Consider the following 57,289-nt stretch of genomic DNA (forward strand, 5'->3'; position numbering starts at 1 on the left):
CGCGGCCGCACACCTTGGGCGAACTGGTGGACCTGCCGGACCTGCGGGGGCAGGCGGGCAGTCCTTCCCTGGTGGAACTGGCGGGAATCCTCATCGGCACGGCGCAGGCGCTGCCGGTGCCGTTCGGCCTTTCGGCAGGCGCCCGAGCCGCGAGCCTGGAATTGAATCGCGCGGCGGTGCGCGAGGTCGCCGAGAAGCGGGCCAAAACGGCGGTGGTGGCGGCTCCGCTCACGGGTTCCGGCCTCACCCTCACCACCATGGAGGCCTTGGTCTATGACGGCCTGGCGCGTGGCGTGCCGGCGGACCTGCCGGCGGTGCTGGCCCATGTGGAAGCCTGCATGGCGGCGGACGCGGTGCCGCTGATGCGTGACGGCAAGCGCATCGAAAACCCCGACGAGGCCCGGGCCGTCGTCGCCGAAAGCGTGCAATGGTGCTTCGAGAATCGCCTGCCCATGTGGCGCCAGATGGGGGCGATCTGAGGGCAAAACGAAAAAAGCCGCCCGGATGGGCGGCTTTTTTCGTTTCAATGCGCTGCGGTGGCGTCTCCTGGGCGAGAGCCTTCGCTGCGTCGCGCGGTGCACGGCGCAGCCGGGGGCACCCGCGTCACTGCGCGGGCTTCGTCTCCGCAGGGGCGGGTGCGGAAGGAGCGGCCTCGGCAGGAGCAGGCGCGGAGGGAGCAGGCGCGGCGGGGGCGGGCTTGGCAGCATCCGCAGGAGCAGGCGCCGCCTCGGCCGGCTTCGCGTCCGCCGGCTTGGCATCTGCAGGGGCGGCGGCGGCCGTGGGCAGGGGCTTGGGCGAATGGGAGAGCGAGTTCAGATAGGCGATCAGGTCCGCGCGCTCGGTTTCCTTCGGAATACCGGCGAAGGCCATGGCCGTTCCGGGCACGTAGGCCTTGGGGTTGGTCAGGAACTCGTTCAGGTCCTGTGGGGTCCACTCGCCACCCTTGGCCTGCATGGCCGCCGAATAGGCGAAGCCGGGGACGCTCGCCTTCTTGCGATCCACCACGCCGTAGAGATCCGGACCCACCTTGGCGCCGGCGCCTTCCGCGAAATTATGGCAAGAGGCGCAGCGCTTGGCGACGTTGGCGCCCTTCTCGATCGAGGCGGTGGCGAACAGCTGCTCGATCGGGATCACGGGCGCCTTGGCTTCCGTCACATTGCCGCCGGCCGGGCCTTCCGGCACGGCGATTTCATAACCCGGCTTGGCGGGCGCTTCTGGCGCGAAGAGAATTTCCGAAACGATGCCGAGGCCGATCGTCAGCGTGAGGGTGCCCAGCAGCGCCCCCGCGATTTTGTTCAATTCGAAACTATCCATCGGCGCTTCGCTCCTCGGAGCCCCTAAATTCGCGGTCGACCGGCAAAAACTTGGGCCGTCGCCTCAATTAAGGCGTAGCCGGTCGGACACTAATCACTTTGATTGGCGCCGTGCAACCCGTATAAGGCGCGCCCCAATGCCACGTTTCGCGCTGGTGCCGGCGCATTCTCGCCTCAAGGTGGCCACGATCATGAACCCAAGGGAAGTTCTGGTATTGATCCCTGCCCGGATGGCCGCCACCCGCCTTCCGGGCAAGCCGCTGGCCGATGTGGGCGGCCGCCCCATGATCGTGGAAGTGGCGCGGCGAGCAGTCGCAGCCAATATCGGCCGCGTCGCGGTCGCAACCGACGCCCCGGAGATCGCCGGCGTGGTGCGCGACGCCGGACTCGAAGCAGTGATGACCCGCGCCGACCATCCCTCGGGCTCCGATCGCATCCACGAGGCGCTCCTGCAGATCGACCCGCAGGGCGAGGTCCAGTTCGTGGTCAATGTTCAGGGCGACCTGCCCACCATCGCCCCCGCCACCATCGCCCGCGCCCTCGCGCCGCTGTCCGATCCCGCCGTGGATATCGCGACCCTGGCCGCGCAGATCCTGGAGGAGGAGGAGCGCACCGATCCGAACGTGGTGAAGGTGGTCGGCTCGCCGATCGCCCCCGGCCTGTTGCGGGCGCTCTATTTCACCCGCGCCACCGCGCCTTTTGGCGAAGGGCCGCTCTATCATCACATTGGCCTCTATGCCTATCGCCGCGCGGCGCTGGCGCGGTTCGTGGCGCTGGCGCCCTCGCCGCTGGAGCAGCGCGAGAAGCTGGAGCAATTGCGCGCCATCGAGGCCGGCATGCGCATCGACGTCGCGGTGGTGGACGCGGTGCCGCTGGGCGTGGATACACCTGCGCACCTGGAGCGGGCGCGGGCGCTGCTCGCCGCCGAGCGTGCATCGGGAGATCAGGCGTGAGGATATTGGCATGAGGACCCTGGCATGAGAGTTCGGGCATGAGCCGTCGCATCGTTTTCCAGGGGGAGCCGGGCGCCAATTCCCACATCGCCTGCCGCGAGACCTATCCCGAATACGAGGTGGTGCCCTGCCACACCTTCGAGGATGCGTTCGCGGCGGTGGAAGGCGGCACGGCCGATCTCGCCATGATCCCGATCGAGAATACGGTCGCCGGCCGGGTGGCCGACATCCACCACCTGCTGCCGCGCGCCAGCCTGAAGATCATCGGCGAATTCTTCCTGCCGCTCTCCCATCAATTGATGGCCGTGAAGGGCGCGAGCCTCGCCACGCTGAAGACCGCGCAGAGCCATGTGATGGCACTCGGCCAATGCCGCAAGGCCTTGCGCACGCTGGGCCTGACGGCGGTGATCGGTGCCGATACCGCCGGCTCCGCGCGCGAGATCGCTGAGGCGGGAGACGTCACCCGCGCCGCCATCGCCTCGCGTCTCGCGGCGGACCTCTATGGGCTGGAAATCCTGGCCGAGAACATCGAGGACGAGAGCCACAACACCACGCGTTTCGTCATTCTGGCGCGCGAGGGCGAATGGGCGGGGGCGGACAATGGCCCGGTCATGACCTCGTTCGTGTTCCGGGTGCGCAATGTGCCGGCGGCGCTTTACAAGGCCATGGGCGGGTTTGCGACCAATGGGGTCAATATGACCAAGCTCGAATCCTACCAGATGAACGGGGAGTTCACCGCCACCCAGTTCTATGCCGAGGTGGAAGGCCATCCGGACGATCTGGCGGTGAAGCGGGCGCTGGAGGAATTGGCTTTCTTTTCCAGGGAGTTGCGCATCCTCGGCGTCTATCCCGCGCATCCTTTCCGCCGCACCATCGTGCGCGGCGACTAGGGCCCGGCCGCGCAAGATGTTTCACGTGAAACATCGGCGCGGGGAAGACGAAGCGCGCGGAGAAGCGCTGTTCCGCGCTCTTTTGGGCGAAGAAACCGCGCGTTCCGCGCAAGCTCCGCGAATCTTCTCGGAACGCCGTCCGCGCTCCTAATGATCGAAGCGCAGGGTGATGCGCGCGCGTCCGGCGGCGCGTCCGAAAGTGACGTGGTCGCCCAGCTTCACCAGCAGATAGGCGGCGAAGCCGGCGACTTCCTTGGCATCGCCCAAGAGCGCCTCGGGGGAGGGGCGTTCCTTGGGCACCTCTAGCACCTCGCCGTCATAGAGCACGAACACGTCGAGATGGGTCTCGTCGAAGCGGGCGCGCAATTCCACCGGCCCCTCGGCGATGCCCGTGTCCACCAGCACCTCCAGCGCCTGCGCGGCGACCGGGATGGCGGCGGCGATCACGTCGCGCCGGGCGCCCCACAGATCGCCCTGACGCTCCAGGAAGTCCCGGGCGGTGAGGAAGGCGTTGGCGCCCTCCGGCACGAGGAATGAGCTTTCCTTGGAGATGCCGATCCGGAACAGCAGGTTCAGCGCGATGGCGCTGCACGCCGCCACGGTGAGCGGGGTGGAGAACAAAGGCTGGATCCAGAACGGCAATTGTCCCTTCAGCGGCAGCAGCGCCACCGAGAGCCCCGCCAGCACCGAGAGCCCCACCAGGAACACCCGCCGCTCACTGAGCCGGCGGGAGAGGATGAGATCCATGCCCGCCACCAGCAGATAGGCCGAGGTGTAGAGCAGGATGCCGCCGATCACCGGCGAGGGAATGAGCGTTAGCGCCATGATCGCCTTGGGGAAGAAGGCGGTGGCGAAGATCACGCCGCCGGCGAGGATGCCGATGCTGCGCGCGGTCGCCCCGGTGGCGAAGGCGAGGCCCACGGCCGAGGACGACAGGCCGGACTGGAAGCCCGAGGTCATGCCGTTGAGGATATTGCCGATGCCGCAGGCGGTCACCGCGCGCCCCGCCGCCTGCATGTCGGCGCGGCGCCATTCGGCATCGTTCATCTTTTCCAGCGAGACGGTGACGCCGAGCACATCCACCAGCCCCATCATCACCAGCAGCGCCACCAGGGGGAACAGGCGCGGCTCCAGCGCCAGGGAGGGCAATTGGAGGTGGGGCAGAGCGACGAAGTCCGCCTTCGCGAGGGCCGCGCCCATGTCGGTGGGATCGACGCCGCTGAAGGCGGCCAGCGCCCAGCCGCTGGAGGCGCCCACCAGCACCGCGAACAATTTGAAGCGGCGCGGCGCGAACACCGTGACGCTCACGATCAGCGCCAGCGTCACCATGGAGACGGCGAGCGGCCCGAGGTGCACATCCGTGCCGCCGCTGTCGAGCCCGAGCCCGCGCCGCAGGGCGGGGCTGGCGAGCGAGACGCCGAGCATGGTCACGGCGACGCCGCACACCTCGGGCGGCAGCAGCACGCGCAGCGGGCGAACCAGCCGCGCCATGAAGAGCTGGCAGACCCCCACCAGGATCGTGGTGGCCGCCATCAACCCCAGCCCGCCGATGGTGAGCGCCTGCACCGCCAGCGGAATGGCGCCGGCGGCGGGAATATGGATGCCCAGATAGCCGCTGCCGAAGCGCGTGCGCGCGCATTGGATGATGGTGGTGAGCCCGATGCACATGGCGCAGGCGCTCAGCATGGCCTCGACCTGGGCCTCCGGCAGCCGCGCCTCGGTGGCGGCGACGATGGGATAGATCAGGAAGGTCAGCGCCAGCATGGCGTGCTGGGTGGACAGGGGAATGAGGGCGGAGAGCGGAACCTTGTCCTCCAGCCCATAGACCAGGGTGGAGGGCCGGCGCACCGGGCGCGGTGCGGTGCCGCGCTCCGGGGCGATCAGCTTGCGCACCGGCCGCAGCGCCGCGCGCAGGGTGGCGCGCCAGTGCGTGCGGGCGGAACGGTGGTGCGCGGGCTTCGCGGTATCGCCCTGCGGCCGTGCCTGGGTCTCGGGTCCGGAGCGGGGCTGTTGATCCGGCACGGGCGCTCTTTCAGACGGTGGCGCCCTCGACGAAGGCGCGGATCAGATGATGGGCGATGGCGTTCGCCGGCGGAACGAACAGCCCTTCGGGGTGCGCGCGGACCAGCATTTTCGCGGTTTCGGCGCGGGAAAACCAGCGGGCTCCCGCCAGCTCGTTCGGGTCCATCGTGATGGTTTCAGAGGTCGCCTCGGCCATGCAGCCGAACATCAGCGACATGGGATAGGGCCAGGGCTGGGACCAGCGATAGCGCACCGCGCCGGTGGTGATGCCGGTTTCCTCCAGCGTCTCGCGCCGCACCGCTTCCTCGATGGTCTCGCCGGGCTCCACGAAGCCGGCGAGGCAGGACCACATTTCCGGCGCGAAATGCGGCGCGCGGCCCATCAGGCACTGATCGCCGCGATAGGTCAGCATGATGACCACGGGATCGGTGCGGGGAAAATGCTGGGCGCCGCAGCTCGGGCAATCGCGCCGCCAGCCGCCTTCGATGGCACGGGTGCGGGTGCCGCAATTGGCGCAGAAGCGATGCCGGCCGTGCCAGGCGAGCATGGCCTTGCCGCAGGCGAGCGCCGCCAGATGATCGGTGGAGACCAGCCCCTGCACGGCGGTTGAGCGCAGATCCGGCACCAGCAGGCCGCGCGCTTCCAGGCGCTCCTTCTCCGCCGGGTCGAACCGGGTGGCGAAGCGCGGGGCGCCGTCGGCGAGGCCGAGGAAGATGGTCTTGCCGTTGCCGAGGGCGGCGGCCTCTTCAGCGCCGAACAGCGGGTCGCGCTGCGGTTCGCCGGGATGGAGCACCACCCATTCGCCGCCGAGGAGATAGAAGCGGGCATCCTCCCGCCTGGCGAGGTCTTCGACCGAACCGCGCAGATGGGCGGCGCGGTCGAGCGGGCTGCCCTGATAGCCGAGCGCCGGCCAGGGTCCAAGTTCGGGCGGGTCGAGATCCGTAAGGGAAAGCAGTGGCATGGCCCCTGAGGGAAAGCAGTGCGAGAGGGTGCCGACCGTGGCATGGGTGGCACAGCGAGGCAAGGCCGGTGCGCGCGGGCCGGCACAGGCGGGGGCGGGAAATGGTGGGTGGAATACGGCCGCGAAGGGCCGCTCTGCGTGCGAAGCGCTTGCCTGCGGGCGCGGCCTGCGGCACATCTCGCGCGCCATTCACCAAAGGCCATGCCGATGTCCGCTCCCCTGTCCCCGCTCGCCCCCCGGCTGATTCCCTATGTTCCGCCGGTCGGGGGCGTCCGGTTCGCGACCGCTTCCGCCGGCGTCAAATACCAGGGCCGCACCGACGTGCTGCTGATGGCGTTCGCGCCGGGCACCACGGTCGCCGGCGTCACCACGCGCTCGCTGTGCCCCTCCGCGCCCGTGGAATGGTGCCGCGCGGCGCTGCGCGGCGGCCGGGCACGCGCCCTGGTGGTGAATTCCGGCAATGCCAATGCCTTTACCGGCGAAGCCGGGCGCGACACCACCGCCGCCACGGCCGAATATGCCGCCGCGGCGCTGGGCTGCAAGCCCTCGGAAGTGTTCCTGGCCTCCACCGGCGTGATCGGCGAGCCGATGGACGCCGACAAGTTCGAGGCGCCGCTGGCGGACGCCGCGACCCGCCTCGCCAGCGAGAACTGGACCGAGGCGGCGCGTGCCATCATGACCACGGACACCTTCCCCAAGCTCTCCACCACCACGGTGAAGCTCGGCGAACTGGACGTGACCATCGCCGGCATCGCCAAGGGCGCCGGCATGATCGCCCCCGACATGGCGACCATGCTCTCCTTCATCGTTACCGATGCGCCGATCGCCGCCGACGTGCTCCAGAAGATGCTGTCGAAGGCCGTGGGCACCACCTTCAATGCGGTGACGGTGGACGGCGACACCTCCACCTCCGACACGCTGCTCCTGTTCGCCACCGGCGCCTCCAAGGCGCTCGGCGTCGGCACCATCAAGCGCTGGGATGATTCGCGCGTCGCAGGCTTCCGCGCCGCGCTGAAGGGCGTGATGGCCGATCTCGCGGAGCAGGTCGCCCGCGACGGCGAGGGCGCCCGCAAGCTGGTGCGCGTGCATGTGAGCGGCGCGGTATCCAAGAAGTCGGCTCGGCGCATCGCCATGTCGATCGCCAATTCGCCGCTGGTGAAGACCGCGGTTGCCGGCGAGGACGCCAATTGGGGCCGCGTGGTCATGGCGGTGGGCAAGGCCGGCGAGCCTGCCGACCGCGACCTGCTCGCCATCTCCTTCGGCGATATCCAGGTGGCCGCCCACGGCGCCCGCGACCCGGATTATGACGAGGGCGTGGTCTCCCAATATATGAGGGGCGATGTGATCGACATCCGGGTGGACCTCGGGCTGGGCGAGGGGAAGTTCCGTGCGCTCACCTGCGATCTCACCAAGGAATACATCGCCATCAACGGCGATTATCGCTCGTGAAGATCGTCCTCGTCGCCGCCTGCGCGCTGGTGGACGCGGACGGCCGGGTGCTGGTGGCCCAGCGCCCGGAAGGCAAGCAGCTCGCCGGCCTCTGGGAGTTTCCCGGGGGCAAGGTGGAGGCGGGCGAGCGGCCGGAGGAAACCCTCATCCGCGAACTGGACGAGGAACTCGGCATCAGTGTGAAGGAGGCGTGCCTCGCCCCCCTCACCTTCGCCAGCTATGGCTATGAGACCTTCCATCTGCTGATGCCGCTGTGGATCTGTCGCCGCTGGGAGGGCCAGATCGTGGCGCGCGAGCATTCCGGGCTGAAATGGCTACGCCCGGCGAAGCTGCGCGACCTGCCCATGCCCCCCGCCGACGCGCCGCTGATCCCGGCGCTGATCGACCTGCTGGGGCCGTAGGGAGAGCTTTGCGGGCCCCGCCTCTCAGCTTCCCGCAGCCCAGCCCCCTCGCGGCTTTCCCAAGCTCCGCCCCCTCCCCAACCCTCCCCCGCATGCGGGAGAGGGGGCGATTGAGGATTGCGGGGAGGAGGATTGCGAGTCGGAGCGATAGAAACTCCCTCTCCCGCGTGCGGGGGAGGGTTGGGGAGGGGGAAGGGCGGGGGAGGGGGCAGAAGCTTGGAGAGGCGCGCGTCGCCGACCACGAACGGTCATCCCCCTTGCGTTTCTCAGGCGAGCGGCAGCAGGGCCGCCTTCAGCGCCTCCGGCAAAGGCACCGGCCGGCGGGTGACGCGGTCCACATAGACGTGCACGAAATGCCCCTGCGCCGCCGCCTGGTCGCTGCCCTGGAACAGGCCGATCTCATAGCGCACCGAGCTGGTGCCGAGCCTCGCCACGCGCAGGCCCGCCTGCACCACAGCGGGATACGACAGGCTGGCGAAATAGGCGCAGCGGGTTTCCACCACCAGGCCGATCACCGGGCTCTTCTCGAAATCCAGCGCGCCCTTGGCGATCAGATACTCGTTCACCAGCGTGTCGAAATAGGAATAGAAAACCACGTTGTTCACGTGGCCATAGACGTCCATGTCCGCCCAGCGGGTGGTGATGGTGAGGAGGTGGGGGAAAGCGGAGATCAGCGCTGGCTGCTCGCGCCCCGCATTCTTGGTCTCTTGGGTCGACGCACTCATGCCCAGGCCGCCTGATAGATGGCCAGCGCATCCGCCTCGTGCACGGGGCGGGGATTGTTCACCAGGAGGCGGCTCTGCTTCATGGCGTCGGCGGCGAGCATGGGCAAATGGTGTTCCGGCACGTTCACTTCCCTCAGGCAACGGGGCAGGCCGAGATCCAGGGAGAGCGCGGCCAGCCGCTCGACGAAACGTTCCGCCACCTGCGCGTCCGTGCCCGCACCGATGTCGGGAAAGGCGATGGGCGCGATCTGCGCATAGGCGCTGGCGGCGGCCGGCAGGTTGAAGCGCAGCACGTGCGGCAGCACAAGGGCATTGGTGAGCCCGTGCGGCAGATGGTAATGCCCGCCGAGCGGATAGGCGAGCGCATGCACCGCCGCCACCGGCGAATTGGCGAATGCCTGCCCCGCCAGCAGCGAGCCGAGCAGCATGGCTTCGCGCGCCGGCCGGTCGGTGCCCTGGTGCACGGCGGTGCGGATGTTCGCCCCCAGCAGTCGCAGCGCCTCCTTGGCGAGGCCGCGCGAGATGGGATTGTTGTTGGGGCTCGCCGAGGCATAGGCCTCGATGGCATGGACCATGGCATCCACCCCGGTCGCCGCCGTCACATGGGCCGGCAGGCCGAGGGTGAGGTCGGCGTCCAGCAAGGCGATATCGGGAATGAGGCAAGGCGAGACCACGCCCTTCTTCACCGTCTCCCCCGTGGTGACGATGGAGATGGGCGTGACTTCCGAGCCGGTGCCGGCGGTGGTGGGCACCAGGATCAGCGGCAGGCGCGGCCCCTTGGCGATGCCGATGCCGTAGATTTCCGTCAGCGCCTCCTGGCCCAGCGCCAGCAGCGCCACCAGCTTGGCGACATCCAGCGAGGAGCCGCCGCCGAGCCCGAGCACGCCCTGCGCGCCCATGGCGACGGCTTCGGAGGTGGCGGCGAACACCACGTCCTCCGGCGGATCGGCCACCACCTGGTCGAAGATGCGGTGGGCGATTTCCGCCGTGCGCAGGGCTTCCAGCGTCGGCGCCAGAAGGCCCGCCTTGACGATGCCGGGATCGGTGACGATCAGGATGCGGGACACGCCCCGCGCCGCGAACAGATCGCCCACCCGCAGTGCCGCGCCGCTGGCGCAAACGATGCTCGGCGTGGTGTTGAACACGAACCCGGACATGGCTCCCCCCTTTGATCGTCGCGCACGGCGCTCGTTGTGGCGGTCAGGTTTTTGGCGGGATATCCCCCGCCGTCTTCATTTCCTGCGTGCCGAGCGCATCGGCGAGGCGCATGCGCGCGGAACCGGGGCGCAGCGGCTTCTGCTGGCTCTCGTGTGGCGCCCAGCCCGACAGCCAGACGATCTCGAAGGTGGCGCGCACCTTGCCGTCCGCATCGGCGAACCGTTCCGCATAAACCTCCGCGGCCCTCAGCAAAGTGGCGCGGCGCAGCGGCACGCGCCGCCGCTCGGCGAGCGCATTGCTCGCCCCCATGCGGCGCAGATCCGCGAACAAGGTGAAGGGCGAGCTATAGCGCACGCTCACGCGGTCCACATCGGTCACCGGCAGGGCAAAGCCCGCCCTTTGCAGCAGCGCGCCCATGTCGCGCACATCGGCGAACGGCGCGACGCGGGGCGAGAGCCCGCCCGTGGTCTCGCTCTCGGCGATGGCGAAGACTTCGCGCAGTTCGGCGAGGCTCGCTCCGCCGATGAGGGCGCCGATGAACAGCCCGTCCGGCTTCAACGCGCGGCGGATCTGGGTGAGCGCGCCGGGCAAATCATTCACATATTGGAGCGAGAGGCCGGACACGATGAGGTCGAGCGCGCCTTGCGCGAACGGCAATGCCTCCTCGTCCGCCACCACGGCCGGAAACGCGGGATGCGCCGGTGCCGCGAGCGGGGCGGCGCGGAACACGGTGTCGATGCCGGGATGGCGCGCCAGGATTTCGGCGACGGCAGGGGTCGCGCTGCCAAGGTCGAGGGCGCGGGGAAAATCGCGCTTCACCGCCAGCAGGCGGTCGCCGACATCCTCGGCCACGCGGTCCAGCAGGAAATCGGCCGGGCCGAGGGCGGCGGCACGGGCGAGGCGGCGGCGCAGCAAGGGCCGGTCGAACACGAGAGGGCTGCTCATGGCCGCCATATAAGCCTGCGCCCCCGGCCTTGCACAGGCCCGCTCATTCGCAGGTCGAGAGCGTCACCGGGTCCGCGCCCTCGGGCACCAGCGCGCCCATGGGCCGGCAGGCACCGTCGATGCACACGCGGTAATCCGCCGTGGCGCCGGAACGGCGCATCACGATCTGCTTCTGCGGCGCCAGCACCGGATGGGCGACATAGCGCCCGTCCTTCAGCACCGACCCTTCGGGCGGATCCATGCCCGCGCCGGAGCCCTCGAGGCGCATTTCGGTCAGCACCAGGCCGGCGGGGGTTGCCCGCCAGTCCTCTTCCCATACGGTTTTCTGCACCGAATGGGTCCAGGCGAGGGTGATCATCGTGGCAAGGCGGAGCGTCACGCCGCCGCCGGCGAGGCAGATCAGGCTCACGCCGCCCGGGCCGCTGCGTTTCGCACCTGGATCAGGTGCCAGGTGAGGAAAGCGGCGAACAGGGCGAACGCGCCCACGTCCGACAGGGGCAGCGAGGCCACGAACAGCAGCGCGGCGATCCCCGCCACCACCCGCTCGAGCACCGACAGCGGCCCAAACAGCCAGCCGATGGCCACCGCGCCCAGCAGGCCGATGACGATGCAGGCCTTGAAGAACACATAGGCCACCTCGACCCAATAGCCGTATTGGGCCGCGATATGTCCGCCGTCCTGGAGCATCAGCGCCGGCTCATAGACCGCCATGACCGGGATCAGGAAGCCGGCGAGCGCGATGCGGCACGCCTGCCAGCCGATGGCGTCGGGCGAGGCTTTCGCAATGGGTGCGGCGGCCAGGGCGGCGAGCGCCACCGGCGGGGTCAGGTCGGCGATGATGCCGTAATAGAACACGAACATATGGCTGACGATCAGCGGCACGCCGAGCGTGAGCAGGGCGGGCGCCGCCAGCGAGGCGGTGATGATGTAGGTGGGAATCGTGGGAATGCCCGTGCCCAGCACGATGCTGGTGACGATGGTCAGCAGCAACGAGAGCCACAGCGTTTCCTTGCCGATGGACACCACCCATCCGCCGAAGATGGTGGCCGAGCCGGTGAGGGTGAGCACGCCGATCACGGTGCCGACGATGGCGCAGGCCATGCCGACGGGCAGCGCCTGGCGCGCGCCTTCCGCCAGTCCGTCGCGGCACAGCACGAGCGTTGCCCGCCCGCCCCGGGTGATCAGGTTGCCCAGCACCAGGACCAGCACCAGGCCGACGATGACCATCACGCCGAATTCGAAGAAGGCCGCGCACACGAGCCCGAGCGCGATCCAGAAGGCGAGCCGGATCAGCGGCTGCGAGGTTTCGCTGGCAAGGCTCTGGCCGAGGATCAGCACCACGGTCAGCGCGAGGCCAACCGCCCCCGCGAACAGCGGCGTGTATCCGGCGAACAGCAGATAGACCAGCACGATGAGCGGCAGCAGCAGGTACCAGCCCTTGCGCAGGGCCGGCAGCATCAGGGGCACCTTGTCCTTGGGAATGCCCATCAGGCCGCGCTTGCCGGCCTCCAGATGCACCATCCAGAAGGCGGAGCCGAAATAGAGGATGGCCGGGATGATGGCGGCCTTGACGATGGTGGCGTAGGGCACGCCGATGGTCTCGGCCATGATGAAGGCGACGGCCCCCATGACCGGCGGCATGATCTGCCCGCCCATGGAGGCGGTGGCCTCCACCCCGCCGGCGAAGGACGCGCTGTAGCCGAAGCGCTTCATCAGCGGGATGGTGAACTGGCCCACGGTGACCACATTGGCGACGCCGGAGCCGGAGATGGTGCCCATCAAGGCCGAGGAGAACACCGACACCTTGGCCGGGCCGCCGCGCGCGCGGCCGAACAGGCCGAGGGCCACGTCGTTGAACAATTGGATCATCCCGGCCCGTTCCAGGAACGTGCCGAACAGGACGAACAGGAAGATGTAGGTGGCCGAGACGGCGATCGGCACGCCATAGATGCCCTCGGTGCCGAACGACATCTGCTCGACGATCTGGTCCAGCGAATAGCCGCGATGATCGAACGGGGCGGGCAGGTACTGGCCGAACAGGCCATAGGCGAGGAAGGCGCCGCAGATCAGCGGCAGCGCGGGACCCATCATCTGCCAGGAAATGGCGAACACCACCACGATCAGCGCGATGCCCACCACGAAGTCCGTGGTGGAGATTTCGCCGGCCCGCAGGATCAAATCGTTATAGAAAATCCATTGATAGAGCCCGGTCGCGAAGCCGACGAGGCCGACGCCCCATCCCAGCGCCAGGGTCAGCCGGGAGGTGCTGCGATGATTGGCGATCAGCGCCCCGGCGATCAGGCACAGGAAGCCCACATGCAGGCTGCGGATCACCTGGCTCGGCAGGATGGCATAGGTGGAGACGAACAATTGATAAGCCGAGAAGGCGATGGCGATCCAGAACAGGATCTTCCCCTTCAGGCCTTCGCCGAAACCCGGCGGCAAGCCGTGCTCCATGTCGTCGATGGGCGCGAAAGTCTCCGGTGGCGTGATATCGGCATCGGCGGAAAGGCGCGGCGCGCTCATCTTCACTCGCTCCAGAAAGCTGGCTCCGGATCGTCCGGGCCGGACCACGCGGCGGGTTTTGCCCGGTGCGGCAGGCGTGCCCGTTGGGCAGGTCGCGGGAATGGGAAACGGGCGCGCCGCCAGGCGCGCCCGCTCATGTCATCTTCCCGAAGGTCAGGGCGAGACGCCCTTTTCCTTGAAATATTTCTCCGCGCCCGGATGGAACGGCACCGGCGAACCCTTCACGGCGCCCTGCAGCGTGATCGCCTTGGCGGCGGCATGGGCGGCCTGGAGGTCCGGCAGGTTCTCGAAGATCGCCTTGGTGATGGCGTAGACCTCGGCGTCCTTCATGTCCTCGCGCACGACGAGGAAGTTCGGCACCGCGGCGGTGGCGACGTCCTTGTCCTGGCCGGTATAGGTGCCGGCGGGGATCACGGTCTTCAGATAGGGCGTGCCGACCTTGTCCACGACAGCGTTGGGAATCTCCACCACATTGATCTCGACGGCGGTGGCGAGGTCCTTGATGGAGGAGACGCCGAGGCCGGCCGACTGCAAGGTGGCGTCGAGCTGGCGGTTCTTCATCAGCTCCACCGATTCCGCGAACGGGAGATATTCCACCTTGCCGAGGTCTTCATATTTGATGCCGGCGGCGTTGAGGATGGCGCGGGCGTTCAGCTCCGTGCCCGATTTCGGCGCGCCGACCGACAGGCGCTTGCCCTTCAGGTCCGCCAGGGTCTTGATGCCGCTGTCCTTGGACGCGACGATCTGGATGTAGTTGGGATAGATGGCGGCGAGCGCGCGCACCTTCTTGAGCGGCGCCTTGAAGCCGGCCTCTTCCTTGCCGGCCCAGCCGTCGGCGAGGCTGTCGGCGAGGGTGAAGGCGATCTCGCCCTTGCCCTGCTGGATCAGGATGAGATTTTCCACCGACGCCTTCGTGGCCTGCACCGAGGGGCGCACGTCCGGCACCTTGCTGGACAGGATGTTCGAAATGGCGACGCCCATGGGATAATAGACGCCCGAGGTCCCGCCGGTGAGGATGTTGACGAATTCCGCCGCCTGCGAGGCCACCGGCGCGCAGGCCAGCGCGACCGACAGGGCAACCATCTTCAGCCTTTTCATGAACGCTCCTCCGATTTGGCTAGGTATTTTTCCGGAAGGCTAGCGCCTTCGGCGGCAAAGGCCACCTGCTTTCTTGCGGCTGAGACGAAAGTCTAAACGGCCAAGGCCGGCCCCGACCCGCCCGACAGACCGCGATTTCACGGGTTCAAGCCATTGATCCCGACCTTTCGGGGCGCTAGTGACGGGATGAAAATAATGAATCCCACAAGCCCTAAGGGCGCGGGATGTCGCCTCCCGCGCGGGGGCCAAGGGAGCCGCCATGCCGTCCGAGCCCATGCCGTCCGACAAGGAAATTCTCCGCGCTCTGTTCGAGACCGCGCTCGCGGCCGCCCTGCCCGAGGGCAAGTTCGACGGGCGCCTGCCGGAGCCGCCGAAGGGGCGCACCATCGTCATCGGCGCCGGCAAGGCCTCCGCCCGCATGGCGCGCGCCTTCGAGGACGCCTGGCAGAAGCCCTGCGAGGGGCTGATCGTGACGCGCTACGGCCATGGCTGCGAAACCCGCCAGATCGAGATCGTGGAAGCCTCCCACCCGGTGCCCGACGCGGCCGGACTGAAGGCGGCCCAGCGCATCCTGGAACTCGCCCGCTCGGCGGGGCCGGACGATCTGGTCATCTGCCTGATGTCGGGCGGCGCCTCCTCGCTGCTCACCCTCCCGGCGGAGGGCATGACGCTGGAAGACAAGCAGGCGCTCAACAAGGCGCTGCTGAAGTCCGGCGCGCCCATCGGCATCATGAACCAGGTGCGCAAGTCCATGTCGGCGATCAAGGGCGGGCGCCTCGCGGCGGCGATCGCGCCGGCGCGCTGCGTGACCTATCTCATCTCCGACGTGCCGGGCGACGACCCGCGCGCCATCGGCTCGGGTCCCACCATTCCGGAGAAATCGGACCCCGAGGCCGTGCTCGGCCTCATGCGCGCCTATGACGTGCCGGTGAGCCCGCAGATGGAAAAGGTGATCCGCGCCAACACCGTGTCCGGCGAGGCCTTGCCCGGGCAGGAAGTTCATATGATCGCCACCCCCATGATGGCGCTGCATGCGGCGCGGGAGAAGGCGAAGGAATTCGGCCTTTCGACCGTCATCCTCGGTGATGCCATCGAGGGCGAGGCGCGCGAGGCGGCGACCGTGTTCGCCGGCATCTCCTTCAGCGCGGCGACCCATGGCGAGCCGGCGAAGGCGCCCTGCGTGCTGCTCTCCGGCGGCGAGACCACGGTGACGGTGCGCGGCACCGGGCGCGGCGGGCGCAATGTGGAATTCCTCCTCGCCCTGGCCATCGCCCTGAAGGAGGCCAAGGGCATCTCCGCCATCGCTTGCGATACCGACGGGGTGGACGGCACCGAGGACAATGCCGGGGCCTGGTTCGACGACCAGATCCTCGCGCAGGCCCGCGCGGCCGGTGTTTCGGCGGCCGATCACCTCGCCGACAACGACGGCTACAGCTTCTTCCAGAAGCTGGACCGGCTGGTCATGACCGGGCCAACCCTGACCAATGTGAATGATTTCCGCGCCATATTGATCCGCTAGGGCCAATCGACATCCATGGCTTGACGCCGTTGCGGGAGAAGCCGTCATGCACGGGCTCGTCCCGTGCATTCACGCGGCCCCGCTGGAGCGGGCTCTTCAAGGCCTGCACGTTCGGCCCGGCCATGACCGCCGGTGAAAGAAAGACAATCGCGCGCACCTGCCGTCAGGCGCCTCGATCCATCACGCCGCTGAATGTCGATTGGCCCTAGGATTATGCAACGACGCGTGAAATGCTGCGTCGCAGCAGCATTGCGCGCGCCGCATGCCGCGCCAAAATTGAGCTATATCAAATCATTGACGGCGCTTCCCAGCGCCCAAGCGGGGGCTTGACGTGGGCTAGAAGGGTCAATGTCCTTGACCTTTGCTGCGTTGCACATAGATTGCGAGCAGAGGAACCGGGGGGTCCGGACCATAGGTCAGGAGACCACCATGAACGATCAGGCTGCGCCTGGTATCATTCGCAAGCTCTGGGCTGGCGAAGCCCAGCTGTTTCACGAACATCTGCTGCGGCTCGACAAGGAGAGCCGTCGCAATCGTTTCGGCTCCGCCGTGTCGGAATCCTTCATCGCGCATTATGCCGAGCGCGTGTTCCGCTCCGGCGCGGTGATCCATGGCTGTTTCGTGGACGGCGTGCTGCGCGCGGCGGCGGAGCTTTATCCCTTCTCCGGGGTGCTCCCGCGGGAGGCGGAGGCGGCGTTCAGCGTGGAAAGCGCGTTCCAGAACGGCGGCTTCGGCACCCAATTGATGGAGCGCACCATCCTCACCGCGCGCAATCGCGGCATCCGCACGCTCTATATGAACTGCCTCGCCCATAACCGCCGCATGCAGCAGATCGCGCGCAAGTTCGACGCCGACCTGAAGTTCGAATCCGACGAAGTGATCGCGCAATTGACGGCGCCTTATCCCACCGCCCTGTCGCTGGCGCGTGAGGCGGCGGCGGATGCGCAAGGGGTCTCCCGCACGCTCTTCCAGGCGCAGGTGCGCGCGACGGGGCGGGTGATCGGCCTGCTGCTGCCGGGTTCGCGCGCGGCCTGAGGCCCGATGGGGATGGCCGGGACGCGCCCGGCCATGACGACCGCTAAGGACGGGCAAAAGCGGGCACCCGTTGTCAGGTCCCGAACGATATGTAAGCCGCTGACTGTGGATGGGTCCTAATGGGGCACGCTTTTCGACAGCAGGTTCACCACCAGCACCCCGGCGATGATGAGGCCGAGGCCGATGACGGCGGGCAGATCCAGCTTCTGCCCGTAGACCACCAGCCCGATCGCCGCCACCAGCACGATGCCGACGCCCGACCAGATGGCATAGGCGATGCCCACCGGCAGCACCTTCAAGGTGAGCGAGAGGCAATAGAAGGCCACCGCATAGCCGATCACCACGATGACCGAGGGCAGCGGCTTGCTGAATCCCTCCGCCGCCTTGAGGGCGGAGGTGGCGATGACTTCCGCCGTGATGGCGACGAGGAGCAGCACATAGGTCATGGGCCGAGGTGAGCCCAGGGGTGTTTCCGCGTCAATTGGGTTTTGCCTTTTGCGGCCGCGCGATACCGTCACAGCCGATGCGGGATCGACTGCGCGATCGGTGGCCTCAATGGAAATTCCGTCCTTTCGGCAAGGCGGGGGCATTGGCGGGCACCAGGGGGGCGGGGTGCCGGCGGTGCGGCGCCTCTTTGGGGTCGCGCGGATCGCGCCCGGGGCCGCGTTTGGCCTCGTCGGGCGGCATGGCGGGATTTATGGGCGAGCCGTCCCGGTCCAGCTCGTCGATGAGATGGCTCCAATCCTCGATCTTTTCCGCCACCAGGTGGATGACGCTGCTCTCGTTCTGCAGCCGGCCGGTGACGCCCACCAGGCGCGCGCCCATCACCTGCGGGCGGAAGGTCTCGAACACGCGGGGCCAGACGATGACATTGGCGAAGGCCTGCTCGTCCTCGATGGTCATGAAAATGACGCCGCTCGCGGTGCCCGGCCGCTGGCGCACCAGCACCAGCCCGGCGAGCGTGAGGCGCCGCCCGCTCGCCAGCCCCGGCAGACGGCCGTTGGGCGTCACGCCGCGTTGGGTGAGTCGGGGGCGCAGGAAGGCCAGCGGATGGGATTTCAGCGACAGTTTCAGATGCCGGTAGTCGGCAATCACCTGCGCGCCCGGCGGCAGGACCGGAAGCGCCACCTCCGCCTCGCGCACGCTCTCTTCGCGGGCCGCCGAGGCGGCGCGGAACAAAGGCAGATCGTCCTTGTCGCCGGCCCGGCGCAGGCCGCGCACCGCCCAGAGCGCGGCGCGCCGGTCGAGCCCCAGGGAACGGAAGGCGTCGGCATCGGCGAGGCGCTCCAGCACGGCGGGTGACAGGCCCGTGCGCAGCCACAGGTCGCGCACGCAATCATAGCCCGGCCCGCGCAAGGCGGCGATGCGCCGGCCGGCCTCCTCGTGCAGGCCCTCGATCTGCCGCAGGCCGAGCCGCAGGGCATGGGTGGTTGCAACATCGCCGGCCATGTCGCCATGGCGCGGGTGGAGGCGCCCGGCGGCGGGTGTGCGGCGGCCTTGTTCCTGCGCGAGCTGGCTTGCTCCCTCTCCCGCTTGCGGGGGAAGGTCGGGGAGGGGGCACGCCGCCTCGGGGCACGGGCGTGCGGCGGGACGGGAATGGGGGCTTTGCGGGCGGGACACCGGTGCGCCTTCTCTTCCTCCGGGCAGTTCCGACTCTGCACGTCCTCCCTCTTCCCCCTCCCCAGCCCTCCCCCGCAAACGGGAGAGAGGGGGCATAGCCTTGAGGAGGGAGAGCTCGTGATCGACCGCCTCTGCGGGAGGGGCCGAAAGGGCAGCGGCGCCGTCCTCCGCTTCCAGCGTATGATCCCAGTGCGATGAATTGATATCGACGGGACGGATCTCGACCCCGTGCTCGGCGGCGTCGCGCACCAATTGGGCGGGGGCATAGAAGCCCATGGGCCAGGCGTTCAGCAGGCCGGCGGCGAACACATCGGGATAATGGCACTTGATCCAGGCCGAGACATAGACCAGCAGCGCGAAGCTCTCGGCATGGGAACGGGGAAAGCCGTAGGAGCCGAAGCCCTGGATTTGCTGCCACAGGCTTTCCGCGAAGGCGCGTTCATAGCCCTTGGCCAGCATGCCGCGGATCAGCTTGCCCTTGAACGTGTCGATGGTGCCCACATGCTTGAAGGTGGCCATGGCGCGCCGCAGCTTGTCGGCCTCCTCCGCCGTGAAGCCGGCGCCGACGATGGCGATCTGCATGGCCTGTTCCTGGAACAGCGGCACGCCGAGCGTGCCTTCCAGCACCTCCTTCAGCTCGGGCGAGGGATAGACCACCTTGTCCAGCCCCTGCTTGCGGCGCAGATAGGGATGGACCATGCCGCCCTGGATCGGGCCCGGGCGCACGATCGCCACCTCCACCACCAGATCCTCGAATTTCGTCGGCTTGAGGCGCGGCAGCATGGTCTGCTGGGCGCGGCTCTCCACTTGGAACACGCCGATGGAATCGGCGCGCTGGAGCATGGCGTAGACGCGCTTATCGTCCGGCGGGATGTCGCAGATGCGCTTGAAATCCTGCCCGTACCGGGTGTTGAGCAAAGCGAAGCACTTCTGGATCGCGGTGAGCATGCCGAGCGCCAGCACATCCACCTTCAGCAGGCCGACGGCTTCCAGATCGTCCTTGTTCCATTCGATGATGGGGCGCTCGTCCATGGCCGAGCGGGTGAGCGGCACGGTCTCGTCCAGCCGGTCGTGGGTCACCACCATGCCGCCCACATGCTGGGAGAGGTGGCGCGGAAAGCCGATCAGCGCGCGGGAGAGTTCCAGCGTCAGGCCGAGCCGTCGGTCGGTGGGATCGAGGCCGAGGCGCACCGCCTCTTCCGCCTTCACCCCGCCGGAGGACCAGCCCCAGATGGAGCCGGCGAGCGCCCCCACCGTATCCTCCGAGAGGCCGAGCACCTTGCCCACCTCGCGCACCGCCGAGCGGGTGCGATAGGTGATGGTGGTGGCGGCAAGCCCCGCATGGGCCGCGCCATAGCGCTGGTAGACGAATTGCAGCACCTCGCCGCGCCGCTCGTGCTCGAAATCAATGTCGATGTCGGGCGGTTCGTTTCGGTTGCGGGAGATGAAGCGCTCGAACAGCAGGGCGGATTTCATCGGGTCCACCTCGGTGAGGCCGAGGCAGAAGCACACCGCGGAATTGGCCGCCGAGCCGCGGCCCTGGCACAGGATGCCGGCGCCACGGGCAAAGCGGACGATCTCGTCCACCGTGAGGAAATAGGGCGCATAGCCGAGCTCGGCGATGAGGCCGAGTTCGTGCGCCAAGGTGGTGCGCACCTTGTCCGGTATGCCTTCGGGATAGCGCGTGCGCGCCCCTGTCCAGGCCAGCGCTTCCAGCGCCGCCTGCGGCGAGGCGAAGCCGTCGCGCGCCTCGCGCGGATAGGTGGGCTTCAACTGGTCCAGGGAGAAATCCAGCCGCGAGAAAAAGGCCAGGCTCTCCGCCACCGCTTCCGGCAAGGCGCGGAACAGGCGCGCCATTTCGGCGGGCGGCTTGAGGTGCCGCTCGGCATTGGGGGCAAGGCGCGTGCCGGCGGCATCCAGCGTCACATGGGTGCGGATGCAGGTGAGGATATCGTGCAGCGGGCGCTGCTCCGGCGCATGATAGAGCGCATCCCCCACCGCCAGCACCGGCAGGCGCGCGCGCCGCGCGAGGTCTGCGAGGCGGGCGAGGCGGCGCGCGTCGTCCCCGCCATGGGCGAGGGCCGCGGCGAGCCAGAGCCGATCGGGCGCGGCTTCTTTAAGCTGGCTAAGGAATGTCGTGAAGGTGTCGGGCGGCCGGCGCGGCGGCAGCACGGCGAGGCACAGGCCCTCCTGGAAATCCAGCAAATCGGCGCGGGTGAGGCGGCAATCGCCCTTCTCCGCCCGCATGTTGCCGGTGGTGAGCAGGCGGCAGAGCCGGCCATAGGCGGGCCGGTCGATGGGATAGGCGAGGATGTCCGGCGTGCCGTCGCAGAACACCAGCCGGGCGCCGATGGCGAGGGGAAAATCCAGCGTTTTCGCCATGGAATGGGCCCGCACCACGCCGGCCAATGTGTTGCGGTCGGCGATGCCGATGCCGCGATGGCCGAGCGCGTGCGCCTGCCGCACCTGATCTTCCGGATGCGAGGCGCCGTGGAGGAAGGAGAAATTGCTGGTGGCGGCCAATTCCACATAAGGCGGGACGGGCGGGGCGGGGCGCGGGCCGGAGCGGCCGGGGAAGGTGGGGGTGAGGAGAGCGCCGCTCATGCGAACAGCCCATGCACATACCAGGCGGGTCGGCTGGTTTCCGCCCCATAGAGCCCGGCGCGGAACAGCCAGAGGCGCAGGCCGTCTTTCGTTTCCACGCGAAAATAATCTCGCGTCGGGTTGTGGAGCGCGCCGGAGAGCGCGTCGGGGAACGGCCCTTGGAGCCCGGCGTCCGGATGCGCGGGGGGCAGCCACGCGAGGCGCAGGGCGGGTTCGCGCCACCAGGGTGCAGCGATGCGCTCGGGCCCTTCCACGCGCGCCACATGATGAATGCGGCGGCGCCAGCGGAAGCGCACGGGGGCGCCGTCCGGCACCTCGGCCACGGCTTCCACCGCCTCGGGCGCGGCGAACAGGCGCTGCGGCCGCACGGCGCCACCGGCGTCTGGGCGCGCGGCTGGCCTATGGGGAACGGCGGCGCGGCGCACCGCCGGGCGGTCAGGAAGGGGCGGGCCGATAACCGCACGCGGGTGAGAAACCGATGTCTGCGGCGGCGGGGCCGATATCGCGGCCTCCGGCGCGCGCGGCAAAGGGATCGAAACCGCGATCAGGACGGAGGAAGGCCGCGTCGGATCGACGGTGGGCAAAGCGGGACGCAGGTCGGGGCGGGGACGCGCGGGGAAGGGGATGGCTTGCCCCTCCTCTCCTTTCTGCCGGTCTTCTCCGCTTTGGGGTTCAGGGGGCGCAAAAGCTTGGTCCGGCCCGGCTGGAAGGGCATCGTTGCCGGCCATGGCGTGCGCCGGGTCGGCGAGCGCGCCGGCATCGAACGGCAGGCGCTTGCGCGCCAGGGCGGTGGCCTGTCCTGCCTCCTCGGGAAGATGCGCGTCCCGAACCTCGAGGTGCTGCACCCGCGCGGCGCCGAAGCGGGCAGCGAGCCGGTCCACGAGGCCGTCCAGGGCGGCCTCCTCCGCCTGCCGGGCCTCGAAGCCATGCTGGTGGGGCGCCATGTCCTCGGCCAAGGTGACGCCGAGGCGCAGCAGGTCGAAGCCGAAGCCGGCATCCAGGCTCGCCACCTGTGCCACCTTCTCCGCGAACAGGCGGCGGATGGCGAGGGGATCGCGCAGCGGCCGGCTCGCGCCCACCTTCAGCCGCGTCACCTGCCCATCCACGCGGAACAGGGTCAGTTCCAGATGCCGCGCGCCCTGGCCCGCGCGCGCGAGGGCGGGGTCCAGCTTGGTGGCGAGATGATGGGCAAGGCCGAGCACGTCCTCGGTGCGCTCGATGGGGTCGGACAGGCTGCGCTCGGCGCAGAAGCGCGGCGGGGGAAAGCGATGGTCCACGGGCTCCCGCGCAAGGCCGGTCGCCTGGTCGAGCCGCCGCAGCAGGTCGGCGCCGAAGCGCGCGGTGAGCGGCGCGCGCGGCTTGCCGGCGAGATCGCCGATCCGCGTGAAGCCGAGCCGGGAAAGAGCGGCAAGACCCCCCGCGTCCAGCCGCAAAGCGGCGAGCGGCAAGGGGGCGAGCAAGGCGGCAAGGTCGGCGCCCTCTTCCGCCACCAGGGCGGGGCGGGCGCCGAAATGCGCGAGCGCCCAGGCGGCGCCGATGGTGGCGGCGATCGCGGCGCGGTTGGAATAACCCCGCGCCATGACGCGGGCGCGCAGGTCGCCCACCAGGGCGCGCTCGCCGCCGAACAGATGGGCGCAGCCGGAAATGTCCAGGATCAGGGTATCCGGCGCATCGAGGGCGAGCAGCGGCGTATAGCGCTCGCAGGCGTCGGCCACATGGCCGAGCAGGCGCGCGTCCGCCTCGGCCGCATGGTCCGCCACCTGAAGCTCGGGATGGCGCGCTCGGGCATCCGCCAAAGAGAGGCCCGGCACGAGGCCGAGGCCGCGCGCGGCGGTGTTGAGCGCGGCGAGCCGCAGCGCGCTCTTTTCCATGAGGAGGGTGGCGCGCGGGGCCGCGCGCATCTCGGGCGGCAAGCTGCGCTCGATGCGGTCGGTGGAAAGGCGGTTCAGCCACAGGCACAGATAGCGCCGGCCGGCGGCGGGGGGCGAGACGGGAGCTAAGGTCATGATCCGGCCTCGCGCGCATGGCTGGGATGGTGGGGAACGGCGCGGGCGGGCGCGGCCGAAAGGAAGGCCGGGCCGGCCAGGGACAGGGTCCAGCGTCCCAGCGGGCCGAGGCGGTTGCGCATCAAGGCGGCCTCCAGGGTCGGCAGGCCGAGCCCGCCATAAGAATCGTGCGGCGTGCTCATGGTGGGCGCGATCGCCCAGCGGGTGAGGGCGGCGCAGGCGGCGGGGTCCGGCCGCTGGCGCAGCAGCAGGCCGAGCACCGGATGCGCGCGCGCCGCGAGCGACAGCCGCCGGGTGGCCGTGAGGGCCTCGGGAAAGGCCGTGCCCACTTCGCCGAGCACGGCGGACAGGCCGCCGCATTTGAGGCCCTCCTCCATCGCGAACAGCACGTCCTGCGGCTTGCGCACCCGCACCAGAACCAGCGCCCCGCCGCACAGGCCGAGTTCGGCAAGGCCGGGCGCATAGAGGCTGCCGCCCTCCAGCTCCGCCAGCTCGTGCTGCACCATCAGCACCGGGCGCTTGAGCTGGAACGCGGCGCGGGCCGCGAGCGCGAGGGCGAAGGCGGTGAGGGCGGCTTCCGCGCCGGGGCCGCGGGCCGCCGCCTCGTGCAGCGCGCCGAGGGCAAGCCCGCCGCCCAGCGCCGCGTCCAGAGGCGGGAGGCCGAGGGGCAGGAGCGGGTGGGGTGGGGACAGGGAGGCGCTGGGATCGTTGAGCGGGGCGTGTTCTTGCGCGGGCTCCCGCTCACGTGCCTGGTCTTGTTCGTGTGTCTGGTTTTGCGCGCGTGCGCCGGTGGAGTGCCCGCCGTGCGCCGAGCCGTCGCCGGAAATCCGCGTCTGGGATGCGGCAGAGGACGCGGGCGCCGGGCGGGAAGACCCATTCAGGATCGACGCTGCGGGGATGCGGGCTCCAGGCGCGCAAGCCGGCACGGCTTCCCGGTCCGCCCCGCGCCAGGGTCCACCATTCCGGCCGTCATCGCCGTCGCCATGGCTGCGGCCGCCATCGGCGCCGGTCCCATTCTCCCAATTCCAGCCTTCCCGGTTCTCATTCTCCCGGTTCCCATTCTCCTGGTTCCAGTCATGCGCGCTCCAGTCTTCCTCCTCGCCTGCGGACCAGGGCATGGGGGGGCGGGCAGGCGGGGTGTCCGCGCGCCGCTCGATGGCGGAAATGCAGCGCCGCAGGCGCGCAAGCTCGCCCGCAGCGCGAGTCGCGCTCGGATTGGACATGGGCGGTCCGTTTCGCTGGCAGCATCCCCGCGAGCGGCGCAAGCGCGGCCGCCCGTGCGAAATGCCGGGGGTTCGCGGGAGCGTGTGTGCCGGCCCTTCGGGTTTCGCCTTCCGGGCCGCTCACATGTTCCCTATTTGTTCTTTATAGATTCCGGAACGGCGCGGGAGAGTCAAGCGCGCCGTTCGGGAGTGATCAGCGCTCGGTCAGCTTCAGCTCGATGCGCCGGTTGCGGGCCTGGGCCTCGTCCGTGGTGCCGGGGTCGATGGGCTGGTATTCGCCGAAGCCGGCGGCGATGAGATGGGTCGGCTGCACGCCCTTGGCGATCAGATATTGCACCACCGCGATCGCGCGGGCCGCCGACAATTCCCAGTTGGAGGGAAATTGCGGGGTCGAGATGGGGCGAGTGTCGGTGTGCCCGTCCACCCGCAGCGCCCAGGAAATATCCGGTGGAATCTGCTTTTCCAGATCGAGGATGGCGCCGGCGAGCTGGTCGAGCGCGGGCAGGGCCTCGGCGCGCGGGGTGGCGGAGCCGCGGTCGAAGAACACCTCGGACTGGAACACGAAGCGATCGCCGACGATGCGGATGTCCGGCCGGTTGCCGAGAATCTCGCGCAGGCGGCCGAAGAATTCGGAGCGGAATCGGCTCAGTTCCTGCACCCTCTGGGCCAGCGCCACGTTCAGCCGCTGGCCGAGGTCGGCGATGCGGGTTTGGCTTTCCTTGTCGCGCTGCTCGGAGGCGTTGAGCGCCTCTTCCAGCGCCGCCATCTGGCGCCGCAAAGCAGAGATCTGCTGGTTCAGCAATTCGATCTGGGCGAGCGCGCGGGAGGCGGCGTCCTTCTGGATGTCCACTTCACGCGAAAGAGCCTGTTCGCGCGAGGCATCGGGCGCGGCGGGTGCCGCGCTCAGCTGCCCCTTGAGGCGGTCGCGCTCGGCAGTGGTGGCGTCGAGACTGGCACGCAGGGCGCTCAATTCGCCTTCCGCCGTCAGCCCGGTCGCCCGCTCCAGGGACAGAAGCTCGGTGAGCTGGCGGATCTGCGCCTGCAATTTCTGCATGGCGTCGTCCTTGCCCGAGATGTCCTGGGTCAGGAAGAACTGGGTGATCATGAACACGGAGAGCAGGAAGATGAACACCAGCAGCAAGGTGGACAAGGCGTCCACGAAGCCGGGCCAGTAATCAATGGTGCGCTCGCGGCTGCGCCGGCCGAGGGCCATGCTCAGGCCCCCCGGCCGCCACGGCTGGGCTCCGGCTCGTCCCCGGCATAGGTGTCGAGGGTCTGGTCCAGCCGGTCGACGATGCGCCGCAATTCCTCCTGCTGGCCGGTCTGCACCTCGATCATCTGCTTCATCAGCGCCTGTTCGGAGCGCATGTGGGTGACGAGGCCCTGGAGGCTCTCGGCCAATTGGGCGACCGCCGAGGTCACGCGCTGGGAGCCGGCCTCGTTCAATGTGCGCTCCAGCTTCGCCATGGCCTCCACCAGCGGCGCCACATCCAGCTGCGGCGGGGGCGGCAGGGCGAGGGGAAGGGCGGCCGGAACACCCGAGGCCCCGCTCCCGGGGGGCAAGGCGGAGAGCGCGGGCATGCGCTCGCGCGGCATCGGCCCCACAGGATCGTGCAAATCGTCCACCGTGGTGGAGAGCCAGTCCTCAAGGTCGGTATAGAAGCGGTTCTGCGCCTGGCCAGCCTGGAGATCGAGGAAGCCGAGGATCAGCGAGCCCGCGAGGCCGAACAAGGAGGACGAGAAAGAAATGCCCATGCCGGCGAGCGGCGCGGCGAGTCCGCGCTTGATCTCGTCGAACATGGAGCCGCTGTCGGGCCGCACCTCCAGCGAGGAGATCACCCCGCCGATGGAGGAGACCGTCTCCAGCAGGCCCCAGAAGGTGCCGAGCAGGCCGAGGAACACCAGCAGGCCGGTGAGATAGCGCGCCGTGTCGCGCGCCTCGTCGAGCCGCGTGCCGATGGAATCCAGGATCGAGCGCATGGTCGCCTGGGAAATCGCCATGCGTCCCATGCGGTCGCCCAGCAGCGCGGCCATGGGCGCGAGCAGGGTGGGCGCGCGGGCAACGGCAAGGCCCGGATCGGCGAGGCGGAAGGAATTCACCCATTCCACTTCCGCGAACAGCCGCGACACCTGCCGGATGGCGAGGATGATGCCCACCGCCAGAACGCCGAAGATCACGGCGTTGAGGCCGGGATTGTTCAGGAACGCGGCCTGGATCTGCTGGTAGAGCACCGCGGCGAGGGCGGCGCAGAGCAGGAGGAAGATAATCATCCGCACCAGGAAGATGCGGGGCGAGGACACCTTCACGTACGGATCAACGACACGCGCCATTTTCGCTCCCGCAGGCCGTTCCCCTGAAGGGGGACTATGGCACAGATGGCCGCAAATGGAACCGCGCCCGGCACGCGCCGGGCAAATTGGAGCGGTGTGAAGGTAGGGCGTGGCCGTGGCGGATCGGCACGGCGCCGCGCGCGACCGGCCTCAGGCCGCCTTGAGAAGCGCCAGCAGGTCGCGCCGCATGTCCTCGTTGCCGGCGATCACGTCGCCTTTTTCCAGGATCTGGTCGCCGCCGTCGAGATCGGACACATAGCCGCCCGCCTCGCGCACCATGAGGATGCCGGCCGCCATGTCCCATGCGGAGAGATTGCGCTCCCAGAACGCGTCGAACCGCCCCGCCGCCACCCAGGCGAGGTCCAGCGCGGCGGCGCCGGTGCGGCGCAGGCCGGCGACCTGGGTCTGCACCTTGGCGAGTTCGCGGTTGAAGCGGGTGTGATCGCCCCGGCCCATGTGGGGCAGGCCGCAGCACACCACCGATTCGGCGAGCTTGCGCCGGCCCGCGACGCGCAGGCGGCGATCGTTGAGATAGGCGCCCTGTCCCTTTTCGGTGACGAACAATTCGTCGGTGACGGGATTGAAGATCACGCCGGCGAACGGCGCGCCGTTGCGCACCAGCGCCACCGAGATGGCGAACAGGGGAATGCCGTGCAGGAAGTTGGTGGTGCCGTCGAGCGGGTCGATCACCCATTCATTGGTCGGGTCGGTCCCTTCCACGCGGCCGCGCTCCTCCATCAGGAAGCTGAAGCCGGGGCGGGAGCGGGAAAGTTCCGTGAACAGGATCTCCTCGGCCTTGCGGTCCGCCGCCGAGACGAAATCCGCCGGGCCCTTCACCGATACCTGGAGATTCTCGACCTCGCCGAAATCGCGGGTGAGCCCGCGCGCGGCCTTGCGGACGGCCTGGACCATGACGGTGATGAGCGGGGAGCGGATCATTGTGCGAAAAACCATTCCTGCCATGCGGCACCGGCGCCGTCCGCCAGGGCGGATGCGCCGGCCGTGCCGCTGTGAGGGCGCAGACCCGGCGGCGCGAAGGCACTCCGCTCCTGGCCGGTTCTGCAAAAGGAGGCCGCGCGTGCGGCCGTCAATTGAATTGAGCGCGATCCTCTGCCCGTCCCGCACGGCTGCGTCAAGGCTCGACCGCGTTGGGCGTCAGGGCGATCCACTTGCGGGCGACGTCTTCCGCCTTCTTGCGATCCTCGGGCGAGAGGCTGTCCACCACCCCGTCCAGATAGGGGTCGCCGAGCCCCTGCGCCTTGGCCAGCATGTGCCAGGCGGCGGAGGCCACCTTGTTCTGCGGCGCGCCACGGCCCACCGAGAGCACGCGGGCATAGCGGTTCTGGGCGATCGCATTGCCGGCGAGCGCGGCCTTGCGGAACAAGGCGGCGCCGGCCGCCTCGTCCTTCGGCACGCCGTCGCCGTTGAAGGTGGCGATGGCGAGTTCCACCTCGGCGGTCACATGGTCCTGCTGCGCGGCGGCGGTGAGATATTTCAGGGCGGCCGCCTTGTCCGCTGGCACGCCATTGCCGGCCTTCAGCAGCACCGACAGGGCATATTGCGCGTCGGCCACGCCGCCATCGGCGCCCTGCTTGAAATAGGTCGCCGCCTTGGTGAAATCCTGCGTGACGCCGCGCCCCTGGAGATAGATCAGGCCGAGATTATAGGCGGCCGCCGGATTTCCGCCCTTGGCCGACTGCTCGAACCATTTCTGCGCGGCCGCCTCGTCGACCGCCCGGCCCTGGCCGGTCAGATTCATCATGCCGAGCGCGAACATGGCGTTCGCCGAGCCGGACTTGGCCGCCCGCTCGTACCATTGCGCGGCCTTGGCGGGATCGTAGGGCACGCCGTAGCCGCGCGCGTACAATTCCCCGAGCAGCGTCATGGCGGCGGGATCATTGCCGGCCTCGACCCGCTTCATGGCTTCCTTATAGGCGGTGAGATAATTGCCGGCCTGATAGGCGCCGAAAGCCACGTCCACGGGTCCGCTCGGCTCCGGCGCCGCGGCGGCGGGGGCCGGATTGGCGGCGGCCGCGGGGGTGGATTTGCCGCCGTTCGCCCCGTTTCCCGTCTTGGCGCCATTGCCCGTCTTGGCCGCGTTCCCGGCCTTGGTGCCGGTCTCTTTGGCCCCAGTCTCCTTGGCGCCGGTCGCGCCCGAGGCGGCGGGAGGCTTCTCGCTGGTCTGCGCCTGGGCGCTCAACGGCGCGGCGAGGCCGACCAGCAGCAGGCCGGCCACGGCGACGCGCAGCGCCGGCATCCGGCCTTGGCGCGGAGTCCCGCCCTGGCGCTGGGTTTCGCCCTGGCGCGGAGCCTTGTCGTGAAAAAGCAGGTCGCGGGCCCCGGGGCCGGTTCCGCCCCGCAGGACATGGCGCAACGCGGGCGGCCGCCTCAAGGCGCGGTCTCCACGGCGGCGATCCGGGCGGCGATTTCGGTGATCCGCGCTTCCGCGTCCGCGCCGGTGATCCAGTCGCCCGACAAGGCGACGAAATCGGCCCCGGCGCGCGCCAGTTGCTCCGCCTCCTCGGCCGAGGTGGCGACGCCCACGCAGGGCACCTCGAACACTTCCGCCCACCAGGCGATCATGTCGAGCACATCCTCGAACGGCGGGGCATCCGCCTCCCAGCCGCCGAACAGCACGTAATCGGCGCCGGCTTCTCCCGCCTCCATGGCGTCGTGCCGGGAGGTGAGGCCGCCCGCGCCCGCGATCCGCGCGGGCTTGAGGGTGCCGATGGCTTTCTTCAACGCCGCGACGCTGGAGAGATGGGCGCCGTCGGTGTCGATGTCGATCGCCACGTCGGCGCGCCCATCGACGATCAGGGCGGCGTCCGCCTCCTGGACCGGGGCCATCAGGCCGCGCAGGCGGTCCTTCTCGCCCTTGCCCTCGCCCATGCGGGCGATGACGGCGGCCATGTCTCCGGCGCGTACCCGCGCGGCGACGGCGCTGCGGCCGAGGGCCGGCGCGGCGGGAAGGATCAGCATGAGCCGGGCGCCCTGCGCCTGCTGTGTGTTCGACATGGGTCCGATCGGTCTGCCAAGAAACGGGCGAAAACACGGCCAAGGAAACGCAGCCGTGCAGGATGGCTCGAGCATGCGCGGTCGGCCAGCATTCCCAACCGGCCGGATAACGCCTTCTCTCGTAATGCTTAGGGACTGATTCCCCGACCAGCGTGTTTCAACGTGCTCTAGTCCCAGCGGACGGGAAAAAGCAAGGGCCGCCCGCCGCCAAGGGGCGCGCCAACGCGTTTCCAAGCGTTTCCCCGCCCATCGCTCCGCGCGTCCATTGCCCCCGCGCGCGGCATGAAAAAGGCCCGCCCCCGGCGGGGACGGGCCTTTCAAAAGCGGGACGGACAGGCTCAGGCGGCCTTCTGTTCCTGCGCGCTGGACCACTGGCCGAGGGCGGCGAGCGAATTCATGCGGGCGCGGTGGGTGAAGGCGGCCTGCGCGGCGCCGACATTTTCCGTCTTGCCGGACCACGCCTTCTGCGGCGCGGCCTGGAGGGCGCGGCCGTAGGAATAGGTGAGCTTCCAGGGCAGGCCGCCCAGTTTCACCATGGCGTCGAGATGGGCGGTGGCGTCCTCGTCCGACTGGCCGCCGGAGAGGAAGGCGATGCCCGGCACGGCGGACGGCACGCAGCTCTTGAGCACGCGCACGGTCTTTTCCGCCACGTCCTCCACCGAGGCCTGGGTGCGGGCCTTCTTACCCGGCACGATCATGTTGGGCTTCAGCACCATGCCTTCCAGGCGCACCCGCTGGTAATACAGCTCCTCGAACACGGTCTTGAGGACCCATTCGGTGACTTCGTAGCAGCGGTCGATGCCGTGATCGCCGTCCATCAGCACTTCCGGCTCGACGATCGGGACGATCTTGTTTTCCTGGCACAGGGCCGCATAGCGGGCCAGCGCATGGGCGTTGGCGCGCAGCGCGGTGTAGCTCGGGATGCCGGCGCCGATGTCGATCACCGCGCGCCATTTCGCGAACCGGGCGCCGAGGTCGTAATATTCCTTCAGCCGGCCGCCGAGGCCGTCGAGCCCCTCGGTGATGGTCTCGCCGGGGCAGAAGGCGAGGGGCTTGGCGCCCGCGTCCACCTTGATGCCGGGGATCGCGCCGGCATCCTGGATCAGCTGCACCAGGGGCGTGCCGTCCTTGGCCTTCTGGCGGATGGTCTCGTCGAACAGGATGACGCCGGAAATGTAGTCCTGCATCGCTTCCTTGGTGCGGAACATCAGCTCGCGATAGTCGCGGCGATTGTCCTCGGTGTTCTCGACGCCGATGGCGTCGAACCGCTTCTTGATGGTGCTGGTGCTCTCGTCTGCGGCCAGGATGCCCTTGCCGTCGGCCACCATTTTCTGCGCGATCGCGTCAAGCTCAGCCGTCATCATGTAAGTCCACCCATCTGAAAAGCCGCTTTTCGCGGCCGATTTGACCCTGGAACCGATTTTAGTAAACCCGCCTCAGCGGCGCAGCGCCTCGACGCCGGGCAGCGACTTGCCTTCCAGCCATTCCAGGAACGCGCCGCCGGCGGTCGAAACATAAGAGAAGTCGTCGGCCGCGCCGGCGTGGTTCAGCGCCGCCACCGTGTCGCCGCCACCGGCGACCGAGATCAGCCGCCCCTCGGTGGTGGCCTTGCCGACCGCCTGCGCCACCGCCACCGTCGCCGCATCGAACGGGGTCAGCTCGAATGCGCCGAACGGGCCGTTCCACACCACCGTCTTCACGGTGCCTAGCTTGCGCTTCACCAGCTCGACCGTGGCCGGGCCGGCATCGAGGATCATCTCGTCGGCGGCCACATCATCAATACCGGCGATGCGGTGCGGCGCGTGGGCGGCGAAGGTCTTCGCCACCACCACATCCACCGGCAGCACGATCTCGCAGCCGCGGGCCTTGGCCTTTTCCAGAATGTCGCGGGCGGTATCGGCGAGATCATGCTCGCACAGCGACTTGCCCACCGCATGGCCCTGCGCGGCCAGGAAGGTGTTGGCCATGCCGCCGGCGATCACCAGCACATCCACCTTGCGGCAGAGGTTGCCCAGCAATTCCAGTTTGGTGGAGACCTTGGCGCCGCCCACCACCGCGAGCACGGGGCGCTCGGGGGCTTCCAGCGCCTTGGTGAGGGCCTCGATCTCGCTCTGCATGGCGCGGCCGGCATAGGCCGGCAACTTGTGGGCAAGGCCCTCGGTGGAGGCGTGGGAGCGATGGGCGGTCGAGAAGCTGTCGTTCACATAGAGATCGCCCAGCTTGGCGAGGGCGCCGATGAAATCGGCGGCGTTCTTCTCCTCGCCGGCATGGAAGCGGGTGTTCTCCAGCACCAGCACACCGCCGGCCGGCAGGTTGGCGACGGCCTGCTCCGCCTCCGGGCCGATGCAGTCATGCGCGAAGCCCACCGCGGCACCGAGCCGCTCGCGTACCGCCGGCATCACGGCGCCGAGGGACTGGCTCTCGTCGCGGCCCTTGGGGCGGCCGAAATGGGAGAGCAGGATCGCCCGCCCGCCGCCATGGGTAATGTCCCGCACCGTCGGCATGATGGCCTGGATGCGGGTGTCGTCGGTGACCCGGTCCCCATCCATGGGGACGTTGAGATCGACCCGGACCAGCACGGTCTTCCCAGTGAGGTCCGCATCGTCGAGCGTGCGGAAGGCGGTGATGTCGGCGTCGGCGATGGCGGTCATGATGATGCCTCCCTCAGCCGCCGGTCAGCCCAGCTTTCCCAGTGCCACCGCCGTGTCCGCCATGCGGTTCGAGAAGCCCCATTCATTGTCGTACCAGGAAAGGACGCGCACCAGCGTGCCGTCCATCACCTTGGTCTGGTCCATGTGGAAGGTGGACGAATGGGGATCGTGGTTGAAGTCGATGGAGACGTTCGGGGCCAGCGTATAGTTCAGCACGCCCTTCAGCTCGTTCTCGGCGGCGCGCTTGATGGCTTCGTTGATCTCGGCGACCGTGGTCGCGCGCTTGGCGACGAACTTCAGGTCGATGACCGATACGTTCGGGGTCGGCACGCGGATCGAGACGCCGTCCAGCTTGCCGTTCAGCTCCGGCAGCACCAGGCCCACCGCCTTGGCGGCGCCGGTGGAGGTCGGGATCATGGAAAGGGCGGCGGCGCGGGCGCGGTAGAGGTCCTTGTGCACCTGGTCCAGCGAGGGCTGGTCGTTGGTGTAGGAATGCACCGTGGTCATGAAGCCGTGCTGGATACCGACGGCATCGTTCAGCACCTTCGCCACCGGGGCGAGGCAATTGGTGGTGCAGGAGGCGTTGGAGACCACGACATGCTCGCCCGTGAGCTTCTCGTGGTTGACGCCATAGACCACCGTGATGTCGGCGCCTTCGGCCGGGGCCGAGACCAGCACGCGCTTGGCGCCCGCGGTCAGATGGGCCGAGGCCTTTTCCTTGCTGGTGAAGATGCCGGTGCATTCGAGCGCGATGTCGACGCCCAGCTCCCGATGGGGCAGCTGCGCGGGATCGCGCACGGCGGTCACCTTGATCTTGCCCTGGCCGCAATCAATGGTGTCGCCGTCCACCACCACCTGGGCGGGGAAGCGGCCGTGCACGCTGTCGAAGCGCAGCAGATGGGCGTTGGTCTCCACCGGGGCGAGGTCGTTGATGGCGACGACCTGGATGTCGGTGCGGCCCGATTCGATGATGGCGCGCAGCACGTTGCGTCCGATACGACCGAAACCGTTGATGGCCACCTTCACCGTCATGTCATCCTCCATTGGCCGACCCTTCAGGCCGAGGCCATATCTTGACCATTCAAGACGCCGCGCACGCGCGCCGCGCCATTCGTGAGGTCCCGCTTGCGCGTGGCCCGATCCGGTTGGAACCCTGCACCCTCCCTGAAGAGCGCCGGGCTCCTTAAAACAGTTTGGTGCGGCTCAATCCTGGCGCAGTTGCGCCAGAGCCGCGGCAACCACGGCCTCAGCCGTAATGCCGAAATGCTGATAGAGTTCCTTCGCCGGGGCGCTGGCGCCGAAGCTGCTCATGCCGATGAAGGCGGCATCCGAGCCGATGATCGCGTCCCAGCCCATGCGGATGGCGGCTTCGATGCCAACCTTGGCCGGAGCGTCGCCGATCACGGCGCGCCGTTCCGCCGCAGGGCGGGCGAGGAAAAGCTCGAACGAGGGCACCGAGACCACGCGGGTGGCGACACCCTGCGCTTCCAGCAGCTTCTGCGCCTCGACCGCGAGCGAGACTTCCGAGCCAGTGGCGAACAGCGAGACCTGCGCCTTCCCTGAGGCCGGGCTGATCTCATAGGCGCCTTCCGACGAGCGGTTCGTGTCGTCGGTGGAACGCAGCAGGGGGAGATTCTGGCGCGAGAGGATCAGCGCGCTCGGCCGGTCCTTGGCCTTCAGCGCGATCTCCCAGGCTTCCGCCGTCTCCACCGTATCGGCCGGGCGCAGCACCAGCAGGCCGGGAATGGCACGCAGGGCCGCGAGATGCTCCACCGGCTGGTGGGTGGGGCCATCTTCGCCGAGGCCGATGGAATCGTGGGTGAGCACGTGGATCGCCTGCGTCCCCATCAGCGCCGCGAGGCGGATCGAGGGGCGGGAATAATCGGAGAACACCAGGAAGGTGCCGGAATAAGGAATGATGCCGCCGTGCAGCGCCAGCCCGTTCATGGCGGCAGCCATGCCGTGCTCGCGCACGCCCCAATGGACGAAGGTGCCGGCGAAATCGTCCGGCGAAATGGCCTTCATGCCCTTGGCGCGGGTGTTGTTGGAGCCGGTGAGATCGGCCGAGCCGCCGAGCATTTCCGGCACCACCGGGGTGAGGGCGTCCAGCACGATTTCCGAGGACTTGCGGGTCGCCACCGCGCCGCCGTCGGCCACCGCCTTGGCCTTGGCGGCCTTCACTGCCGCGTCGAGGCCGGCCGGCAGGGTGCCAGAGACGCGGCGCTCGAACTCGCCCTTGTCGTCGGCGGGCAGCGCGGCGAGGCGCTCGGCCCAGGCGCTGCGGGCGGAGGAGCTGCGGGCGGCGGCTTGCGCCCAGGCCTTGCGCGCATCGTCCGGGATCTCGAACGCGCCGGCTTCCCAGCCGAGCGCGGCGCGGGTCGCGGCGATCTCTGCGGCGCCGAGCGGCGAGCCGTGGGCCTTTTCCGAACCCGCCTTGGCGGGGGAGCCGAAGCCGATGGTGGTGCGGCAGGCGATCAGGGTCGGCCGGTCAGAGGCCTTGGCGGCTTCGAGCGCGGCGCGGATGGCCACCGGATCATGCCCGTCCACGCGGGTCGTCGCCCAATTGGAGGCGGCGAAGCGGGCGAGCTGGTCGGTCGAGCCGGAAATCGAGGTCGCGCCGTCGATGGAGATGCGGTTGTCGTCCCACATCACGATCAGCTTGGAGAGCTTCATGTGGCCGGCGAGGTCGATGGCCTCCTGGCTGATGCCTTCCATCAGATCGCCGTCGGAGGCGAGCACGTAGGTATAGTGGTCCACGACCGAGGCGCCGAAGCGGGCCGCCATCAGGCGCTCGCCCATGGCCATGCCGACGGCGGTGGAGATGCCCTGGCCGAGCGGGCCGGTGGTGGTCTCGATGCCCGGGGTGATGAAGTTTTCCGGATGGCCGGGCGTGAGCGAGCCCAGCTGGCGGAATTTCTTGATCTCTTCAATGCTCACGCCCTCCACGCCCAGCAGATGCAGCAAGGCATAGAGCAGCATGGAGCCGTGGCCGGCGGAGAGCACGAAGCGGTCGCGGTCCGGCCATTTCGGGTCCGCGGGATCGAACTTGATGATGTCGGAGAACAGGACCGTGGCGATGTCTGCGGCACCCATGGGCAGGCCGGGGTGACCGGAATTCGCGGCTTCCACGGCATCAATGGCGAGGAAGCGGATGGCGTTGGCCATGCGGTCATGGCGTTCGCGACTGGACATGCGGGGCAGGTCTCCGGCGCCCGGGGCGCCTTTATGGGCAACAAGAGCCAAGCGGCAGATGCCGCGGCGCGGCAGTGATAGCAGCGCTGCCCGGGGTGTCAAACGCAGCGGAAGTCGCAGGTCAAGGGATCGTGCCCCGCAAAGGCCGCGCCGGATGGTCGCGGCCTGGGTGCGCACGCCGTGTTGCCATTTGTTCGCAAAGGCATTTTTTCCCGCAGCGCGGCACGCCGGTAAGGTCCACCCGTGCCGGTGTCGTCGCGCCGATCTTGTCGCAGGATTATTTCCCCGCTTTGGCCAGCAGCGCGCGCAGCGTCTCCCGCCCGCCGCCCCATTGCACATCCGCGATGCGCCAGCCGGCGCCGGTGCGTACCACTTTGTAGACGATCGACTTGGTCTCGTCGAAATTCAGGAATTGCGCGGTCACCAGCGCCTCGCTGCGCGAGACATTCTTGGTCTGGTAGGTGATCGGGGAAAGCTCGAAATCCTGCCCGTCGATGAAGGGGTCGAAATCGAGGCGCGGCGCGTCGCGCTTGGCGTCGGCCACCAGCAGCTTCGCCAGGGCCGGGTCGAAATAGGCCTTGGTGGTCGCGGGGTCGTTATAGTCGAAGCTCACCGCCGTTTCCGGGGCGGTCTCGAAATAATGCTGGTAGAGCGCGCGCACCACGGCGTCCGGGGTTTGCTCGCTCTGGCTTGCTTGGGCCGCCTGAGCCGAGGCGGGCGTGGGCTTTGCGCCCTGCGCCGCCGCCGGGACGGCCTGCGCCCAGGCGAGCAGAGCGGCGGCGATCATCACCGGCAGGATCCGCCACGTCATTCGCTTCATGCACAGCGCGGCGGCGCCCCGCGCTCCGCCATTTCCCGTTTTACCCATCGCGTCCCCACCCATCGCGTCCTGCTTCATTGCGGTCCGGTGCGCGGCGGGTTTCGCCCCTCCGGCCGGCCAGCGGTCTCTTGCTCGCCCTAATTCCCGTTGACAAGTGGCAAGACGGCTCTGTTTTCGCTCCGACTCAGCTACACTCGAATTTCATGTATGCCTTGAAGCAACGCCCGGCCGAAACTGGACCCATCGAAACGGCAACGCAGCGCCTCAACGCCGCGCTCGATGCCTTGACCGACGCTCTGGAGCGGCGGCGCGATGCCGATCGCCACCAGCAGGCCTTGCTGGCGCAGCTTCATGCCATGGGCAACGACCGCGCCCGCCTCGCCGAGGAGCTGGACGGCGCGCGCGAGAAGGTGGCGGAGCTGGGCGAGGTGGCGCAGGAAGTCACGCGGCGGCTGGATGTGGCCATGAGCACGATCCGCGACGTGCTCGCGACCCACGGCGGATAATATGGCGCAAGTCAGCGTCACCATCGCCGGCCGCTATTATCGCATGGCCTGCGACGAGGGACAGGAAGAGCATCTCATCCGCCTCGCGCGCGACATCGACAGCCGCATCGCCCAGTTGCGCACCGCCTTCGGCGAGATCGGCGACCAGCGGCTCACCGTCATGGCCGCCGTCACCATTGCCGACGAACTGGCCGAGGCGCGCAACCGCATCCGCGCGCTGGAAAGCGACATCGAGGGCCAGCGCGATGCCCGCGCCTCCGCGCTCGCCCGCATGGAAGCCAGCGAGGAAGCCGTCGCCCGCTCCATCGACGAGGTGGCCGAGCGCCTGGAAAAGCTCGCCCGCGAGGTGGGCCCGGCGCCCACCGCCAATGTCGGCATGGGCTAGAACCGATCGACAGTCATGGCTTGACGCCGTTGCAGCAGAGCATCGTCATGCACGGGCTGGTCCGGTGCATCCACGCGGCACCGCTGGCGCCGACTTTTCAAGGTCCGTGCGGGCGGCCCGGCGCGGATGGCCGGGACAGGCCCGGCCATGACGGCTGGTGAAAGACGGACCTTCGCGCGCCTGTGCCTTGAGGCGCTTCGACGAATGCATCCCGCCGCTGAAGGTCGATCCGTGGCAGGGCCGATCGACAGTCATGGTTGAGGCCGTTGCAGCAGAGCATCGTCATGCACGGGCTCGTCCGGTGCATCCACGCGGCACCGCTGGCGCCGACTTTTCAAGGTCCGTGCGGCGGCCCGGCGCGGATGGCCGGGACAGGCCCGGCCATGACGGTCGGTGAAAGACGGACCTTCGCGTCCATGTGCCGTCAGCCGTCTCGACGAATGCATCCCGTCGCTGAAGGTCGATCCATCCTGATCCGCACCGGCGCATCCGGTTCGGGCTGCGCGCGATTTTGTTACCTGGGTAAATTTCAAACCGCCTCTGGCGTCCGGGCCGCGGCGGGCCTACATTCAATCGGCGGGGCTGTGGGGTTCGTTAGGAGAACATTCCCCGGGGCCTTATCGATCCTTAAGGGAGCTGTACCTGACCTTGCCCGTGGGCTTGGCCATACGGCGCCCACCTACGCTGTAGGTTTCCCGGGATCGACCTCCGACGGCTTTTGCGGCTCCGCACATGACTTTTTCGCCTTCCGCTTCCCGATCTTCCGCTCTCGGTACAACTGCCCTCGGCGCGGACGACCCCGCGTCGCAACGCGAAGCGACCGCGCGGCGGGAAAAAAAGGTGGCCTTGCGCCGGTCCGCGCTCGCCCGGCGCGCCGCCATGGGCGAAGAGGAGCGGTCCCACGCCTCCCAGCGCGCCGCGCTCCACGCTATGTCGCTGCTTGAGGATGTGCGCGGCCATTCGGTGGCGCTGTTCGCGCCGTTCCGCGATGAAATCGACACCGCCCCGCTTGCCGCCTTGCTGTGGGATGCGGGGGCGATCGTCGCCCTGCCCGTGGTGCTGAGCCGGGACGAACCTTTGTTGTTCCGCCGCTGGCAGGCGGGCGACGTGCTCGATCTCGCGGGCGCCTATCGCATTCCCACCCCTTCACCCGACGCGCCGGAGGTGGTGCCGCAAGTGCTCGTCGTACCGCTCGCGGCGTTCGATGCCCGCGGCTTCCGCATCGGCTATGGCGCGGGCCATTACGACCGCACCCTCGCCGGATTGCGCGCGCGTGGCCCGGTGCGGGCCTTCGGCTATGCGTTTTCCTGCCAGGAAGTGCCCCAGGTGCCCGAAGAGCCCCATGACGAACGGGTGGACGGGATGATAACGGAGGCGGGGGTTTTTCTCTGCGGCGGTTGAGCGGCTGATATGCGTATTCTGTTCCTGGGCGATGTGGTGGGCCGGCCCGGCCGCGAGGCCCTGACCTCCCGCCTGCCGGGCCTGATCGCCCAATGGCAATTGGACCTCGTGGTGGTGAATGGCGAGAATGCCGCCGGCGGCTTCGGCATCACCGAATCCATCTATGAGGATTTTCGCGCCGCCGGGGCGGATGCCGTCACGCTGGGCAACCACGCCTTCGACCAGCGCGAGGCCCTGGTGTTCATCGAGCGGGTGGACCGGCTGGTGCGCCCGGCCAATTATCCGGCCGGCACGCCGGGGCGCGGCGCCATTCTGGTGGAAGCCAAGAACGGCGCCCGCGTGCTGGTGGCCAACATCATGGGCCGCACCTTCATGGATCCCATGGACGACCCTTTCGCCGCCCTCGACCGGGTGCTGGAAGGGGCGGAACTCGGCCATATGGTGGATGCGGCGGTGATCGACTTCCACGCGGAGACCACCAGCGAGAAACAGGCCTTCGGCCATTATTGCGACGGTCGCGCCACCCTGGTGGTCGGCACCCACACCCATGTGCCGACCGCAGATCACCGTATCCTTTCCGGCGGCACGGCGTTCTGCACCGATGTTGGCATGTGCGGGGCCTATGACGGGGTGATAGGCATGGAGAAGGAGGAGCCCTTGCGGCGCTTCACGCGCAAGATCGGCTCCGGCCGGTTCGAGCCGGCCTCCGGCCCGGCCAGCCTTTCGGGCCTGGCGGTGGAGAGCGACGACCGCACCGGGCTTGCCGTGAAAGTCGCGGCGGTGCGGCTCGGCGGGGTGCTTGAGGAGGCCCGGCCGGGCTTCTGGGAAAACTGACGAAGCGGAATCCTTGAGGGGCTTCCTTGCCCTTCGCCCATTGGCCGACCTATAAGGCCGGCTTCATACAAGAAGGCCCGGCTCGTGCGGCGCCGCCAGATGGCGCGCGGAGCCGAGGCTCCAACGCAAATCGGAGGCGGTCATGGCCGGACATTCACAGTTCAAGAACATCATGCACCGCAAGGGCAAGCAGGACGCGGTGCGCTCCAAGCTGTTCTCCAAGCTGGCGCGCGAAATCACCGTGTCGGCCAAGATGGGCCTGCCCGACCCCAACATGAATGCCCGCTTGCGCGCCGCGATTCTCGCCGCCCGCGCGGAAAACATGCCCAAGGACAATATCGAGCGCGCCATCAAGAAGGCCGGCGGCGCCGACAGCGAGAATTACGAAGAGATCCGCTACGAGGGCTACGGCCCCGGCGGTGTCGCGGTGATCGTCGAGACGCTGACCGATAATCGCAACCGCACGGCGGGCGAGGTACGCTCTTATTTCACCAAGTCGGGCGGAAACCTCGCGGAAACCGGCGCGGTCTCGTTCATGTTCGACCGGGTCGGGCTGATCGAGTTCGACCCCGCCAAGGCCAGTGCCGACGCCATGCTGGAAGCGGCCATCGACGCAGGCGCGGACGATGTCGCCTCCTCCGAGCATGGGCATGAGGTGATCTGCGCGGTGGAAAATCTCAACGAGGTCCAGCGCCAGCTTGAACTGAAGTTCGGCGAGCCGCGCAAGGCGGGTCTCGTGTGGCGCCCGCAGAACAATATCGCGGTGGACGACGAGACCGCCGAAAAGCTTCTGCGGCTGGTGGATTCGCTCGAGGACAACGACGACGTCCAGAGCGTCACGGCCAATTTCGAGCTGTCGGACGCGATGATCGCGAAGATGACCGACTAGGACGTTTCAGCGGGGCATGACGGGGATCGCGCGCGTTTCCCATGGGCGGGAGTGACTGAGCCCCTCGCGGTGCGGCCGCGAGGGACCGGATGCCTCTTTTCGCGGGTGTGGGGCTTGCGGCGCGCGTCTCACCTCCTCCCGGTGCGGCCCGGGGTGGCCCTGCCGCGGCGCGGGGCCGCCGAGGTGCCCTGATGACGCGGCCTTGCTGCCCGCCGGGTGTCCGCGCACGCGGAGGTGCTGTCGCACCGCCCGCCGCGTCGCGCCCGCGCGGTGGGGCAGAACCCTTGTCCCTGAGCGCTTCCTGGCGGTACCATCGCTGTCCGGCGTTTTCCGGAGGCGGCTGCAGGTTCCGCTTGCCCGATTCCGACCTGTGCGGAGGGCGGTCAGGCGCACACAACAATCGTATCATACCTCCATTTTCGTAATCAGGGTGTCACGGTCTCCAGACAGATTGCAAAAAAGCAGAAGCTTGAGTTTGTTTCAGGATAAACATGAGCAACCTAGGCGTGTGACGAATGGAAAATCAGATACAATTGTAAAATATTTGAAACAAATTTCCTTAGAAAGCATGTTGTGTAACAAGAAATATGATGGTTTTATTTCATATCCAGTATTAGATTAATGTTATATCTGCGTCCTTTGTAGCTGTCTGGATAATTTAGAATAAGAACCGTGGACCTGTCGATTTCGATGCTGGATCGCAAGAGGTAACATGGTTTTGAGTGGCAAGATGGTGGGGAAGCAGAGTTGGCGTGAGAAGAGTGCGCTTTTCGGATTTCCGTAGAAGTACAAAAATGGCGTCTCCGGCCCGCAAATGATTTATTCTCCGCATAGTCTTGGCGTCATAAGCTGTCCCCTCGCGTCGCGCTGCGGGGAGCGACGGCCGGCGCTTGCCACGGCCGGCCGCGCTTCGCATGCGGGCTGAAAATGCATAAAGCGACGCATAAGCTTGACCGTCTGCGCGAGGGGGCGTGGGCGGGATCGGAGACGGGTATGATCGGCTCTTCGTTGTCTTTGGGGATAACCCTGACGACGCCAGCGTTTTTCGAGCCCACGCGGGTCGCCTTGCCCGCGGTCTTCGTCGAACATTTTTCCTTCGGCTTCTGGCTGGTGGACGTCCTGCGGCCGCGTCTCGCGGTCTCGCTCGGCGCGCGCACCCCCAATCCGCACCTGTGTTTTCTCCAGATGGCGGCCCGTCTCGAACTGGCCACCCGCTGCGTCGCGGTTTCGGGCTGGGACGTCGCCGCTTCGGGGGATCCGTCGCCGGCCTTCGGCGCCGCCTTCAATCGCGACGATATCCGGGCCTCCGAAGCCGTGCTCGCACCAGCTGCGACCGCTTACAAGGAGTTCGCGTGCGGCAGCATCGACCTGCTCTGTTTTGACGCCGTTCCCCCCGGTGCGCTCTCGGGGGAGGTGCTGGACGCCTGGCTTGAACGCCTCTCCCCAGGCGCGGTGATCCTGGTCCATGGGCTCGACACGCCGGGCGGCGCGGATCTGTGGCGCGTGCTGAGCGCGCGTGCCGCCGGTTTCGTCTTTCCCCATGGCGAAGGCCTGGGCGTCCTGGCCGCCGGAGCGCAGATCGCGGCGCCCTTGCGTCCTCTGTTCGATCCGCCGGGCGGCGAGACCATGGGGCAGAACATCCAGCGTGCCTTCGCCCGCCTCGGCGGGGACCTGAAGCTGGCGCGAATGCCCCGGGCGTCGCACATGGCGGACGCGGGCGATGCCGCCGGGGCCGCGCAGATGGACGCGGTGCGCGAAGGCGCGCGCGCGCGCCTTGATGTCCTCGGCAAGGAAGCCGCACGTCTGCGCGCGCTCCTGCGCGCGCAGACCGCGCAGACTACGGCCCTGGAGCTTGAGCGTCTCCAGGGCGACCGCCAATTGCTCCGGCAGATTCAGCGGCAGCGCTCCTTCCCCTGGCAGCTGCGCCAGATGGCGCGGACGCTTTATGCTGGCCAGCGCCAGCTCCTGAGCCGGGTGGCCAAATTGTTCGGCGTGCGGACGGCCACCTATGTGCTGGCCAAGAACCGCAAACGTCTCGAGCAATCGAACCTGTTCGATCCGGTCTATTACCTGCGGCGCTATCCCGACGTGGCGGCAGCCGGCATCGACCCCTTGACCCATTATCTGGACCATGGCGCCGCAGCGGGGCGGGACCCCAATCCGGTGTTTCAGACCCGCTGGTACGTCACGCAATATCCGGATGTGACGAAGCTGGGCGAAAACCCGCTGCTGCACTATCTGCTGCACGGCAGCAAGGAAGGGCGCCGGCCGAGCCCGGATTTCGATCCCCGCTGGTATCTCACGGCCAATCCCGATGTCGCCGCCCTGGACATGGACCCCTTGGCGCACTTCCTTTCTCAGGGGCGGCCGGAAGGGCGGGTCGGCACTCCGCTCGTGGATGCCGAGGAGCTGACCTTCCTGAAGGCGGCGCGGCGCAACACCCTCGACCTTGCACGGTTCGCGTCTTCGCCGATCCGACCCATCGGCCTCGACCTGCTGGCCCTGGACGAAGTGGCCGTGGTGATGCCGGTCCATTCCGGCCTGGAGGAAACCCGTGCCTGCATCGAGAGCGTGCTCGCCTCGCGGACGCGCAATACCAGCTTCGGTCCCCTGATCCTGGTCGACGATTGCGGGCCCGATCCGGAATTGCGGGCCTATCTTCAGCAGGTCGCGCAAACCGAGCCGGATGTTCAGCTGCTGGTGAACGCGCAGAACCAGGGCTTCGTCGCCAGCGCCAATCGCGGCATGGTCGCGGCGGGGCGGCGCGATGTGATCCTGCTCAACAGCGATACCGAGGTGTGTGGGGACTGGGTGGATCGCATGGCGGCGCAGGCCGCGGCCGATCCCGGCATCGCCACCGTCACCCCGTTCTCGAACAATGCCACCATCTGCAGCTATCCCGATATCGGCGAAGGGCAGGACCTGCCGGCGGGCCGCACGCTCGCAGAGCTGGACAAGGCGTGCGCCACGGCCAATGCCGGCCGCTGCGTGGACATTCCGACCGGGGTCGGGTTCTGCATGTTCATCCGCCGCGCCTGCCTCGACGATGTCGGCCTGTTCGACGCGGACGCGTTCGGCAAGGGTTATGGCGAGGAATCCGACTTCTGCTGCCGCGCCAGCGCGGATGCCTGGCGCCACGTGCTCGCCGGCGACGTGTTCGTCTATCATGCGGGCAGCGTGAGCTTCGGCGACAGCGCGCAGGCCCGCAAGCGCGATGCGGCCGAGCTCTTGCGGGCGCGTCATCCCGGTTATGAAACGGCGGTGGCCTGCTGGGTGCGTGAGGACCCGGCCTTCGCGATGCGCCTCGCCACCGAGGCGAGCGTCATTCGCGCGTCGGGCGTGCCGGTGATTCTGCACATCCTGCACCCCTGGGGCGGGGGCACGGAAAAGCAGGTGGCTGACCTGATGGCGCACACCGCGGAACGCGCCATCTCCCTGACGCTGGTCATCGCCGCGCCGGTCGAGGGCCGCAGCGACCTCGGGCTGGCTTTGTTCATTCCCGATGGGGAGGGCGGGCGGCGGGTCGACATGCGCGTCGGCGCGCTCGGCGATGTGTCTCCGCTGCTGCGGGCGTTCGGCCTGCGGCGCATCCATGTGCACCACGCCCTGACCGCCATGGAACAGCTCGCGCCCTTCCTGGCGCTCATGAACCTGCCCTACGACCTGTCGATCCACGATTATGCGTTGATCTGCCCGCGCATCAACCTGGCGCAGGCGGGCGCCTATTGCGGGGAACCCGACGTGCAGGGCTGCCGCGCCTGCCTGGCCGAGGAGCCCCCGCCGTTCTCGCGCGATATTGTGCGGTGGCGGGAGCACGGCATCGGCCTGATCGAGAACGCGGACCGGGTGATCTGCCCGTCGCGCGACGTGGCGGATCGCATCCGCCGCTATGCCCCGCGGGCCCATCTGCGGGTGGTGCCGCACGAGCTCGACCTGTATCGCCGGCGGCAGCCGGTGCGGATGCCGCCGATCGCGGCGGATATTCCCCTGCGGGTCGCCGTCCTCGGCATTCTTGCCGAGCACAAGGGCGGAGCCTTCCTGCTGGATTGCATCGAATACAGCCGGGCCGTAAAGGCGCCGCTGGAATGGCAGGTGATCGGGGCATTTCCCGCGAAGCTCGACGCACGGGCCTCAAGCTTGGGTGGGCATCTGACGAAGACCGGGCGATACAAGCTGGAAGACCTGCCCGGCCTGATCGCTCGGTGCGATCCGCACCTGATCTTCTTCCCGCAGCATTGGCCAGAAACCTATAGCTTTACGCTGAGCGAAGCGTTCGCGGCGCGTCGCGCCGTTCTGGTGCCGCCTCTCGGCGCTTTTCCCGAACGGATCGCGGGGAGCGCCGGCGCGTTCGAATATCCCCTTTCGGAAACGCCGCGGCAGATGGTGGAGCGGCTCGTGGCGCTGCGCCAGCGCTTGCTGGATGCCGCCGACGCCGCGCAAGCAGCGCCCCTGGCACCGCATCTGGCCGAGGGGGTAGCGGACGACGAGGATTTTTATCGCTCGGCCTATATCTGACCCGCCTGGATCACGCCTGGCTCAAGGGCAGATCATCCCAGCGACGCTTCAACAAACGCTTCACGTGGCGATACGCGATCGCACGGCGCTTGCCGCCAGGAAGGTGTTGGAGATCGGGGCGCGGAATGCCGCGCGATCCTGCAGGGTTCGAGGCGGGACCCGTTGTCCCGCCTTGATCCGAAGCACACACGCGCCGCCGGAAAGGGCGGATCACGCGTCGGTGGTAAGATCAGGCCGCAAGCCGGTCTGCGGTCTCGCGCAATTCGGTGATGGCGGCCTCGATCTCGGCGCGCTGGCGCTCGAGCTGGGTCAGCTGGGTCAGGCAGCGGTCGCGCGTGAGGGCGAGATCCTGCACGCTCTGTCCCTCATGCGCCGCCACGAGCGAACGGATTTCGGCAAGCGTGAAGCCGAGGCGCTTCCCCTTGAGGATCACCGAGAGACGGTCACGGTCGGTCGCGGAATAGAGCCGCGCAAGTCCTTCGCGACGCGGGCTCAGCAGGCCCTTGTCCTCGTAGAAGCGCAACGCGCGCAAGGTAACACCGAATTCGCGCGACAGATCGCCGATGGTGAAGACATTGGCGGCCCCGAAGGCCCGATCGGTATGCGCGATGTTCTCGCGAATTTCGAAACCGTTTGCGTCCATGCACACTCTCCTGAAGGTGGTCGCGATCGAGGACGGCAATCGCGCCAGTCTACGACCAAGGCCTGCAAGGTGATTTGAGACCGAAGGACAAACCGACATCCGGCGTACCGCGATGTGACCGGCGCCCTCGACCCTTGTGCGAACATAGGGAACACGGGCTCACGCAGGGAGAAGGTTGCAGGCTCCCTTAGGGAAAGTAACCGTTACTTCCGACGCCAAATCCCTGCAAAATCGGGCTTTAACTCACCGTTTACCAAACCACGTCAAAGATTCGGAACTTCTTGTCCCGGCGTTGCGCTTCGCATCGCCCCATCCCAGCCGCAGGAGGCGGGCATGGACCGTATGGAATCAGCCGCCCGAAAGTTCCGTGTCGATCCGGCGCCCGAGCCAGATCCCGTCGGCGATCTGCGCCGGCGAATCGAAGGCGCGCACGATCTCTTCGCCCCTTCGGCCATAGAGAGCCTGCGCACCGAGGTGGAACGGCTGCGGGAGGATCTGCGAGAAACCGCGCCCCGCGCGGCGGTCCGGGAAATCGGCCGCGCCCTGACCCATCTGCACGGACAGATGAGCGAGGTGCAGGCCATCGAGCCGGCCCGACTCGCGGCCGATCTCAATGATATCAAGCTGTGCCTCGGCATTTTCTCCGATGGCGAGGGCCGGGACGGGCTCTCTGCCGCCATGGAGGGATTGAGCCGCAAGGTGGACCTGCTCAACAGCCGGGCGGTGGAGCCGCAGGCCCTGGAGCGGCTTCAGGCGCAGATCGCGGAACTGAAGGACCTGGTGGCGCACGCCCTGGAAGAGGGCGGCGCGCTCGCTGGGCTCGGCGCCGCGTCCCGCGCGGATCTCATGCGGGTCGGCGAGGATGTGGTCCAGCGCATCGCCGTCACGGGCGCCGCGATGGAGCGGTCCACGCGCGACCTGATCGCCCGGCTGGACGAAGCACCCGCTACCGATTCGACCGGCGCGGCGATTCAGGAGCAGCTCGCGGACCTGACCGCCCGCCTCACCGACCTGTCGGAGCAGGTGGGCGCCGTCGGCGGCGCCGCCACGCTGGCGGAGAAGGTCGCGCTGCTGCTGGAGCGCCTAGAGGAAAAGGGCGAGCCGCAGGCGGAAACCCTTCAACCCCTCGCCGAGGCCCTGGAGCGCCATGTGGCGGTGCTTGCCGAACGGGTTCAGATCAGCGCCGAGCAGCAGGCGCGGCTCGATGGCATCGAAGCCCATCTGCAGGCCTTGACGCTGGAGCTGGAGCGGTTCCGCAGCGCCTCCGCCGATGTTTCCGCCGAGGCGGTGCAGGCCGTGGCGATGCGTCTTTCGGCCCGCGACGACGCCCCGGCCGTGATCGGCCTGAAGCGCGGCCTCGCGGCCCTGGAGGCACGCCAGCAGGATTTCGAACGTCGCACCCGGGACTTCTTCGCCGCCGAGGCGGAATTGGGCCTGCGCGACCTGGCCGATCAGGAAATGGTGCGCCCGCCCTATCGTGCGGCGGACCCAGGCCTCGACGGCGCCGATCTGTACCGCGCCGATGTCGACCGTCCCCATTTCGACCGCGCCCCCGCTGCGGACCGCGCCGCGGATATGGAACCGCATCGCTTTGATGGCGCCCGCCCGGTGTTCGACGGCGCTCTCGACGAGGCGGATTTCGCCGATCTGAGGCCACATCATTTTGCCGGCGACGCGGGGCTGGACGCGGATCCGGCGCCCTTCGCCGAAAGCGGACCGGGCAAGGCCGAGCCGCGCCTTGCTTCGACCCGCCGCCCGGTGGTCGAGAAGACGTCGCTGTTCGCCCGCCGAGAGGATCGCGCCATTCGGCTCGCCCGCCGCACCTCGCGCAAGCGCGCCGCCGCGAATCGCAAGCGTCCGGGCATTCCCCCCGCCGGGCGCGTGGCGATCGCCGCCGCCGCCCTCGGCATCGTAATCCTCGGCGCCGCGCAGCTGTCCGGCCCTATCGCACGCTTCGCGCACGCCATGGGGGTGACGGTCTCCGGCTCCTTCTCGCAGATCGCGCAAGGCCTGGAAGCGCGCGCGACGGAAACCGGCCCGCGCACTGCCTCGGCCGCTCCACCCGCTGTCGCCAAGGCGCCGCCGCCAGTCAATGCGCCGGCACTCGGCGATCTGCCGCCGCCGGTGGGCGCGCCCGCATTGCGCACCGCAGCTCTCGCTGGCAATCCGGCCGCCGCCTATGAGGTGGGCATGCGCTATGTGGACGGCAAAGGCACGGACATGAACCCGGTGAACGGGGTGAAATGGCTGTCCTACGCGGTCTCAAAAGGCTCGGTTCCCGCCGCCTACCAGCTTGGCAGCCTCTACGAATATACCAATCGCGACGTCGAGCAGGCACGCGCCCTCTATAGCTGGGCCGCGGAGCGCGGAAACCTGCGGGCCATGCACAATCTCGGCGTGCTGGCCTCGGAGGGCGTGGACGGAAAATCCGATTGGCCGGCGGCCATCCGCTGGTTCCGCATGGCGGCGGATCTCGGCCTGCGCGACAGCCAGCACAATCTCGGCGTGATCTATTCGCGCGGCCTCGGCGGCGCGCCGGACCTCGGCGAGGCTTGGAAATGGTTTGCCCTCGCCGCGAACCAGGGCGATTCGGAAAGCGCCCGCAAGCGCGACGACATCGTCGCCCGGGCCGATGCGGAAACCCTGCGGCGCGCGCAGGCCGCCGTGATCGCCTTCACGCCCGGCGTTGTCGACGAGGCGGCCAATACCACCGCCAGCAAGCCGGAATGGAACCAGGCATCTCCCGACGAGGCGGCGCCGCGCACGGTCTCCGCCAAAACCAGCGGCTAGGGCTGGGCCGGCATGAATCCGTCCGGGCGCCGGCCTTTGAAGGTCGGCGCCGCGCTGTCGCCCTTGCGTGAAGCAGGGCCTGACCCTCGGCCCCGCTGCCTTGGACGCGATCCCTCTCGCGGCGCGGGCGCGTCCCGCGCATGGTGAGCGCATGAAACAGCATGCGATTCGCATCCTCGGGCTCGATCCGGGCCTGCGCCGGACCGGCTGGGGCGTCATCGAGGCCGAAGGCTCCCGCCTCTCGTTTATTGCCTGCGGCACCATCCTGCCGCCCGAGGGGGCGGCGATGGCCGTTCGGCTGGCGACGCTCTACCGGGAATTATGTGCCGTCGTGGCCACCCATGCGCCCGACGAAGCGGCGGTGGAAGAGACCTTCGTGAACATGAATCCCGCCTCCACCCTCAAGCTCGGGCAGGCGCGCGGCGTGGTGATGCTCGCGCCCGCCCAGGCCGGCGTGGAGGTGGCCGAATATGCCGCACTGCTGGTGAAGAAGACCGTGGTTGGTGCCGGCCGGGCCGAAAAGGCGCAGATCCGCATGATGATCGGCGTGCTGCTGCCCAAGGCGACGCCCCAGACCGAAGACGCCGCCGACGCCCTGGCGGTCGCGATCACCCATGCCCATCATCGCGGCGCCGCTGCGCTGCGGCGCGCGGCGCTGTAGAGTGGTGCAAGCCGGGGGGCTCGCAGGGCGGCGATGCAGGGGGATGGCATGATCTGGGGGCAGCTGGCTTTGGTGGATGCGGCGCTGTTTGCCGGCGCCGCCTTTTATATCAATGTCGCCGAGCAGCCGGCGCGGGCGCAGCTCGATCCGGCGGCGCAATTGCGCCAATGGAAACCGGCCTATGCGCGCGGCTTCGCCATGCAGGCGAGCCTGGCCCTGCTCGGCTTCGGGCTTGGCGCGGTCGCCTTCGCCATGTCGGGCCAGTGGCGCTGGATGGCGGGCGCCGTGCTGATGCTGGCGAACTGGCCCTTCACGCTTATCGCCATCATGCCCACCAACCGCCGGCTCCTCGCCACCGAGGAAGCTCTTGCCGGAGCGGAAAGCGCGCATCAGATCGCCTGCTGGGGGCAATTGCACATGGTCCGCACCGGCCTCGGCGTCGTGGCTACCTTCGTTTTTCTCTGGGCGTCGCTGAGCGGCACCGGCGCGTGAAGGCCTCAACATGATCGGCAAGCTTAAGGGCGTCATCGACAGCTATGGCGAGGACCATGTGATCCTCGATGTGCATGGCGTCGGCTATCTCGTCCATGCCTCGACGCGCACGCTCCAGGGCCTGCCGCAGGCGGGGGAGGCGGCGGTGCTGTTCATCGAGACCTTCGTGCGGGAGGACCAGATCCGCCTGTTCGGCTTCGTCAGCGAGGCGGAGCGCGAATGGTTCCGCCTGCTGCAGGGCGTGCAGGGCATCGGCACCAAGACCGCGCTGGCGGTACTCTCCACCTTGCGCCCCGCCGAGCTGGCGCAGGCGATCGCGCTGGGCGACAAGGCCACCGTGGCGCGCGCACCCGGCGTCGGCCCGCGGGTGGCGACGCGCATCGTGACCGAGCTGAAGGACAAGACACCCGCGCTCTCCGGCGTCGATCCCGCGCTCGCCCAGCTTGCCGGCGAGATGGCGGCGGACCGTGTGCCGGCGCCGGTGGCGGATGCGATCTCGGCTTTGACCAACCTCGGCTACGGGCCGCCCCAGGCCTCCGCCGCCATCGCCGCCGCCGCGCGCGGGGCGGGGGAGGGGGCGACGACGGAGACCTTGATCCGGCTGGGATTGCGCGAGCTGGCGAAATGATCCCCGCCGGCCGCCGTGACCTGCTAGATTTCGCCTCTTCGCGATGGCACAAGGCCCCATGAACCCACGCCTTCTCACGCCGGAAAAGCGCGACGACGATACCGCCGATACGACGCTGCGGCCGCAGCGGCTCGCCGATTTCGTCGGCCAGGCGCAGGCGCGGGCGAACCTGGAAATCTTCATCAAGGCCGCGCGCGTCCGGCAGGAGGCGCTGGACCACGTTCTGTTCGTCGGCCCGCCGGGCCTGGGCAAGACCACGCTCGCGCAGATCATGGCGCGGGAAATGGGCGTCGGCTTCCGCTCCACCTCCGGCCCGGTGATCGCCAAGGCGGGGGATCTCGCGGCCATCCTCACCAATCTGGAGGAGCGCGACGTCCTGTTCATCGACGAGATTCACCGCCTGTCCCCGGCGGTGGAGGAAATCCTCTATCCCGCCATGGAGGATTATGAGCTGGACCTCGTCATCGGCGAGGGGCCGGCGGCGCGCTCGGTGAAGATCTCGCTGCCAAAATTCACCCTGGTGGGCGCAACCACCCGCTCCGGCCTGCTGACCACGCCGCTGCGCGACCGGTTCGGCATTCCCGTGCGGCTCGGCTTCTATACGGTCGAGGAACTGGAATTCATCGTTACGCGCGGCGCGCGGGTGTTCGGCATCGGGATTGCGGCGGACGGGGCGCGGGAGATCGCCATGCGGGCGCGCGGCACGCCCCGCATCGCCGGCCGCCTGCTGCGGCGGGTGCGCGATTTTGCCTTGGTGGCGGAGGTGGAGACCATCGACCGCGCCATCGCCGATCGCGCCCTCTCCGCGCTGGAGGTGGACAGCGCGGGCCTCGATGCCATGGACCGTCGCTATCTCAACGTGATCGCCGAGTTCTACGCCGGCGGGCCGGTGGGGGTGGATACACTGGCGGCGGCGCTCTCGGAGCCGCGCGATGCCATCGAGGAGATCGTCGAGCCGTTCCTGGTGCAGAAGGGCTTCATCCAGCGCACCCCGCGCGGCCGCATGCTCACCTCCGGAGCCTATCGCCATCTCGGCCTGCCGGAGCCGCAGCGACCATCCTCCGCCTTGCCTCTGTTCGACGAGGAAGAGTAGGTCTTGTCGCCGTCCCGCGCAGGCCGTGGGGCGCAAGGGCTGACGGGCGCAACGGCGAGAGAGGCGGCATGAAGAACGACATCAGCGGCGAACGCGCGACGGCACCGGGCGAACTGGAGACGCACCCCCATCTCTCGGGGCGCCTCATTCCCGGCGGCCATGCGCTGGCCCTGCGGGTCTATTACGAGGACACCGATTTCTCCGGCATCGTCTACCACGCCAATTATCTGAAGTTCATGGAGCGCGGCCGCTCCGACTACATCCGCCTCCTGGGGGTCGCGCAGGGCGCCTTGTTCGCCGAGGCTGCGGCCGAAGCGCCCGGTTTTCACTTCGTCGTGCGTTCCATGCAGCTCGATTTTCTCAAACCTGCCCGCATCGACGATGTGCTGGAGGTGGTGACCCTGTCCAAGGAGGTCGCCGGCGCCTCCATCATGCTCGGCCAGAGCGTGCGGCGGAACGGCGAACTCCTGGTCTCCGCCAATGTGCGCGTGGCCTTTGTTTCCCAAGGGCGCGCGCGCCGTATTCCCGATGCCCTGCGCCTGGCGACGCTCGCCGATGCGGAGCGCGCGGCGCAGGACGGCGCAGCGCCGCGCTAACGCTTCCTTAAGCATGATCGTGTGTTCTCTGTCGCAGCGTCGCGCGAACTGCTGCGACGCGGCGAAAATCCAGCGCGGTCAAAGTTTGGACAGAGTCCGCCGGTCAAAGAACCCGCACTCTTCAAAACGGAAGCTGCAGGCGCATGCGTTGCAACTCGCGCTGCAACGCGGTGCGAAGCCGAGGATATGAGATGATGTCTGGCGAGAACGCGCGGTGCGGCCGATGAAGCGGCTCCTCCTTGCGACGGCGGCGCTGCTGGCCCTGTCCTGTGCCACCGCTCTGGCCCAGGGAACGGGCAATGCCCCGCCCCTGGCGGCCCCCGTGGCGAGCGGCGCGCTCGATGCGCCGAGCGTGAACATCTCACTGATCAGCCTGTTCATGCAGGCGCATATCGTGGTCAAGCTGGTCATGCTCGGCCTGGTCGCGGCGTCGGTGTGGGTGTGGGCGATCATCATCGACAAGACATTGGCGTTCGGCCGCAACCGCCGCGCCATGGACACGTTCGAGCAGGCGTTCTGGTCCGGCCAGAGCCTGGAGGACCTCTATCGCTCGCTCGCCGGGCGCCCCAATCATGCCATGGCGGCGATCTTCGTCGCGGCCATGCGGGAGTGGAAGCGCACCTATGAGGGCGGCGCGCGCTCCTTCGCCGGGCTCAATCAGCGCATCGAGAAGGTGATGGACGTGACCATCGCCCGCGAGATGGAGCGGTTGGAAAACCGGCTGCTGGTGCTGGCGACGGTGGGCTCCGCCGGCCCCTTCATCGGCCTGTTCGGCACGGTGTGGGGCATCATGACCTCGTTCCAATCCATCGCCGCCTCGAAGAACACGAGCCTTGCGGTTGTGGCGCCGGGCATCGCGGAAGCCTTGTTCGCGACAGCGATGGGCCTCGTTGCGGCCATTCCCGCGACCATTTTCTACAACAAGTTCATTTCCCAGGCGGGCCGGCAAGCGCAGCGTCTCGAAGGCTTCGCCGACGAGTTCTCGGCGATCCTGTCGCGCCAGATCGACGAACGGGGCTGAGAGCGCGCCATGGGCATGTCGGCAGGCGGCGCGGGGGGATGGCAGGGACGGCGCTCGCGCCGGCGCCGGGTCTCCGTCATGGCGGAAATCAACGTGACGCCCATGGTGGACGTCATGCTGGTGCTGCTGATCGTGTTCATGGTGGCGGCGCCGCTGATGACCGTGGGCGTGCCAGTGGACCTGCCGCAGACCCAGGCCAAGTCGGTGGACCAGGACAAGGACCCGCTGACCATTTCGGTGAACGACAAGGGCCAGATCTTCATCCAGGACACCGAGATCAAGATCGACGACCTGGTGACCAAGCTCCAGGCCATCGCCAAGAACGGGTTTGACGAGCGCATCTTCGTGCGCGGCGACAAGAAGGTGGACTACGGCACCGTGATGCGCGTCATGGGCCGCCTTTCGGGTGCCGGATTCAAGCGGGTCGCACTGGTGACCGAGGTCGAACAAGGGGGCTGAGAAGGATCAGGATGCGCGTCGGCTTAACCGCATCATCCATTGCGCACGGGGCCGTCCTCGTGTTCGCCTTGGTGTCCTTCTCGGGCCCGAGACCCTTCGACACGCCTCCCGAGACGGTCGCGGTGGACGTGATCTCCGCATCCGACCTGTCGCAGCTCACCAAGGGCAACCAGAAGGGCAAGAAGGCCGAGCCGCCGAAAGTGGTGGCCGAGAAGGTCGATACGCCCAAGCCCGCCGACAATCCCGACCTGAAGGTCACCGACAAGGCCGAGGTCCAGCCCAGCGCCGCCGTGCCGCCTCCGCCGCCTCCGCCGAAGGTGGAGCAGCCGAAGCCCGCCCCGACCCCGCCCAAGGCCGAGAAGCCGCCCGAGCCCAAGCCCGAGCAGCCGAAGGCCGACGAGGCGCTGAAGGCGGAGCCGAAGAAGGAAGAGCAGAAGCAGGAGGCCAAGGCCCCGCCGATGCCGCCGAAAAAGCCCGATCCGCCGAAGGAAGTGCCCAAGCAGGTCGCCGACGCCAAGACGCCGACCGACCAGAAGTTCGACGTCGACAAGATCGCCGCCTTGCTGGACAAGCGCACGCCCCAGCGCAACGCGGCGGCGGCCGACGCCATTTCCCACACCGCCTCGCTCGGCGCGACCGCCGGCGTTGCCGCGACCCTGACGCAGAACGAGCTGGATGCGCTGCGCGCCCGGCTGCGCGAATGCTGGAATCCGCCCGTGGGCGCGGCCGAGGCGCAGGACATGCAGGTGCTGATCCGCGTGAACTTCAATCAGGACGGGTCGGTCATCGGCAGCCCGGTGCTGCTCGAAGGCTCCGCCTCGCCCTACGGCCCCGCGTTCGCGGAAAGCGCGATCCGCGCCATCCGCCGCTGCTCGCCCTATTCCTTCCTGCCGCCCTCGAAATACGAGGTGTGGCGCACCATCGACATGACCTTCACGCCACGCGACATGTTCCGTGGCTGAGGCGTTCCGCACCCGATCTGCCGAAACGAGACAAGAATGACCTTTCTGAAGCGACCCGCACCGTTCGAGGCCTCCGGTACCCTGCTGTCCCGTCGCGCCCTGGTGACGGCGGGGGGCGGCGTCGCGGCCGCCCTGGCCCTCGGCGGGCTGCCCGCCCCGGCGCGGGCCGCGCTGAAGCTGGACATCACCTCCGGCACGCCGCAGCCGATTCCCATTGCGATCACCGATTTCATCGGCGAGGGCGAGGTGGGGCGCGGCGTCAGCCAAGTGGTGAGCGCCGATCTCAAGCGCTCCGGCCTGTTCGCGCCCATCGAGCCCAAGGCGTTCGTGGAGAACATCACCAATCCCGACCAGGCGCCGCGGTTCCAGGACTGGCGGGTGATCAACGCCCAGGGTCTCGTCACCGGCCGCGTCACGCGCCAGGGCGACGGGCGGCTCAAGGCCGAGTTCCGCCTGTGGGACGTGTTTGCAGGCCAGCAATTGCTGGGACAGCAATATTTCACCCAGCCGGAGAACTGGCGGCGGGTCGCCCACATCATTGCCGACGCCATCTATGAACGGCTGACCGGCGAGAAGGGCTATTTCGACACCCGCATCGTGTTCATCGACGAGAGCGGCTCGAAGGAGCGGCGCATCAAGCGCCTCGCGATCATGGACCAGGACGGCGCCAACGTGACCTATCTCACGCGCGGCGACGACCTGGTGCTGACCCCGCGCTTCTCGCCGACCAGCCAGGAAATCACCTATATGTCCTACGGCCGGGCGGATCCGCGGGTCTATCTGCTGAACATCGAGACCGGGCAGCGCGAGATCGTCGGCAATTTCCCCGGCATGAGCTTCTCGCCGCGCTTCTCGCCGGACGGGCAGCGGGTCATCATGAGCCTTCAGCAAGGCGGCAATTCCAACATCTTCGTCATGGACCTGCGCTCCAAGACCACGACACGCCTCACCGACGTGGCGGCGATCGACACCGCGCCTTGCTATTCTCCGGACGGACGGCAGATCTGTTTCGAGAGCGATCGCGGCGGCACTTCGCAGATCTACATCATGGGCGCGGACGGTTCGGGCGCGCGCCGCATCTCATTCGGAAATGCGCGCTATTCGACGCCGGTGTGGTCGCCGCGCGGGGATGTCATCGCCTTCACGCGGCAGGCGGAAGGCCGGTTCGGCATCGGCGTCATGAAGACCGACGGCTCGGGCGAGCGCGTGCTGACGGAAGGCTTTCACAACGAGGGGCCGACCTTCGCGCCCAATGGGCGGGTCATCATGTTCTTCCGCGATCCGGCCGGTGGCGCCGGGCCGCAGCTCTTCACCATCGACGTGACGGGCTATAACGAGCAGCGCGTGCCGACGCCGAGCTATGCCTCCGATCCCGCGTGGTCGCCGCTGCGCTCCTGACGCAAGGGCGCGCCTGCGTGTTGCCGGCGCGCCACAGGTTGGCGCAAACGTCTCCCATGGTTTCGCGCGGCATTAAGGATAATGCCCTGATTTCATGGGGTTGAGGGTGGTTTGCGCAAAATGTTCAAAAGCGCGGCAGCCCCGCCTTTTGTGGTCCCCATCTTCGCCATCATGATGCCACGGCCCCGCACCACTGCTGCATTCGCCGCATGCGGGATGTCTGCTGACGCGGTAGGGGCGACCGGCTGCCGGCCGCTGCCGGACGCCGGGCGTCAGATGCCGGCGTCCTGCTGTGGCCGACGTCGCTCACCAAGCATTAACCACGAGAGACGGTAGGAGCCCGCGAACGGGCCTCCGCCGCGCTCTGCGGACGCCGGACGGGGCCTGCGGAACCTTCGCTTAAGAAAGCGGCTGTTACACGAGGTCTCCGGCTTGCGTTGAGAAGGGAGTCACCGGAATGCGTTTCTTTGGTTTTGCTCGCGGCTTCCGGTTCGCCGCTCTATTCGGGTTCGCGCTGGCGCTGGCCGCCTGCGCCAATAATCCTGATCAGAATGCGGCGGGTGGTGCCGGCGGCGCCGGTGGGCCTCCCGGTTCGCCGCAGGAATTCGTGGTGGCGGTGGGTGATCGCGTGTTCTTCGATACCGACCAGACGGATCTTTCGCCCCAGGCGCGCGCCACGCTGGATCGCCAGGCCCAGTGGCTGCAGCAGTACAGCCGCTACACCTTCATCATCGAAGGCCATGCCGACGAGCGCGGCACGCGCGAATACAATATCGCCCTCGGCGCCCGCCGCGCCCAGAACGTGCGCGACTATCTCGCCTCGCGCGGTATCGACCCGGCGCGCATGCGCACCATCTCTTACGGCAAGGAACGCCCGGTGGCGGTGTGCAACGACATCTCCTGCTGGTCGCAGAACCGCCGCGCGGTGACGGTGCTGAACACCGGCGGTGCGTAATCCGGATCTGTCGCCTTCAGTTCTCCCTTCGGCCGAGCCGGTGCCTTCGGGTGCCGGCTCCGTCGTTTTCGCGGGCCGGTTGCCGCCGGTCGCGGCCCTGGCATCTCCCTGCGCCGGGGTCACACTTTGGACGCGATCCCTCGGCAAAGCTGCAACAGATGCGGGGCTTTGAGCGATGTCCCTGACTTCAACCCCTTTCGCGATTCGGACCATGATGCGCCCGCTTTCCGGTGCCCGCGCGCTCTTGTTCGCCGCCTGCCTGAGCCTGGTGGCCGGTGGTGCGCAGGCGCAGAACAATCCCTTCGGCGATCTCTTCAAGCCGCCCGGCGCGGTGCAGAGCGAGCAGGCCGCCGCCGCCGCGCAGTCCGAGAGCGTGCTGCGCATCGACCGGCTGGAAAACCAGCTGCGCACGATGACCGGCCAGATCGAGGAACTGCAGTATCGCAACCAGCAGCTGGAGCAGCAAATGCGCCGCTTCCAGGAAGATGTCGAATATCGCCTCTCGGGCGGAAAGGGGCCGCGCCCCACCGCGCCGGCGGCCGGCCCGATCGGCGCGCCTGGTGCGGGGCCGGGGGCGGTGCCGCCGGTTGCCGCTCCGGTGGTG

At 68.4% G+C, this 57,289-nt stretch carries 49 protein-coding genes and 1 other RNA gene (2 of these 50 only partly in view); 26 read left to right on the forward strand and 24 right to left on the reverse strand.

Annotated elements, in window-relative coordinates:
* A protein-coding gene (locus V5F78_RS21475; RefSeq protein WP_394071953.1) for a methyltransferase regulatory domain-containing protein crosses the window boundary here: on the forward strand, positions 1-479 show its 3' end. Its footprint begins 1,084 nt before the window's first position; 479 of the gene's 1,563 nt are visible here — the last part of the coding sequence; the start codon falls outside the window, past its left edge; its stop codon occupies positions 477-479.
* Between the two features lie 124 nt (positions 480-603).
* Here V5F78_RS21475 and V5F78_RS21480 read toward each other — a convergent pair whose 3' ends face one another.
* Positions 604-1,314 (reverse strand): c-type cytochrome, encoded by a 711-nt coding sequence (locus tag V5F78_RS21480; RefSeq protein WP_394071952.1) that lies wholly within the window; start codon positions 1,312-1,314, stop codon positions 604-606.
* 190 nt (positions 1,315-1,504) lie between these two features.
* Here V5F78_RS21480 and V5F78_RS21485 point away from each other — a divergent pair, with 190 nt between their 5' ends.
* Both V5F78_RS21485 and V5F78_RS21490 read left to right on the forward strand, forming a co-directional pair.
* Positions 1,505-2,266, forward strand: a complete 762-nt coding sequence (locus V5F78_RS21485) for a 3-deoxy-manno-octulosonate cytidylyltransferase (protein WP_394071970.1) — start codon at positions 1,505-1,507, stop codon at positions 2,264-2,266.
* Between the two features lie 38 nt (positions 2,267-2,304).
* The gene (locus V5F78_RS21490; protein WP_394071951.1) at positions 2,305-3,156 is read left to right on the forward strand and encodes a prephenate dehydratase; all 852 of its coding nucleotides are present in this window, start codon (positions 2,305-2,307) and stop codon (positions 3,154-3,156) included.
* Between the two features lie 147 nt (positions 3,157-3,303).
* Here V5F78_RS21490 and V5F78_RS21495 read toward each other — a convergent pair whose 3' ends face one another.
* Together V5F78_RS21495 and nudC are read right to left on the reverse strand one after the other, a co-directional pair.
* On the reverse strand, positions 3,304-5,178 hold the full coding sequence (locus V5F78_RS21495; RefSeq protein WP_394071950.1) for a uracil-xanthine permease family protein: 1,875 nt from the start codon (positions 5,176-5,178) through the stop codon (positions 3,304-3,306).
* 10 nt (positions 5,179-5,188) lie between these two features.
* A complete protein-coding gene (nudC, locus tag V5F78_RS21500) occupies positions 5,189-6,139 on the reverse strand; it encodes an NAD(+) diphosphatase (protein WP_394071949.1) in 951 nt (316 codons plus the stop codon).
* A 207-nt stretch (positions 6,140-6,346) separates the two neighbouring features.
* On the opposite strand from nudC, the gene argJ reads away from it, so the two are divergent.
* A complete protein-coding gene (gene argJ, locus V5F78_RS21505; RefSeq protein ID WP_394071948.1) occupies positions 6,347-7,588 on the forward strand; it encodes a bifunctional glutamate N-acetyltransferase/amino-acid acetyltransferase ArgJ in 1,242 nt (413 codons plus the stop codon).
* Complete coding sequence (locus tag V5F78_RS21510) at positions 7,585-7,989, forward strand: (deoxy)nucleoside triphosphate pyrophosphohydrolase (RefSeq protein WP_394071947.1); 405 nt, start codon at positions 7,585-7,587, stop codon at positions 7,987-7,989. The genes argJ and V5F78_RS21510 overlap by 4 nt, the downstream gene beginning before the upstream one ends.
* A gap of 266 nt (positions 7,990-8,255) precedes the next feature.
* Here the strand turns inward: V5F78_RS21510 and V5F78_RS21515 are convergent, their stop codons facing one another.
* From V5F78_RS21515 to V5F78_RS21540, 6 genes are all read right to left on the reverse strand, one after another.
* Positions 8,256-8,714: an acyl-CoA thioesterase gene (locus tag V5F78_RS21515; RefSeq protein ID WP_394071946.1), complete on the reverse strand. Its 459-nt coding sequence runs from the start codon at positions 8,712-8,714 to the stop codon at positions 8,256-8,258.
* Positions 8,711-9,871: an iron-containing alcohol dehydrogenase gene (locus V5F78_RS21520; RefSeq protein WP_394071945.1), complete on the reverse strand. Its 1,161-nt coding sequence runs from the start codon at positions 9,869-9,871 to the stop codon at positions 8,711-8,713. The genes V5F78_RS21515 and V5F78_RS21520 overlap by 4 nt, the downstream gene beginning before the upstream one ends.
* 43 nt (positions 9,872-9,914) lie before the next feature.
* On the reverse strand, positions 9,915-10,826 hold the full coding sequence (locus V5F78_RS21525; RefSeq protein WP_394071944.1) for a methyltransferase domain-containing protein: 912 nt from the start codon (positions 10,824-10,826) through the stop codon (positions 9,915-9,917).
* Positions 10,827-10,860: 34 nt separating this feature from the next.
* Positions 10,861-11,226: a DUF1850 domain-containing protein gene (locus tag V5F78_RS21530; RefSeq protein ID WP_394071943.1), complete on the reverse strand. Its 366-nt coding sequence runs from the start codon at positions 11,224-11,226 to the stop codon at positions 10,861-10,863.
* On the reverse strand, positions 11,223-13,343 hold the full coding sequence (locus V5F78_RS21535) for a TRAP transporter permease (RefSeq protein ID WP_445322286.1): 2,121 nt from the start codon (positions 13,341-13,343) through the stop codon (positions 11,223-11,225). The genes V5F78_RS21530 and V5F78_RS21535 overlap by 4 nt, the downstream gene beginning before the upstream one ends.
* Before the next feature lie 153 nt (positions 13,344-13,496).
* Positions 13,497-14,441, reverse strand: coding sequence for a TAXI family TRAP transporter solute-binding subunit (locus V5F78_RS21540; RefSeq protein WP_394071942.1), 945 nt, complete (start codon positions 14,439-14,441; stop codon positions 13,497-13,499).
* Positions 14,442-14,700: 259 nt separating this feature from the next.
* On the opposite strand from V5F78_RS21540, the gene V5F78_RS21545 reads away from it, so the two are divergent.
* A complete protein-coding gene (locus V5F78_RS21545) occupies positions 14,701-15,960 on the forward strand; it encodes a glycerate kinase type-2 family protein (protein ID WP_394071941.1) in 1,260 nt (419 codons plus the stop codon).
* A gap of 429 nt (positions 15,961-16,389) precedes the next feature.
* Positions 16,390-16,995 (forward strand): GNAT family N-acetyltransferase, encoded by a 606-nt coding sequence (locus V5F78_RS21550; RefSeq protein ID WP_394071940.1) that lies wholly within the window; start codon positions 16,390-16,392, stop codon positions 16,993-16,995.
* A 116-nt stretch (positions 16,996-17,111) separates the two neighbouring features.
* On the opposite strand, the gene V5F78_RS21555 is transcribed toward V5F78_RS21550, so the two are convergent.
* From V5F78_RS21555 to V5F78_RS21620, 14 genes are all read right to left on the reverse strand, one after another.
* On the reverse strand, positions 17,112-17,441 hold the full coding sequence (locus V5F78_RS21555) for an SMR family transporter (RefSeq protein ID WP_394045312.1): 330 nt from the start codon (positions 17,439-17,441) through the stop codon (positions 17,112-17,114).
* Positions 17,442-17,547: 106 nt separating this feature from the next.
* Positions 17,548-21,219: an error-prone DNA polymerase gene (locus tag V5F78_RS21560; protein ID WP_394071939.1), complete on the reverse strand. Its 3,672-nt coding sequence runs from the start codon at positions 21,217-21,219 to the stop codon at positions 17,548-17,550.
* On the reverse strand, positions 21,216-23,225 hold the full coding sequence (locus V5F78_RS21565) for a Y-family DNA polymerase (protein ID WP_394071938.1): 2,010 nt from the start codon (positions 23,223-23,225) through the stop codon (positions 21,216-21,218). The genes V5F78_RS21560 and V5F78_RS21565 overlap by 4 nt, the downstream gene beginning before the upstream one ends.
* A complete protein-coding gene (locus V5F78_RS21570) occupies positions 23,222-24,448 on the reverse strand; it encodes an ImuA family protein (RefSeq protein WP_394071937.1) in 1,227 nt (408 codons plus the stop codon). Before V5F78_RS21570 ends, V5F78_RS21565 begins: the two co-directional genes overlap by 4 nt.
* 193 nt (positions 24,449-24,641) lie before the next feature.
* Positions 24,642-25,661 carry a peptidoglycan -binding protein gene (locus tag V5F78_RS21575; protein ID WP_394071936.1) on the reverse strand — a complete coding sequence of 340 codons (1,020 nt, stop codon included), beginning with the start codon at positions 25,659-25,661 and terminating at the stop codon, positions 24,642-24,644.
* A gap of 2 nt (positions 25,662-25,663) precedes the next feature.
* Positions 25,664-26,779, reverse strand: a complete 1,116-nt coding sequence (locus tag V5F78_RS21580) for a flagellar motor protein MotA (protein WP_394071935.1) — start codon at positions 26,777-26,779, stop codon at positions 25,664-25,666.
* A 150-nt stretch (positions 26,780-26,929) separates the two neighbouring features.
* Positions 26,930-27,718: an inositol monophosphatase family protein gene (locus V5F78_RS21585; RefSeq protein ID WP_394071934.1), complete on the reverse strand. Its 789-nt coding sequence runs from the start codon at positions 27,716-27,718 to the stop codon at positions 26,930-26,932.
* A gap of 193 nt (positions 27,719-27,911) precedes the next feature.
* Entirely contained in the window at positions 27,912-29,171 is a 1,260-nt protein-coding gene (locus V5F78_RS21590) for a tetratricopeptide repeat protein (protein ID WP_394071933.1), read from the reverse strand.
* A complete protein-coding gene (locus V5F78_RS21595; RefSeq protein WP_394071932.1) occupies positions 29,168-29,794 on the reverse strand; it encodes a thiamine phosphate synthase in 627 nt (208 codons plus the stop codon). Before V5F78_RS21595 ends, V5F78_RS21590 begins: the two co-directional genes overlap by 4 nt.
* A 338-nt stretch (positions 29,795-30,132) precedes the next feature.
* Positions 30,133-31,158 (reverse strand): class I fructose-bisphosphate aldolase, encoded by a 1,026-nt coding sequence (locus V5F78_RS21600; RefSeq protein ID WP_394071931.1) that lies wholly within the window; start codon positions 31,156-31,158, stop codon positions 30,133-30,135.
* Between the two features lie 72 nt (positions 31,159-31,230).
* A complete protein-coding gene (locus tag V5F78_RS21605) occupies positions 31,231-32,421 on the reverse strand; it encodes a phosphoglycerate kinase (RefSeq protein ID WP_394071968.1) in 1,191 nt (396 codons plus the stop codon).
* 48 nt (positions 32,422-32,469) lie between these two features.
* Positions 32,470-33,477: a type I glyceraldehyde-3-phosphate dehydrogenase gene (gene gap, locus V5F78_RS21610; protein ID WP_394071930.1), complete on the reverse strand. Its 1,008-nt coding sequence runs from the start codon at positions 33,475-33,477 to the stop codon at positions 32,470-32,472.
* A gap of 171 nt (positions 33,478-33,648) precedes the next feature.
* Complete coding sequence (gene tkt, locus V5F78_RS21615) at positions 33,649-35,637, reverse strand: transketolase (RefSeq protein WP_394071929.1); 1,989 nt, start codon at positions 35,635-35,637, stop codon at positions 33,649-33,651.
* Between the two features lie 277 nt (positions 35,638-35,914).
* Positions 35,915-36,448, reverse strand: coding sequence for a DUF3828 domain-containing protein (locus V5F78_RS21620; protein ID WP_394071928.1), 534 nt, complete (start codon positions 36,446-36,448; stop codon positions 35,915-35,917).
* Positions 36,449-36,660: 212 nt separating this feature from the next.
* Here V5F78_RS21620 and V5F78_RS21625 point away from each other — a divergent pair, with 212 nt between their 5' ends.
* The 7 genes from V5F78_RS21625 to V5F78_RS21655 all read left to right on the forward strand — a co-directional run bounded on the left by V5F78_RS21625 (position 36,661) and on the right by V5F78_RS21655 (position 44,987).
* Positions 36,661-36,963 (forward strand): DUF4164 domain-containing protein, encoded by a 303-nt coding sequence (locus tag V5F78_RS21625; RefSeq protein ID WP_394071927.1) that lies wholly within the window; start codon positions 36,661-36,663, stop codon positions 36,961-36,963.
* A gap of 1 nt (position 36,964) precedes the next feature.
* On the forward strand, positions 36,965-37,348 hold the full coding sequence (locus V5F78_RS21630) for a cell division protein ZapA (protein WP_348845882.1): 384 nt from the start codon (positions 36,965-36,967) through the stop codon (positions 37,346-37,348).
* A gap of 576 nt (positions 37,349-37,924) precedes the next feature.
* Positions 37,925-38,079: non-coding RNA, 6S RNA (ssrS, locus tag V5F78_RS21635), on the forward strand.
* Between the two features lie 109 nt (positions 38,080-38,188).
* Positions 38,189-38,749, forward strand: a complete 561-nt coding sequence (locus V5F78_RS21640; protein WP_394071926.1) for a 5-formyltetrahydrofolate cyclo-ligase — start codon at positions 38,189-38,191, stop codon at positions 38,747-38,749.
* Between the two features lie 9 nt (positions 38,750-38,758).
* Entirely contained in the window at positions 38,759-39,583 is an 825-nt protein-coding gene (locus V5F78_RS21645; protein ID WP_394071925.1) for a TIGR00282 family metallophosphoesterase, read from the forward strand.
* A 142-nt stretch (positions 39,584-39,725) separates the two neighbouring features.
* Positions 39,726-40,472 carry a YebC/PmpR family DNA-binding transcriptional regulator gene (locus V5F78_RS21650; RefSeq protein ID WP_394071924.1) on the forward strand — a complete coding sequence of 249 codons (747 nt, stop codon included), beginning with the start codon at positions 39,726-39,728 and terminating at the stop codon, positions 40,470-40,472.
* A 993-nt stretch (positions 40,473-41,465) separates the two neighbouring features.
* Complete coding sequence (locus V5F78_RS21655; RefSeq protein WP_394071923.1) at positions 41,466-44,987, forward strand: glycosyltransferase; 3,522 nt, start codon at positions 41,466-41,468, stop codon at positions 44,985-44,987.
* A gap of 229 nt (positions 44,988-45,216) precedes the next feature.
* On the opposite strand, the gene V5F78_RS21660 is transcribed toward V5F78_RS21655, so the two are convergent.
* A complete protein-coding gene (locus V5F78_RS21660) occupies positions 45,217-45,630 on the reverse strand; it encodes a MerR family transcriptional regulator (RefSeq protein ID WP_394071922.1) in 414 nt (137 codons plus the stop codon).
* A 333-nt stretch (positions 45,631-45,963) separates the two neighbouring features.
* On the opposite strand from V5F78_RS21660, the gene V5F78_RS21665 reads away from it, so the two are divergent.
* The 12 genes from V5F78_RS21665 to ybgF form a co-directional block, all read left to right on the forward strand.
* A complete protein-coding gene (locus tag V5F78_RS21665; RefSeq protein WP_394071921.1) occupies positions 45,964-48,420 on the forward strand; it encodes an SEL1-like repeat protein in 2,457 nt (818 codons plus the stop codon).
* 151 nt (positions 48,421-48,571) lie between these two features.
* Positions 48,572-49,081: a crossover junction endodeoxyribonuclease RuvC gene (gene ruvC / locus V5F78_RS21670; protein ID WP_394071920.1), complete on the forward strand. Its 510-nt coding sequence runs from the start codon at positions 48,572-48,574 to the stop codon at positions 49,079-49,081.
* Positions 49,082-49,129: 48 nt separating this feature from the next.
* Positions 49,130-49,573, forward strand: coding sequence for an anthrone oxygenase family protein (locus V5F78_RS21675; RefSeq protein WP_394071919.1), 444 nt, complete (start codon positions 49,130-49,132; stop codon positions 49,571-49,573).
* Positions 49,574-49,583: 10 nt separating this feature from the next.
* Positions 49,584-50,201 (forward strand): Holliday junction branch migration protein RuvA, encoded by a 618-nt coding sequence (gene ruvA / locus V5F78_RS21680; protein ID WP_394071918.1) that lies wholly within the window; start codon positions 49,584-49,586, stop codon positions 50,199-50,201.
* Between the two features lie 58 nt (positions 50,202-50,259).
* Positions 50,260-51,294, forward strand: a complete 1,035-nt coding sequence (gene ruvB / locus V5F78_RS21685; RefSeq protein ID WP_394071917.1) for a Holliday junction branch migration DNA helicase RuvB — start codon at positions 50,260-50,262, stop codon at positions 51,292-51,294.
* A gap of 68 nt (positions 51,295-51,362) precedes the next feature.
* Positions 51,363-51,890 (forward strand): tol-pal system-associated acyl-CoA thioesterase, encoded by a 528-nt coding sequence (gene ybgC, locus V5F78_RS21690; protein ID WP_394071916.1) that lies wholly within the window; start codon positions 51,363-51,365, stop codon positions 51,888-51,890.
* A 223-nt stretch (positions 51,891-52,113) separates the two neighbouring features.
* Positions 52,114-52,911, forward strand: a complete 798-nt coding sequence (gene tolQ, locus V5F78_RS21695) for a protein TolQ (RefSeq protein WP_348845896.1) — start codon at positions 52,114-52,116, stop codon at positions 52,909-52,911.
* Between the two features lie 9 nt (positions 52,912-52,920).
* On the forward strand, positions 52,921-53,370 hold the full coding sequence (gene tolR / locus V5F78_RS21700; protein WP_394071915.1) for a protein TolR: 450 nt from the start codon (positions 52,921-52,923) through the stop codon (positions 53,368-53,370).
* 11 nt (positions 53,371-53,381) lie between these two features.
* Positions 53,382-54,332, forward strand: a complete 951-nt coding sequence (gene tolA, locus V5F78_RS21705; RefSeq protein ID WP_394071914.1) for a cell envelope integrity protein TolA — start codon at positions 53,382-53,384, stop codon at positions 54,330-54,332.
* A gap of 36 nt (positions 54,333-54,368) precedes the next feature.
* A complete protein-coding gene (gene tolB, locus V5F78_RS21710; protein WP_394071913.1) occupies positions 54,369-55,730 on the forward strand; it encodes a Tol-Pal system beta propeller repeat protein TolB in 1,362 nt (453 codons plus the stop codon).
* Between the two features lie 457 nt (positions 55,731-56,187).
* Positions 56,188-56,685, forward strand: coding sequence for a peptidoglycan-associated lipoprotein Pal (gene pal, locus V5F78_RS21715; RefSeq protein ID WP_394071912.1), 498 nt, complete (start codon positions 56,188-56,190; stop codon positions 56,683-56,685).
* Between the two features lie 211 nt (positions 56,686-56,896).
* Positions 56,897-57,289: the 5' portion of a tol-pal system protein YbgF gene (gene ybgF / locus V5F78_RS21720; protein ID WP_394071911.1), read on the forward strand. The gene runs 585 nt beyond the window's last position; 393 of the gene's 978 nt are visible here — the first part of the coding sequence; its start codon is at positions 56,897-56,899; its stop codon lies off the right edge, out of view.

The organism is Roseixanthobacter glucoisosaccharinicivorans (assembly GCF_043195095.2).
Lineage (GTDB): Bacteria > Pseudomonadota > Alphaproteobacteria > Rhizobiales > Xanthobacteraceae > NCEH01.

Coding starts and splice junctions, on each gene's coding strand:
- V5F78_RS21525 (WP_394071944.1), bottom strand. CDS start 10,826: ATGGCGGCCATGAGCAGCCCTCTCGTGTTCGACCGGCCCTTGCTGCGC.
- V5F78_RS21570 (WP_394071937.1), bottom strand. CDS start 24,448: ATGTCCAATCCGAGCGCGACTCGCGCTGCGGGCGAGCTTGCGCGCCTG.
- V5F78_RS21580 (WP_394071935.1), bottom strand. CDS start 26,779: ATGGCGCGTGTCGTTGATCCGTACGTGAAGGTGTCCTCGCCCCGCATC.
- V5F78_RS21575 (WP_394071936.1), bottom strand. CDS start 25,661: ATGGCCCTCGGCCGGCGCAGCCGCGAGCGCACCATTGATTACTGGCCC.
- tolQ (WP_348845896.1), top strand. CDS start 52,114: ATGAAGCGGCTCCTCCTTGCGACGGCGGCGCTGCTGGCCCTGTCCTGT.
- gap (WP_394071930.1), bottom strand. CDS start 33,477: ATGACGGTGAAGGTGGCCATCAACGGTTTCGGTCGTATCGGACGCAAC.
- V5F78_RS21660 (WP_394071922.1), bottom strand. CDS start 45,630: ATGGACGCAAACGGTTTCGAAATTCGCGAGAACATCGCGCATACCGAT.
- argJ (WP_394071948.1), top strand. CDS start 6,347: ATGTCCGCTCCCCTGTCCCCGCTCGCCCCCCGGCTGATTCCCTATGTT.
- V5F78_RS21595 (WP_394071932.1), bottom strand. CDS start 29,794: ATGTCGAACACACAGCAGGCGCAGGGCGCCCGGCTCATGCTGATCCTT.
- V5F78_RS21665 (WP_394071921.1), top strand. CDS start 45,964: ATGGACCGTATGGAATCAGCCGCCCGAAAGTTCCGTGTCGATCCGGCG.
- V5F78_RS21545 (WP_394071941.1), top strand. CDS start 14,701: ATGCCGTCCGAGCCCATGCCGTCCGACAAGGAAATTCTCCGCGCTCTG.
- V5F78_RS21540 (WP_394071942.1), bottom strand. CDS start 14,441: ATGAAAAGGCTGAAGATGGTTGCCCTGTCGGTCGCGCTGGCCTGCGCG.
- nudC (WP_394071949.1), bottom strand. CDS start 6,139: ATGCCACTGCTTTCCCTTACGGATCTCGACCCGCCCGAACTTGGACCC.
- ybgC (WP_394071916.1), top strand. CDS start 51,363: ATGAAGAACGACATCAGCGGCGAACGCGCGACGGCACCGGGCGAACTG.
- V5F78_RS21585 (WP_394071934.1), bottom strand. CDS start 27,718: ATGATCCGCTCCCCGCTCATCACCGTCATGGTCCAGGCCGTCCGCAAG.
- tolB (WP_394071913.1), top strand. CDS start 54,369: ATGACCTTTCTGAAGCGACCCGCACCGTTCGAGGCCTCCGGTACCCTG.
- ruvC (WP_394071920.1), top strand. CDS start 48,572: ATGAAACAGCATGCGATTCGCATCCTCGGGCTCGATCCGGGCCTGCGC.
- V5F78_RS21675 (WP_394071919.1), top strand. CDS start 49,130: ATGATCTGGGGGCAGCTGGCTTTGGTGGATGCGGCGCTGTTTGCCGGC.
- V5F78_RS21490 (WP_394071951.1), top strand. CDS start 2,305: ATGAGCCGTCGCATCGTTTTCCAGGGGGAGCCGGGCGCCAATTCCCAC.
- ruvA (WP_394071918.1), top strand. CDS start 49,584: ATGATCGGCAAGCTTAAGGGCGTCATCGACAGCTATGGCGAGGACCAT.
- V5F78_RS21650 (WP_394071924.1), top strand. CDS start 39,726: ATGGCCGGACATTCACAGTTCAAGAACATCATGCACCGCAAGGGCAAG.
- V5F78_RS21560 (WP_394071939.1), bottom strand. CDS start 21,219: ATGAGCGGCGCTCTCCTCACCCCCACCTTCCCCGGCCGCTCCGGCCCG.
- V5F78_RS21535 (WP_445322286.1), bottom strand. CDS start 13,343: ATGAGCGCGCCGCGCCTTTCCGCCGATGCCGATATCACGCCACCGGAG.
- V5F78_RS21625 (WP_394071927.1), top strand. CDS start 36,661: ATGTATGCCTTGAAGCAACGCCCGGCCGAAACTGGACCCATCGAAACG.
- V5F78_RS21520 (WP_394071945.1), bottom strand. CDS start 9,871: ATGTCCGGGTTCGTGTTCAACACCACGCCGAGCATCGTTTGCGCCAGC.
- tolA (WP_394071914.1), top strand. CDS start 53,382: ATGCGCGTCGGCTTAACCGCATCATCCATTGCGCACGGGGCCGTCCTC.
- V5F78_RS21630 (WP_348845882.1), top strand. CDS start 36,965: ATGGCGCAAGTCAGCGTCACCATCGCCGGCCGCTATTATCGCATGGCC.
- V5F78_RS21620 (WP_394071928.1), bottom strand. CDS start 36,448: ATGACGTGGCGGATCCTGCCGGTGATGATCGCCGCCGCTCTGCTCGCC.
- V5F78_RS21600 (WP_394071931.1), bottom strand. CDS start 31,158: ATGATGACGGCTGAGCTTGACGCGATCGCGCAGAAAATGGTGGCCGAC.
- tolR (WP_394071915.1), top strand. CDS start 52,921: ATGGGCATGTCGGCAGGCGGCGCGGGGGGATGGCAGGGACGGCGCTCG.
- V5F78_RS21565 (WP_394071938.1), bottom strand. CDS start 23,225: ATGACCTTAGCTCCCGTCTCGCCCCCCGCCGCCGGCCGGCGCTATCTG.
- V5F78_RS21645 (WP_394071925.1), top strand. CDS start 38,759: ATGCGTATTCTGTTCCTGGGCGATGTGGTGGGCCGGCCCGGCCGCGAG.
- ruvB (WP_394071917.1), top strand. CDS start 50,260: ATGAACCCACGCCTTCTCACGCCGGAAAAGCGCGACGACGATACCGCC.
- V5F78_RS21515 (WP_394071946.1), bottom strand. CDS start 8,714: ATGAGTGCGTCGACCCAAGAGACCAAGAATGCGGGGCGCGAGCAGCCA.
- V5F78_RS21655 (WP_394071923.1), top strand. CDS start 41,466: ATGATCGGCTCTTCGTTGTCTTTGGGGATAACCCTGACGACGCCAGCG.
- V5F78_RS21555 (WP_394045312.1), bottom strand. CDS start 17,441: ATGACCTATGTGCTGCTCCTCGTCGCCATCACGGCGGAAGTCATCGCC.
- V5F78_RS21480 (WP_394071952.1), bottom strand. CDS start 1,314: ATGGATAGTTTCGAATTGAACAAAATCGCGGGGGCGCTGCTGGGCACC.
- V5F78_RS21550 (WP_394071940.1), top strand. CDS start 16,390: ATGAACGATCAGGCTGCGCCTGGTATCATTCGCAAGCTCTGGGCTGGC.
- V5F78_RS21485 (WP_394071970.1), top strand. CDS start 1,505: ATGAACCCAAGGGAAGTTCTGGTATTGATCCCTGCCCGGATGGCCGCC.
- pal (WP_394071912.1), top strand. CDS start 56,188: ATGCGTTTCTTTGGTTTTGCTCGCGGCTTCCGGTTCGCCGCTCTATTC.
- tkt (WP_394071929.1), bottom strand. CDS start 35,637: ATGTCCAGTCGCGAACGCCATGACCGCATGGCCAACGCCATCCGCTTC.